8 protein-coding genes are annotated in these 41,137 nt (G+C 73.9%); 7 read left to right on the top strand and 1 reads right to left on the bottom strand.

The features are described 5' to 3' along the window. Positions 1 to 54 precede the first annotated feature (54 nt). Positions 55 to 25,731, top strand: a complete 25,677-nt coding sequence (locus tag ACWCSV_RS31185) for a scabin-related ADP-ribosyltransferase (protein WP_451147986.1) — start codon at positions 55 to 57, stop codon at positions 25,729 to 25,731. Between the two features lie 41 nt (positions 25,732 to 25,772). Here the strand turns inward: ACWCSV_RS31185 and ACWCSV_RS31180 are convergent, their stop codons facing one another. After that, positions 25,773 to 26,519: a type VII secretion system-associated protein gene (locus ACWCSV_RS31180; RefSeq protein ID WP_451147984.1), complete on the bottom strand. Its 747-nt coding sequence runs from the start codon at positions 26,517 to 26,519 to the stop codon at positions 25,773 to 25,775. Positions 26,520 to 26,802: 283 nt separating this feature from the next. Between ACWCSV_RS31180 and ACWCSV_RS31175 the strand changes: the two genes are divergently transcribed. The 6 genes from ACWCSV_RS31175 to ACWCSV_RS31150 all read left to right on the top strand — a co-directional run bounded on the left by ACWCSV_RS31175 (position 26,803) and on the right by ACWCSV_RS31150 (position 41,043). Further along, entirely contained in the window at positions 26,803 to 30,165 is a 3,363-nt protein-coding gene (locus tag ACWCSV_RS31175; protein WP_451147982.1) for a right-handed parallel beta-helix repeat-containing protein, read from the top strand. Positions 30,166 to 30,290: 125 nt separating this feature from the next. Beyond that, entirely contained in the window at positions 30,291 to 33,017 is a 2,727-nt protein-coding gene (locus ACWCSV_RS31170; protein ID WP_451147980.1) for a hypothetical protein, read from the top strand. A gap of 427 nt (positions 33,018 to 33,444) precedes the next feature. Continuing rightward, positions 33,445 to 36,231, top strand: a complete 2,787-nt coding sequence (locus tag ACWCSV_RS31165) for an ATP-binding protein (protein ID WP_451147978.1) — start codon at positions 33,445 to 33,447, stop codon at positions 36,229 to 36,231. 317 nt (positions 36,232 to 36,548) lie between these two features. Then, positions 36,549 to 38,279: a glycosyltransferase family 2 protein gene (locus tag ACWCSV_RS31160; RefSeq protein WP_451147976.1), complete on the top strand. Its 1,731-nt coding sequence runs from the start codon at positions 36,549 to 36,551 to the stop codon at positions 38,277 to 38,279. After that, a complete protein-coding gene (locus ACWCSV_RS31155; protein ID WP_451147974.1) occupies positions 38,276 to 39,319 on the top strand; it encodes a glycoside hydrolase family 26 protein in 1,044 nt (347 codons plus the stop codon). The genes ACWCSV_RS31160 and ACWCSV_RS31155 overlap by 4 nt, the downstream gene beginning before the upstream one ends. Next, complete coding sequence (locus tag ACWCSV_RS31150; RefSeq protein WP_451147972.1) at positions 39,316 to 41,043, top strand: ArnT family glycosyltransferase; 1,728 nt, start codon at positions 39,316 to 39,318, stop codon at positions 41,041 to 41,043. The genes ACWCSV_RS31155 and ACWCSV_RS31150 overlap by 4 nt, the downstream gene beginning before the upstream one ends. Positions 41,044 to 41,137: the final 94 nt, after the last annotated feature.

The raw sequence follows: 41,137 nt of genomic DNA, 5'->3' as shown, positions 1-41,137 counted from the left end.
CGGCGCCGGGTGCTGGCCGCGCTGGCCGGGGGCGGCAGCCGCCCCCGCGAGCGGGTGTTCGGTGCGAACCAGGCGCTCCACGCGCATCTGGACGGCGGCAGCGGCGGTGTGTCGTTCGCCTACGTGCTCGGCGCGGACGGCCGGGTGGATCTCCTGGCCTACGGGCTGAGTTCGTCGCGGCAGGGCAACGCCTACCGGTGGGACGGCAACGGCAGCACGTACGTCTCCGGACCCCTCCCCCTGGAAGCGGCCGAGGACACCCCGGCGCTCCTCGCCTCCCAGGACCTCGTCGCGCAGGCCGACGCCCGCCGGGTGGCCGAGAGCACCGCCTCCGGTTCGGGCCAGACGGCCGGCGCCGGTGCGCGTACGAAGCAGCAGCGGAAAGGCAGCGCCGGAGGCCGGCGGGGCTCGGGCGTGCGCGGTGCGCCGCCCGGGCCGGGGCAGACCGTGCCGGGTGCGACCGCGACGGGCGCCGCCGCGCTCACCGTCGACCAGGTGCGCTCCTCCCCGATCCGGTCCTGGCCGGACGTGGTGGGACGGGACTTCACCGGCCGCTGGGAGGCTCCGGCACTGACCGTGACGCCGCAGACGTACCGGATGCTGGAGGAGACCGCCGGACCGGACACCCTCACCCCGGTCGGCGACCCCGGTACGGTGCCGTGGCGGACCGGGCGACGTCCTTACGTGGTGCACGCGGAGCTCGCCCTGGGGGCCCAGGACCTGATCCAGGTCCTCGACGGCGCTTCGGGTGAGGCACGCCGACTGACGTTCGACGAGTTCGCCGGGGTGGTGGCCTCGGATCCGCAGCTGTGGGGGCTGGGCGCGGACGTGCCGGTGCTGGTGCTGGTTCCGGGTGCGTCGTTCCGGGACCTGGGGCTGCTGCGCGCGGTGCGTGACGCGGCAGGCCGTCAGGTGTGGGGGCACACCGGACGTGCGGTGCTGTTCCCCGAAGCGCCCCGGGGACAGTTGGGCCTCGGTGTGCTCCGCGACGCCGTCCGGATCACCGGACAGTGGATCACTCTGCCGCGCGACTCCGGACGGGCGGCACCGGTGCCACCGGGGCGGACCGTCTCCGTGGACGGCGAGGTGTTCGACGATGCCGAGGTACTGCTGCGGCCGTTCGCGGACACCGACGGCCGGTTGGCCGGGCACTGGTCGGCGCGGCAGCAGGGGTTCGCCACCGGCCGCGAGGGGAAGCTCGGTGCCGTGGCGTCTGCCACGGAGTCCATGCACGCCGTCAGGCTCACCACGGACAGCTGGGCCGTCCAGGTCGGCGAGCCTGTCGTCTGGTCGGGGCTCGACCCGTACCTGCTGGTCTCCCACGGCAACCCCGGAATGGCCGTCCTGCAGGTCGCCGACGGTCGCGAGGTCAACTTCTCCGGGGCAGAGGTGGGCGCGCTGCTGCGGAGGCGCCGGTCGTTCGGAGAGCTGTTCCCCGACGGCCCGGTGGTCGCCCTGAATTGCTGGGCGGCCGCTCCCGCCACCCGACAGGAAGGCGCCACTTTCATCCAGGGCGTCGCCAACGCGTCGTCACGCATGGTCTTCGGCGCCACCAGCAAGGTGCTTCTGAGCGGTGCGGACCCGTCCGCCTCGGTCGGTCTCGTCGCCGGTCCGGACGGAGCGCGGGGCAGCTGGCAGGTCGCCGTCACCGGCGCCCGGGCGTCCCAGCTCGACGCATTCGCCGTGGACACGGGGCTGCTGCCCCCCGGTCGTCCGGCGACCTCCGACGACCGCATGCTCATGCTGCGCGTGATGCGGTTGATGCGGGACCTGCAGGCCCCGGGGTCGGCCGCTCAGCCGACGATCCGGAGCGTCGCCGTCCTGGCCCGCCTGTACGAGGACGTCGTCCGGCTGGAGGCGGCTCCCCCGGCGTTCAGCAAGAACTTCGTGGAGAGCATGGTGCGTGCGGCCTACGGCTGGGACGCCCGACGGGCGGTGCCGCACGAGGCGATCCTCCACCTGTTCGACAAGATCGTCACTGAACGACCGGCCACCCTGGAGGCCCTGATGGGGGCCCTGCGGGCGGACCCCCCGGTGCCGGGCAGTGGGCCCACGCGGGGCACCACCCTGGGGCCGGACCTTCCCGGCTCCCGGCTGGTGGAGCCGCCGGTGCCCGCCGCACCGGCGGACCCGGGCGCCTTCGTGGACGCGCTCCTGAGGATTCCGCCGGCCGAGCTGCTGGAGAACCTGGAGTACATGCCGTCCGGACACCGGCGGTGGCTGGCCCGCGACGCCCGCTTCGTCGACGGGCTCACCTCCGCCGTCGCGGCAGGCACCCTCGACCGGCCGGCCTTCGCCCGCGTCGCGGCGCGTCTGCTGGTGGTGGTCCCGGACGGCGTCGCCCGCCCCGCCTCCGCCAGGCGCGAGGCGTACGCCCAGGTGACCAGGGCGATGCTGGACGAGGACGTGGCCGCGACGCTGCTCACGGGCGGCGCGGCGGTCATGGTGCTGCCCCAGGACACCCCGCTGACCGCCCTCGGCGGCTTCCAGGGCTCCCGCAGCGGCTTCGACGAGTTCGGCCGCCGCTACGCCCACCTGCGCGGAGCCACCAACGGGGAACTCACCGCGGCGATCCCGGAGGAGAACCTCCTCGGCGAGGCCACCACGGTGCCCGGCGCCGCGCCGCACATGGCCGACGGCTACTCCAGCGTCACCCACGAGCTGGCCCACCTCGTCCACGACGCCCTGCCGGAACCGGACCGCGCGCTCATCGACCGGGTGTGGCGGACCAAGCGCGCCCTGGGCAGCTCCGAACCGTGGCCCGACGGCGTACGACGGGACCTGGCCGGCCGCGAGGTGGACAACTACGCCTCCACCAGCCCCGACGAGTACTTCGCCCAGTTGACCAACGCGTACCTGGGAACCAACCACGGTACGGACGAGGCCACCGGCCGCCCCCGGGAGAACGGTGCCGACTACGCGCACCGCAACGCCCGGGACCGGGAGCTGCTCCCGCTGCTGCGACGGCTCTACGGCGAGGACCCCGGCGCGACGCACGACGCCCCGGCCAACCCGGTGACGGCGACCGCCGCGGACAACGCCGTCCACGAGGCGTTCCACGACGCCATGGAACTCACCGGGCAGCGGGAGCCGGAACCGCGGGACTCCGGCGCGGAGGCCGTCGAGGTGCCGCCGGCGATGACGGCCGGGGACGGCGCCGGCGGTCTGCGGGGCGCCCCGCACGCGAACGCGCCGCGCCGGCCCTACACCGACCCCTACAGCCTGCGGGCCTTCCTCGCGCACAACGCGGCCCCCGACACCGGGGTGGCGTTCGACGAGAAGTCCAAGACGCTCGGCGGGGCACAGCGGCAGCTTCTCCTGGCTCACGCGCAGCGCCTGGTGAGGGAACTGCGGGCCTGGCACGAGCACGGCGACGGAACGCTCCCCTCGGTCGTGGTCACCGGCCACGGCAACGGACGCAACGCGGAGGCGACGGGCCTCCAGCGCGCCCAGGCGGTGGCGGACCTACTGGCCGAGGCGATCCCGGCCGCCCTCCGGCGGTCCGGAGCCGGCGGACGGGACGGCGGCCCGGTCGTACGGGTGGTGTCGGCCGGGCGGGAACTCCCCCCGCGCACGGTGCTGCCCGGCAGCGAGCAGGAGCGACGCCGCTCCGCCGTGGTACGGCTGGAACGCCCGGAGATCGTCTCCACGGAACCGGACGAGGGGGAGGGGGCACCGGAAGCCGATGTCACCGAGATCCTGGAGTGGTTCGCACGGCACAACGTCGAAGTCGACGGGGAAAGCGGCCACCTGGCGGCCATGCCGTGGCCCGGACGACGGACACACAGCCGCCGTCCGGTCACCGACTGGGCCGCCGCACCGGTCGTCCCGGTGGCTCCCGCCCGCCTGCGTTCGGGCGGTGCGGAGCCGATCAGGTACCGGACGGACCGCAGCCTGCTGTTCCGGTGGGAGCGCGACCGCGGGTGGAGCACGTACGAGGACGTCTTCCGCGACGGGCTCACCCCGAGAGGAACGGACGTCCCGACGCTCGCCGAGTACAAGGACGCCAACACGCCCTCCGTCTGGGTCAGTACGACCCGTGCGGAGACCGCGCAACACCCCGAATGGGGCACCGACCTGCGGTACGTGATCGACGCACCCGGTGGCGTGGACGTGCGGGCGACGTTGCCGGTGTCGGAGCTCGCCGCACTGGAGGAGGAAGTCGCCTTCCCGGGCGGGATCCGGCCCGAGTTCATCGTGGGCGTCGAGGTGGCCGAAGGCGTACGGATGGACCCGGAGACCGGTGTCTACGCCGAGGCGGTGTACTTCGTCCCCAACCCCTCCTACGACCCTTCCGCGGCGGCCGGTACGGGCACTCCACTGCGCGGGGCCCCGTCCGGACCGGGGGAACAGCCGCGAGCCGCTGGTGTGTTGTCGGTCGGCCAGGTGCGGTCGTCCGCCATCACGTTCGGCGCGGAACCGGTGGGACGCGACTTCACGGACCAGTGGCAGACTCCGTGGGTGGCGGAGACGCCGACGGCCTACCGGATGCTGACGCGGACCGACGTCCCGGAGGAATTCAGCCCGGTCGGCGACCCGCTCGGACTGCCTGCACTCCGGCAGTCGCCGTACCTGGTGCATGCGGACCTGGTGCCCGGCACCTCGGACCGGATCAGGGTGGTCGCACGGGAGTCGGAGGGCGTACAAGAGCTGACGTTCGGTCAGTTCGCCGAGCTGCTGGCCTCCGACGTGGATCTGGTGCACCAGGAACCGGACGTACCGGTCCTCATGCTGGTACCCGAGGCGCTTTCCGGGAACCTGAGTCTGCTGCGCGCGGTGCGCGATGCCCTGGGCCGCAGCGTCTGGGGCCACACCGGACGCGCGATGCTCTACCAGGACGGGTCGGACGGACCGGTACGCATCGGAGTGCCGGTCGAACCGGGCCTGGTGACCGGGCAGTGGCTGACTCTGACCAGGGGTGTCGAGGAGCCGGTGCCGGTGCCCGGGACGATCACCTCCGTGGACGGGGAGGAGTTCGAGCCGGACCAACTGGTGCTGCGGGCGCTCGCGGACGAGGAAGGCGGCTTCGCCGGGTACTGGTCCATGCTGCAACAGCAGTACGCCGACTTGGCCGAGAACACGATGCCGCCGGCGCTGCGTACCCAGGTGTTCCAGCACCTGACGTCCACACCGGGTGGCTACCGGCCCAACGGGCTCGACACCGTGCCGTGGTCGGGGCAGGACCAGCGCCCCTACGTCCTGCTCGCACACGGACGGTCCGGCCATGTTCACCTGCTCACCACGGACGGCCGATTCGCCCGCTTCTCCGGGGAGCAGACGGGCCGTCTCCTGCGACGGCGCAGGTCGTTCACCGGCTCCCGCATGCAGTCCACCGCCGAACGTCCTCTCGTCAACCTCGTCTGCTGGACCGCCGCTCCTCGGAAGGGCCCGGCAGAGACGGCGACCTTCGTCCAGGACCTGTCGAACGAGTTGGAGCAGACCGTCTTCGGCGCCGACAACCGGGTGGTCCTCGTCGGGGAGGAGCCGTGGCTCGCGGTCGCCGACGACGCGCAGACCGGTGAGCACCGCACCTGGAAGGTCGCTCTTCCCGAACCGCGCGGTGCGGATCTGGACCGGCTCGTCCACGCCAGTGGCCTGCTGCCCGCCCAGCAACCGGTCACCGCCGACGACCGGCGATCCATGGTCCAGGTGCTCCGCGCCGACCTGGATCTTCACGGCATGGGGGCGAGGGAGCCGAAGAGGCTGCGCCACCTGGCCCGTCTCGCGCGCCTCAACCTGGAGGCCTCCCGGCGCGTCGGACGTCCCAGGCCGTTCAACAGGGACCTGGTCCAGGACCTCGTACGACTGTCGGACGGCCGCCCCCGGGAGACGGACGCGGAGTTCCGCGCCCTGCTCGATGCGTTGTACGCGGAGAACCCTGTCCAGACGCCGGCCTCCACCTCCGCCGCCAGGTCCGCCGCACCCGGCCCGGGGCAGCGGAACGGTCAGCAGCAGGAGACCGGCACCACGTCAACGACGGAGGCGGCACCGGCCGTACCCGTGGCGGTCCGGCCCGAGGACGCCGAGACGCTGCTGACCACCCTGCCCGGGATGACGGAGCACGCGCGGGCCGAGCTGCTGATGCCCCTGCCGTACGGGCAGCGGCGCTGGCTGGCCGCGCAGCAGTCCCTGGTCCTGGATCTTCAGGCGAGCCTGCGACCGGAGGAGTTCGCACGGACGGCCGCACGGCTGATGGTCGACGTCCCGGAAGACGTCTCCCGCCCCGCGTCGGCACGTCAGGAGGCCGAGCGGCAGCTGGCCCGCATGCTCCGGGACGCGGGCCTCACCGCACGGCTGCTGACCGGCGGCGCCCGGGTGCTGGTGCTGCCCAAGGACGCCCGGCTGACCGAGACCTCGGCGTTCCGGCACTTCCTGGACGGAGCCGGCGAGCATCGGCACTCCGTGGACTGGAACCAAGTCCGGGGCGCCCACGAAGGCATGACCGCCGGGGTCGGCGAGGAGAACCTCCTCGGCGAGCGGACCTCCGTCGGACCCGAGGAGCACTACGCCGACGGCTACTCGTCGTTCACCCACGAGGTGGCGCACCTCCTGCACCACAACCTCGGGGCGGACGACCGCCGGCTCATCACCCGGACCTACGAGGAACTCCTCGCCGAGGACGCGGAGGAGTGGGAAAGCGGCGTCCCCGTCGAACTGATGGCGGCGCGGTGGCCGGACGGCGCCCGCTACGCCTGGCGCACCGACCCCGAGGGACGCACGGACGTCCACCAGAACTACTCCTCCGTCGACGAGCGGGAGTTCTTCGCCCAGCTCACCAACGCCCACCTGGGGACCAACCACGGCCACGACCCCCGGACCGACGGGCCGCGCAACAACGGGCCCGAGTGGGTGCGGGAGAACGTGCCCGCGCTGGCTCCGCTGCTGACGCGGCTGTACGGGGCGGAGCCCGCCGGACCGCTGGACGGCCGGGCCAACCCGGTGGCGGCGGTCCGGGCCGAGGACGCGATGTACGGCGGCCTGCAGGAGTTCCTGGAGGGAGTGGACGAGCCGCCCACGGGGGTCCTGACCGTGGGCTCCGCGCAGGAACTGTCCGAAGCCGTGGAGCGGACCGTTCCGGGCTTCCTGAAGCGCGAGGGCCTGTCGTCGGACCAGGCCGTACGGACCTGGCTCGCCCAGCAGGTCACGGCGGAGGACGTCACCGAGGAGCTGGACGCGTTCCCCGGGGACAAGGCGTTCACCCTCTGGGAGCTGAAGGCCGCCGGTGTCGTGCTCTCCGCCCGCCTGCAGGCCCAGGCGACCCTGAGCCGTGTACTCGCGGCGTCCGCCCTGCCCCCGCTGGACCGGGCGCGACTGGCGCTGCACGCGGGCGGCGCGTGGAACCCTGCCGTGGGACGGGCCGCGGTCGCCGTGGCGACCAGGGTCCTGCGCCGACCGGACCTGGTGCCGGCCGGGGCGGGTGCGGGGACGGCAGAGGCGCCGCGTCCGGTGACAGTGACGCCTCAGACGTCTCAGGGGTCCACCCCTCAGACGTCTCAGAAGACCACGCGGACTCCTCGGGCCACCCGGCGGCCTCAAGACGCTGGTGCGGCGGATGGCAACGGGCGGCCCACTTCCGCGGTGCTGCTCGACCACGGCAGGTGGACCCCCGCCGTGGGGCGTCCCGCCGCGCCCGTGGTGAGTACGGACACCGAGGACCTGGAACTCCTTCCGGCCGGGCCGCACGACGGCGCGACGCCGACGCCGACGGAGACGGAGGGCCAAGGCCCCGCCCGGCCCGGCGACACCCCGTCCGGTGACATCCCGTCGGGCGACACCCCGCCCGGCGACACCCCGTCCGGTGACATCCCGTCGGGCGACACCCCGCCCGGCGAGGACCAGTCCGGCGACACCCCGTCCGGCGAGGACCAGAACGGCGACACCGGACCCGACGACGACGGACCCGACGACAGCGGACCCGACGACAGCGGACCCGACGACGACCGGCCCGACGACGACGGACCCGACGACGACGGACCCGACGACGACGGACCCGACGACACCGGGCCCGGTGGCCATGGGCCCGGCGGCGTGGGTCCGGTCACCTCACCGCCCGCGCCCGCACCCGCATCCGGCGAGACGCTGAACAAGGACCAGCGTCAGGACCTGGCCGACCAGGAGCTCGTCTTCGCCCCGCCCGCCTATGCGACGACCGCCGGCTTCCGGCCGGCCATCGGCGCCGAGAGCATGGAACTGGTGAACCCGGACGTTCTCCGGTTGCTGCGCATCCAGGTGGCCGACGCGCTCCCGGAGCGTCTGCGGGCGCAGGCCCTGCGGGCGCTCGACGAACAGCTGTCGCCCGTGCGACTGCCGCACAGCCTCCGTCAGGCGGCCGGAGACGCACTCGTCATCCAGGTCGGCCGGGGCGGGGACGCCTTCGAGCTGTCGATCGGCATCCGCCTCGGCGACTGGATCCAGGCGACCGATCCGCGTGGTGAACTGCTGCTCGAAGAAAGGGACTTCGGGCACCTCCAGAGGCGGCCCGGGGTGGCCCGGGAGGTCCGGCCGCAGCTCGTCACGGACCGTCGTTCGACAACGGTGTCGGCGCGCTCCACCACGAGGGCACTGGACCAGGAGTCCACCATCTCCCAGGGCCTCTCCGTCGTCGGAGGACTGCTCAGCTCCCTGGGTGGCGCCATGCGCGGGGTGTGGTCGGCGCACGCCGCGACCAGCACCACCACGGCCGGGACGACGGCTCTCAGTTCCCGCGGCAGCAAGGGCACGTCCTACCGGGGGGTGGACTTCCTCACCGACGTCGGCCTCGCGGTCACCGTCCGGCGCCGGGGGGCGAAGACCCAGCGACGGCACGACGTGGTCGAGCACGCCCTGCTCATCCGGTACAGCCGCGAGGTGACGAGGTCGCTGCCGCGCCCCGAGGACGGTACGTCCCGTACGACCTCCCAGGCGTGGGCCGGCCGGACGGGCGGACAGGAGGCCTCCACGGCCGCGCTCTTCGCCGATCTGCCGGGGGACGTCATCGCCCTCGACGAGGGCTCCGAGTCCGGCGGCGAAGCCCCCGAGCCGACCGCCGGAGAGTCCGCGGGCACCGGCGCCGACGACACCAGCAGTGGCACCGCGGACGGTGGAGACCGGCCGTGGCGCCCGGTCGACGTCCCGGTCCCGCCGGACCTGGTGGCCAGGGCGGTGGCCATCCCCCGTCTGTCCCGGATCGAAGTGGTGTCCGGCGCGGACGCGGTGCGCCGGGCCGTCTTCGACGTCGTGGACCCCGCCCTGACGGCACCCGGGTCGGAGTCCTCCGCCGAACTGAGCGCGTTCGCCGCCGTCCAGAGCCTCCTCACCGGCCTGCACGACGCGGCCAGCGGCGCCTTCCAGTCGCCGGTCGTCTTCGACGGCCGCACGCGCGACAGCGTCACGCTCCGCGCGGTGTTCGCCGATCCCGAGGTGGTCGTGGCGAGCGACCGCTTCTCCCACCTGGAGGTGGAGGACGCGTACATCGCCTTCGCCGGCACGGCGGTCACCGGCCGGGACCGGCTGGATCTCGGCTACTCCGGCAGCGGCGCGCTGAACCTGGGGGAGGTGGCCCAGGTCAGGGCGGGCCTGGCCCTCTCCGGGAACCGTTCGGTGGGCTACACCCGGCCGGGCCAGAGCACGGGCGCCTCACTGGGCCAGAAGGTCAACCTCACCCACGAGGAGACCTCCCTGGTCCGGCTGACCGGCCAGGTGACGGCCGAGTCGGCCCGCGGCAAGCGGTCGACGGCACCCGTCACGGTCCAGCTGCGGGTGCTCACCGCGGACCTGCCGTCGCTGGGCCTGGCGCAGCCGCACGACGCACAGGGCGCGCACGACGACGGCCACGGCCACGACACCGAACGGCTGGGCCGGACGTCCGCACGCCGGCTGGTCATCCCCGAGGTCTTCACCGACTGGCTGCCGCTGACCTTCTGGGTCGGCGATCTGGACGCCAGGGGCGTGAACGACGTGCTCGTCGACGCGCTGGACCTGGTGCGCTCCCACTTCGACGGCTATCTGCCACCCGCCCACCTGCCGGTGGCCGCGGACCTCGCGCAGGCGGGCGAGACCCAGGTGCTGTGGCCGACCACCCGGGACGATCTGGAGCAGTTCGGAAACCACACCAAGCTGGTCGGCGCCCTGGGCCCGGAAGGCATCCCCCAGTTGCTCCACGCCATGATCAGTGGCGGGCACACCGTGGTGCTGACCAAGAGCACCCCCTTCGGGCCCGAGCAGGTCCTGGTGACCGTCCACGCGACGTTCGACCCCGCAGGCTTCCGCTACCAGCGGAGCCTGCAGGGGGAGATGGAGTCCTTCCAACAGGCCTTCAACGACCTGTCCATGGCGACGGACCGGTCGACGGTGCTGGGCCTGGGCGGCGACTTCTCCGCCGGGACCAGGCGGCCCCTGGGCAACCTCTCCGGGCTGTGGGGCAACGCCACCGGCGGCTGGAACATGACGCGCAGCTCCGTGGAGCACAGCGGAGTCGTGGCACGCCGCACCACCGGCGTCGTCCAGGAGTGGATGGCCGAGTTCGTCGGACCCGTCGCCTTCCGGGTGAGCGTGCGGCAGGACCTGCGCCCGGGCCCGGCGCCCGCCGGTGCGCGGGACACCACCGCCGCCGGGCCGGACACCGACGTACTCGCGATGCCCGGTAGCTACCCGCTGGACGAGGACACCGAGGGCAGGCTGCCCGTCTCGGCCCCCGCAGCAGGCCCCCCGCGTCAGCGGGTGCTGGAGAGCGAGCCGGTGACGGTGACGACCCGCCTGATCGCCCCGGAGGACCTCCTCCAGGAACAGCTCGGGGACGACCGCGTGGAGTGGGTTCCCAACGTCGAGACCGTCCACGAGCCCACCGGCGGTGTGCGCAGGGCGGCCCGGGAGGCGGTCGCCGGCGGCTTGACCTGGCGGCCTGAGCCGGACTCCTGGGCGCCCCACGAGTCCCTGCACATGATCGGTGTCGGCAAGACGCTGGCGGCCGTGGAAGAGGCGCTGGCCGAACTCGGCGTGAGCAGGCTGGACCCGACCGACCACGCGGCGCTGCGCGCCCTGCTCCACGGTCTTCCCGCGCGGCTCCGGGACTTCGCAGGGGCCCACCACACCCTCTGGGAGTCGGCGAACTCACTGGGGCTCACCTGGTGGGGCGGCATCCAGCGGGCGTCGGTGAGCCTGCGGGCCACGATCGAGGAGGCGACCTCCCTCGGCGCCAGCGGCAACTCGTTCGTGTTCGGCGTCTCCGGCGAAACGGCCCGGGTGGGCCGGAGCACCACGGCGAGCAACCGTCAGCTGGCCGCCGGAGGCGGGATCGAGGGGATGATCGCGGCCGGGAGCCGCGATTCGGTGCGCGTCGCCCCCGGCGTCCGCTTCGGCTGGGACGCTCCCGCCACCGGCTCCTCCGAGCGCAGTGGCCGGGCTGACTCCATCGCCATCACACTGATCGACCACGTCGTGGCCCGGACCGCCGTCCGTCTGGACTTCGAGGTCGCCCGGTGGGCGGACACGCCGCTGCCGCGACGGGTGGAGAACGCCCTGCACACGGGCCGGCACGGCCGGCGCAGCGTGTCCCGGCAGGTGACCGTGCCGGGGATCCTGCTCACGGCGGCCGACGAAGCCGTCCGTCTCGGTCTGCTGCCGGCCGATCATCCGCAGGCCCCCGCCGCGCCCACGCGGCCGGACTCCGCGCTCGAACGGATCTACCCCCCGTCGAGCGTCCTGCGCAACGACGGTCTGGACCTTGCCTTCGCACGCCAGGTCCCCGACCTGGGCCGGTTCGTGCGCGACGAGGTCATGCCGGTACTGGAACGGGAGCTGGGCCGCTCGTACGCGGAGGCCGCGGCCGGTCCTCTGCGGCTGGTGTCCTCGCCGACCGGTGCCGCGGCCCTGCTGCGGGCCATGCTGACCGGCGTGACGATCGCGGTGCCGTACCGGTCCCCGGTCACCACCGCGATGATGGAGATCACCTTCCGGGCCAGCCTGGGCGAGCCGAGCCCGGCGAGCCCGACGGCGGCCCGGTACCTCGCGGACCGGGCCAACGTCCTGATCGAGACGGCACACCGTGCGCTGCAGTCGGTTTCCACGGCATCCGGGCAGGTCACCGGCACCCACACGGCCGCGACCACCTCGCCGTTCAACCTCAACCGCGACGCCATCACCACCGGGACCCTCGCGGGGACCCTCGCCGACCGGAACCGGCAGTCCCGCCGGGACGAGAACTGGGAGCTGGTCACCCTGCGGAACAGGGAGGTCCTGCTCCAGAGCGACCACACCCTGAACGTCGACGTCACGGTGAGGCTCTCGTCGGCGGTGACGAGCGGTCTTCCCGGTGCCGGGTCGCTGCTCGGACCGATCGCCCCGGCGGCCGGGCCGGTCATGGGCCGCTCGCGCCGGCTGTCCATCGGCCCCAAGGCCCTGCCCGGGCTCCGGCTGGCCTATCCCCGGGAGATCGCCGAGGCGGCTCCCACCTCCCCGGTCGAGCGGTCCTCCGCGACGCACCACGCCCCCGCGACGAGGCCGTTCGGTGTGCGCTTCACACCCGGTCTCCTGCGGGAAGCGGTGCTCGGCAGTCTCGGCGACCTGCGCGGCCTGCGCGAGGCGGCCGAGTCACTGTTCGTGGGACGGCACCCGCTGGACGGTGTCTCCCCGGCGGCCAACTCCTGGCAGGGCGGGCTCTTCGCGCTGCGGAGCCGCATCGAGACGGTCTTCAGCGACGCCTATCTGAGCCAGTGGATCTGGCAGGCACTCCAGGGCGGCGTCGAACACCAGCTGACGATCCCCGGCGCCACGTTCGACGTCACCGGCACGCTCCGGGTGACCGCGCACGTGACCGGGTTCCAGCACTCCGACGTGGTCCTCACCAACAGGGGCCGCAGGAGGATCAACCGCGCGGCGACCAAGGCGTGGGGCGACCAGGACTCCGCGCCCGCCTGGCGTGCGACCGCGTCCGCCCGCATCACGCAGCAGCTGGACGGAGCACCGCCCGGGGCCTCGTCGGCCGGCTCGCACAACCTGTTCGAGGGCCTCGGCCTGGTCGGCCAGACCCAGACCCGGCGGGGAGCCGAGACGTCCGGGGACCGCCTCATGGCGGAGACCGGCGAGAAGGCGAGCGGCCTGGAGTTCGCCCGGCTGCACGCAGGCGAGATCCAGTGGCATCTGGAATGGCACGCGGAGAACGTCCTCCCGGTGGACCACGGGACCGGCCCCGCGCGGCTCCTCGACTTCATGCGCAGGCCCGTCCGGGACGTGGTGCACACCGTCACCGGCGAGGCGATGACCCTCTACGTGCCGCTCGCCGAACGGCAGCGCTTCCTCGACCTGGACGTGGCCGACGGAACGGACCCGGACGACGACCCGGAAGGCCCGGACGGCCCGGGAGACGGGGACTCCCCGGGTGGCGGCCCGGTCCCGGGGCCGGTACCGCCTCCCGCCGGAGGCCCGGCGCGGCCCGCGGACGCGGATGCTCCTGCGGCACCGGCCCCCACGGAGGCGGGTCCCGTCGCCGACCCGTCCGCGACGGGCTCCCCGGCCGTGACCGGTCCCCGCAGCGCCGCCCCGCACGCCCGGCAGCACCGTCCGCCCCTGGAGAGCGGCCCGGACGGTGCCGCCGCCGGGACCTCCGCACCGGACCCGCTTCCGGGCGTCCCCGCACCGGAGGCGTTCCCCGAGCAGCCCGAGCCCGGCCGGCCCGGCCTGCCCGAGTCGGCCGAGCCCGGACCCGTACAGCCGGGGGCCGCGCCGGACGGGACCTTCCTGCCCGATCCCGTACGACCGGAGGAGGACACCGCCGCCGCCCAGCACCCGTGGTACCTCGACCGGGGAGCCCTCGGCGAGCTGACCGTGACCCGCGCTCCCCGGCCGGTCGACGATCCCGCCGACGAGTTGAACGCGATCGCCGGCGCCGTGCCGGTCCCGGAGCTGCGCGACGACATCCGGGCCGCACTCCGGAGCATGCTGCGGACCACCGAGCCCAAGGAGTGGAAGGAGCTTCTGCTCAAGGGCCGGCTGCTCGTCAGCAACGGCCGGCTGGTGTGGATCCGGCCGGCCCTGCGCCAGGTGCGACCCGAACCGGAGACGGGGGAGCCGGAGCGGCCGGTGCGCGCGTACGAGGTCGGCTTCGCCTCGACGAAGGCCTCCGGAACCTCGGAGCGGAGCCGCAGCTTCGGGTGGGACTCCCGGCTGTTCAGCGCCTTCAGCCTCGCCTCCGCCGCGGCGTCCGCGGTCGTGCCCGGCCTGCCGTTCTTCGGTGCCTCGGTGTCCCGGAAGAGCACCGTCGGCTGGGGCCGCAACGTCGTCAGCGGGCGCAAACTGTTCGTCGACAGCTCCACCCGCTTCGAGGCCGACCTGGGCTTCCGGGTGTACGTGGACGGCTTCGAGCACCCCTCCGACGTGACCGTGCCCGTGGCCATGGGCGTGTCCGTCCCCACCGCGTACACCGCGAGCCGTACGGCCCCGCCCGGGAGCCTCGCCGTCTCCCCGACGGGAGACGACGGGACCGCCCGCCGGACCGCCCCGCCCCGGCTGGTACTCAACGCGCTCGACCCCGGCCCGGTCGTCGCCGCGCTGCAGCGGGACCTGCTGGCGGTCGGCCTGGACGCCACGACGGTCGCCGACGTCGTCCGCCGGACCCAGGGCCTGGTCAACGAGCAGAGCGCGCGCAACCGCAGCCATTGGTGGCTGAGCAACGGTGACGTCGGCATGCGTATCTCCGCGGGTGCGGCCACCGTGCGGCGGGGGCCCACCGCGCTCCGTGCGGTCCGTGCCGCGATCGACAAGGCGCTGCGGGCCGAGGCGCAGGCCGCCGGTCTGGCGCACGCCGCCGTCGAGGAGATCGGCCGGATGGTGCAGACGGCCGTCGAACAGGTGCACGCCACTCACGGATTCCCCGGTGTCCGGGGCCTGCGCGAGCGGGTGGGCCCCACCCTGGGAGCCGCACTGCAGGCCCGTGGCCTGGACCCGGACACGGTCAGGGGGATCAGCGAGGGGGTCTGGGCCGCGGGCGGAGTGGCGGCCGGGCGCAGGCGGGCGCCGCTCGCCCCGTCCTTCTCGGGTCACCCCACCGTGCGGCTGCGGATCGTCTCCGCGGAGATGGTCGGGGTCACCCCGGGAGCCAAGGTCCGTGACGACCTCGGCTCCGGCCTGTCCGCCGCGGTCTCCCGGGACGTGGTGAGCTCGGCCGTCTACGGAGTCGGCTTCAACATGTTCGGTCTCACCGACGGCTTCGGAAACGACTTCACCGACACCGAGGGCACCGGCCTCGCCGTAGGGCAGAGCGGCCCGTCCTCCGGGAGCGGCAAGGGCGTCGCACCCTTCCTCGGCGTGTCGTACCACCCGTCCCGGTCCACCGGGATGTCGTTGACCACCCAGGCGGTCAACCACTACGTGCTCAACGAGCAGCGGGACCACGCCCGTTACGACGTCGCGGTGGAGATGGAAGTCGACTTCGCCTCCACCAGCCACCCGTCGCTCGGGAGCGTGCGGGCCCGGGTCGCCGGTGAGGTCGGAGTACCGGTGGGCGCCGACGGGCGGGCCGCCCGGCAGTTCGAGCGGTCGGTGGGCACGGTCGCCCGGCCGCTCCCGCGACCCGTACCGGTGCGGGAGCAGCCGAACGTCCGCAGGCTGCTCCGCCTCGCCGGGGTGCTGCCGAAGGCTTCCGCCGTCACGCCCGACGCCCGGCCGGCGGAACTGGACGAGACGCTGCCGCCCCTGCCCGGCGAGCCGCTGCACCTGGCAGCCCGCCGGGGCCCGGGCTTCGCCGTGCTGCTCTCCCTGCCCGGGGCCGAGCGGGTCGGGGAGCACTTCAGGACCGAGCTCGGGAACCTCGCGGCGCGGCCGGGAGCCGGGCGCGCCGACTGGTCGTCGGTCGACCGGGAGCTGAACGTCTTCTTCGGGGTGCCGGCCCTGGTCACCGACCTGGCGCAGCTGATGCACGGTTACAGCCACGAAGTGACCCTGGGCGGAAAGAAGGTGCGGCTCTCCGTCCGCGCGCACCTGCGGGAGCGGCTGGACAGCGCCGCGGCGGACGGCACCATGACGCTGAACGCGCGGACCACGTCCGGACAGACCTTCACCAGCCACCGCGGCACCCGCTGGACGGGCGAGGCGTCCCTCGGCGGCGGCGCCCGGGTGTCCCTGGGCGAGGTCATGCGGCTCCAGGCCGGCGGCGTCCGCGTGCACGGCAGTCACGGCCGCGGCACCACCCAGGAACTCTCCGGCAGCAACAAGTCCTACAACCGCATGGAGACCGCCGGCCCGGTCGATCTGAGCCTCTACAAGGTGATCTGGCAGACCGGGATCGACGACACCACCACGTACCTCGGCGAGGACGGAAGCACCACCGCCGAGGTGGCCGTCTCCCACGAGCACGTGCCCGCCGCCCAGGTGACCGCGGACGAGGTGGCCGCGATGCACGGGAGCACCGTGGCCAAGGGGCCCCGGCCCACGGACGGCTCGCCCCGGCTCGACTTCCACGGGGCCGGCACCGCCGGTCTGTACCCGGCCTTCGCCGCCATGCCGCAACTCACCCGGCTGGTCGCGGAGCTCTACGCCGAGGTGAACCAGCTGCCGCCCGACTGGGCCCGCAACCCCGCGCACTGGCCGTCCGAACTGCTCCACCTGACCAGCCCGCGCGCCCTCGACGCCCACTTCGCGGAGCTGACCGGCCCCGACGGCTGGACGATGCCCCTGAGCACCCGGCAGGGCCGCAAACAGGAGATACGACTCAGCCTGAGCGTGCCCCGGCCCGGACGACTGCCGCAGGCGGCCGACCGCGTGGAGCTGGAGCACTACCTCCAGGCGAAGTCCTCCGCCGGAGCCGAGCTGTCGCGGGAGTCCGGCATCGGAGTGTCGGGCGGGGTGGGCCCCCAGGCACGGCTGGGCGACGACCACAACGGTGGCGTGACCGGCAGGATCACCGTCCTCGCGGAGGCGGAGTTCGGCCGCTCGTGGACGTCCGGCCGGGGCACCGAGTTCGGCAGCGTGGAGATCAGCCGGTCGACCTACGACGGGGCCTGGCGCATCCTGCTGGACGCCACCGTCGAGGCGACCGCGGTGTCCTGGCAGGGCAAGGACCGCAGGGAGGCCGTCGGTACCTCGTCCACCACCGGCGCCCTGGAACTGCTGGCCGCGCGGCGCAAGGCCGAGGACCTGGGACTGCTGGCCCCCGTCGACGAGGACCCCGCTCCCCGCGCCCACCTCGACTCCGGCCTGCTCGCCACCGCCGCGCACCCGGAGGTGCTCCGGGCCGACGGGGTCCTGCCGGGCGTCGTCGACCGGCTGCGCCGCCGTGGAATCCTGCGCGGCGACGACCTCCGTCCCGACCTGCTGTCCCGTCAGCTGAAGGCGTTCCTCTCCTCCGAGAACCTGCAGACCGAGTTCACCGGCCTGGTGGGCGGCAAGGACCGGTGGCGGGTGTTCCCGCTGCCGCGCTTCGGCGGCGGCACCGACTACCTCGTGGTGCGGGTCACCGTCAGCGAGGTCGAACCCGCGCACAGCCACCGCCGGCGGCCCGAGGTCAGACTCACCCTGCGCGGCGAGGGCCTGTCCGGCGAGAGCACCGAGCGGTCCGTGTCGACGTACGGCGGCGGCGGCGCGGTCGCCCGCGGCCGGGTGGGCTCCGGCAACGGGTACGGCGGCGTGGGCATGGCCGCCGAGTACCGCGCCGGCCGGGAGGACGCCCAGAAGGACAGCCGGACCGTCCTCGACATCCACCGGGGCACCACCAGGGACACCTCGGAGGAGTTCGAACACCGGGTCAGGTTCCGGGTCGAGCTCGGCCGGACCTCGGAACTGCCCGAGATCCTCGCGGCCGCCTCCCGAGGCCTGCGGCGGACGCTCACGGGCATGGGGGCCCTGCTCGGCCGTGAGGCCGGCGCCGCGCGGCTCTGGTACGGGAAGCGGTGGGACTGGTACGACGACGGTTCCGCGCAGCAGTCCTGGGGCACCGTCCGACTGCTGGTGCCGACCCACCTGACGACCGAGGCGGCAGCCGCCCCGGTGGCCCCGGTCGCCCCCACCTCCTACGGGACCGGGCCGAGGTGGGAGACGGACCCCGGCGAGGTCACGCCGCTGCCGAAGGCGTTCACCGACCACTTCCACCCGTGGGACGTCCCGGCGGCCGCCGCCGTGCAGAGGTGGGCCAAGCTCGCCGCCGATCCCTCCCGAACCGCTCCCGACCTCGGACGGGACGGCGTCTGGGAGGTGCCCGGCATCGACTTCACCACCCCGGCGGGGCAGAGCTACGACCTCCGCACCTCGGGCAACGTGCTGCGCCCCCGCATCGACCAGCTGCTGGAAGGCGGTTACCGCCTCCCGGTGGGCGACCGCGAGGTCTCGGTCCGCTTCGAGCTCACCGGGGCACGCGTCCTGGCGAAGGGAGCCGCCTTCAAGGCCCGGCGCTACCAGCAGCACGACGACGCGCCCGAGACGTCGAGCGGGCGCTTCCGCGGCTGGGAGTTCGAACTCGGCCCGGAGGCGGGAGGCAACGCCGGCGAGCACGGGGAGGACCACCTGGTCGAACGGTTCCCCGGGGAGTTCGGGACCGGTACGGGCGAGGACCGCAGCGGCGAGATCAGCCAGGTCGACGAGAAGAACCAGGAGTCCAGCCGCCGGTTCGACTACTACGGCCTCGGGCTCGACGTGGTCTTCCAGGGGCCGACGCGCACCCTGCGCGTGTCGGTGCCGGACGGGCTGGTCGGCATGCTGCCCCTCGACCCCGACGGGACCCTGGCCGGGGGACTGGCGGACCTGCTGCCGGACCTGTTCGGCCCGGCAATGGCCGAACCGGCTGCCGATCCGACTGCCGATCCGACTGCCGGGCCCACCGCCGATTCGACCGCCGATCCGACAGCCGGGCCGGCGGCCGGGGCAGCGGCCGGGGCGGTCGAGGGTCCGGCGGTCGAGCTCCTCATGGAACGGTCGCGGACCGTGTGGCACGAGGACCGGCAGCTCGCCGTCGCGCTTCCCGGCGCCACCGCGGGGGAGCTGGGCATCAGCCCGCAGGCGATGGAACGGCTGCCCCGTCTCGTACCGCAGGAAGCGGTCCTGGTTCTGGGGGAGCAGGACGGCGACGGCCGGCTGACCGTGAACGGCCTGCCGGTGCGCACCGACGCGATGGTGGCACTGCTCAACGCCACCGTGCCAGGACGGTCCCCCTTGCTGATCGGAGCGGGCGCGGACCGGTACGCCGCCGAGCTGGCCGAGGCCCTGGGCACGCCGGTCATCGCCAGCGCCCACGGCATGGCCCTCGACCCGGCCGCCGGCACCCTCGGCGAGGCCGCCCCCGCCGGGGGCCGCAACGGCCGCGAGCCGGGTTTCCGGCTCTTCGACGCCGAACACCGGGACGGCGTACCGCTCTTCGGGACGCGGAGCACCGACCCGTGGGAGGAGCCCGCGCGGACCGGCGAGCAGCCGCCCGTACCGGGACCGCGGGCCCCGGAGCCGCAGCCGGCCGTCAGCCCCGCGCCGGGACCGGAGACCCCGCAGCCCGCGCCCGCGCCCGTGCTCGGGCCGGTGTTCGTCTCCCCGTGGGGCGAGCCGGTCGCGGTGGACCCGGCGGCCCGCACCACCGGCATCCCCCGGGCCGGTCTGCCCCACCTGCCCGAGGTGATCCGGACGCTGCGCCACCTGGTGGAGCAGGCCGGGCGCAGCGTGCCGCAGTCCGTGTGGGACGGCCTGCCGCAGCGTCTGCTGAGCAACTACCGCTACCTGGTGCCGAAGACCGGCGACGCGGTGGACGGGCTGATGGTCCCGCTGGGCGGCGTGGAGGCGCTGATCACCCTCGACCCCCGGGACCCGCGCGAGGTCCGCGACCCGGCCGGCCTCTACGACGGCCGCACGGTGCTGGAGACCATCCCGGAAGAGCTGGAAGAGCCGGAAGAGCCAAAGGATCCGGAGGGACCGAAGGACCCGGAGGGACCGCTGCCCCTGGTGTCCGGGGACGCGGCCGAGCGCCGGTTCCACGCCAACGAGGCGATCAACTCCGCCTTCCTGACCGGTGCGTTCGTCCGTACCCACGCGGGCCCGACCGGTGCGACCCGCGGTGCGCTCTCGATGTCGTACGGCATCGGTGTCGCCCCCGGCGTGTTCCAGGTGCTCAGGGCGGGCGTCGGGATCTCCGGTACGGCCAACGCGTCACGGCGCTCGACCAACTGGGTCGGCGACGCCGAGGGCGGCCATGTGCTGCTCGCCAAGAGCGACTCCCGGATGCTCGCCTACCAGGCGCACTGGACGGTGCGGATCCGCACCGCCGCGGACCAGGAATGGGCCGCGGCGGCCCCCACCCCGGTGGAGACCACGGACGACCGGCGGCTGCTCCTCTACCTGCCCGAGCACTACCTGGACCGGGCACCCGGGCAGGTCACCGCCGTCGACACCGGCGGACTGGAGCACCGGCTGCCCGCCGTGTACCACGCGACCGGCCTCACCGGCCTGCCCGCCCTGTTCGACCGGATCACCGCGGCCGTACGGGAGCAGGGACTGGCTCTCCCGGTCGGCAGCGTCCCCCGCGAGGAGCTGCTGCAGAAGCTGTGGAACCTGGAGTCGCACCTGGACGCCGCCCTCGATCCGGACCAGGGCTACCCCTTCTCCCTGCACGACGAGCACGGCAGTCCGGTCGCGACCGTCCGGGTGCACACCAAGCGGGCCCGGCGGGCCGTCCGGGTGGGTACCACCAGCGACAAGGCGCCCATCGAGAACGTCCGTACGGCGATCGACGGCACCGGAGGCAGCCACACCGTCTACAACTCCACCACGCTCAGCCTGCCGGTCGAACTCAACCTGTTCCCGCTGCCGTTCCAGGACCCGGGCCTCGGCCTCGGCGTCAGCGCCTCCCTCGCCCTGACCTGGTCCAACTCGAACACGGTCAGTGCCGCCCGCACCGGCCTGTGGGTCGTGGTGCCGCGCAACATCGGCCGCACCAACGCGTACCTGCTGGAACTCAGCCACAGCGCCGTATCGGCGGTACGCGGCCACGAGCCGGTCAGCACGCCCGAAGTGACCGGCGAGGGCCTGGTGCGCGTGACGGAACGTGAGGCCATCCGGTACGGCCTGTCGGTGGACGAGAAGGCGCTGCGCGCCACCCCGGTCACCGCCGCGGAACGGGCGGCCGGCCGCACACCGGACCCGTCCGAGCGCACCGTGGCCCTCCACGACGGCCCGGACGGCCGCCTCGTGCGCTACGCCCCGGACCTGGTCCAGGGCATCGGGCGCCGACCCGGGGACCCCGAGCACATGGACGCACCCTCGTTCGTCCGCGAAGGACGCGGGATCGGCATGGGCCTGGTCGAGGTCCGTGACGAGACGGTGCGGGAGCTGTACGGACAGGTGGCCGGGGCGCTGCGCCCGTTCGGTTTCCTGCCACCGGACGCCGGTGTGCCGCTGACCGGGGGCCGCTGGTGGTCGAACGCCGGTGCCCTCGACGCCCGGCTGAAGAACCAGGACGAGCTCAGGAAGTTCCTCTCGCCGCGTGGAATCGAGTCGTTCTGGGACCAGTTGCACCAGGAGCCGGGACTCCAGCTCGTCATGGACCTGCCCCGGGGAGCCCTCGGAATCGACTACGACGTCGACTCCGTGCGGATCACCCTCCGGGCCCGGGCGTCCGAGGGCGTCGAACCGCGTTTCGAGGGCACCACCGAGGAAATGGCCGCGGTCAACCTCGCGATGGGCATGGACACCGCGGGGATCGCCGCCGGTGACGCCCGCAAACTGGCGTTCGGCCTCCGCTTCAAGGCCCTGTTCCACCAGCTCAGGGGAGCGTCGACCGGAGTCGAAGCCAGTGTCTCGGAGGGCCGCACCGACGCCGTGTCGTTCCTCAACAACCGTCCAGAACTGCTGGAACTCGCCGGCGTCCTGCGGCGGTTCACGCTGTTCAGCGACTACACCGTCACCCTGGAACTGCAGCACAGCGGTCTCGCCGGACGGCTCCGGCCCGGCGCCCGCGACCCGCGCCCGATCCGGTTGAGCCGGCAGGAGGCCATCGCCTACGTGCCTCCGTTCGACGAACAGCCGGCGCCCGTCGTCCCCGCGGCGGGCAGGACCCCGTCCGCCGTGCTCGACCGCGCGGTGGTCTACCACGTGGACGCCTCCGGGCTCCACGGCGCGGCCGCGCGGGCCCTGGGCGAGCTGGTCGCCGGACCGCAGGGCGGGGCTGTCCAGGAGCTGGCCTCCTTCACCGGAACCACGCAGGTGAGGGCCCACCTGAAGGAGATCCTGAACCACCGGTACACCACCGACCAGTTCTTCTCCAGCGGCTTCTTCCGGGACACCCACGGCGCGGTGGACATCAGCGGGGACATGGGACCGTCCTCCTTCGCGGGCGTCACCCAGGACCCCTTCGTGCTGGGCGCCATCACGCTGTGGATGAGCCAGACCAACAGCACCGCCAGCAGCTCACGCGGCGTCAGGGCGATACCGGCCGACCTCACCCTCGGTGGCGCCACCCCGGACGGCGAGGGCTCGGTCCAGGGCGGGGCCGACGCCTCCTGGAGCCGCCAGTGGAACCGGTCGGCCGGCTCGGGACGGACGGGCGCCAAGGAGGAGATCAAGCTCAGCTTCAGCCGGGCGTACCTCTTCCGCACCGCGGTGGACTACCAGGTGCACGGCCGTCTGGAGAAGCACGCCAAGCTCCTGCCCGACTCGTACGGTTCGCACAGCGGGCGGGTCGACGGCCGCACCATGCTGTACCTGCTGGCCGAGCCCGAGGCGCTGGAGCAGTACGCCCGGGGCACCGTGCCGATCTCCGACGAGCAGCTCGTCGAGGTGCTGAACCGCTGGCACGCGGGGCAGGCCCGGCTCAGCGGGGACAGCGTCGCGGGCGTGCTGTCGCGCTGGACGCAGGACGTACCGGACCCGGACGGTCCCCTGCCGTACACCGAGGCCGGCCAGGCGGCGGCCGACGCCCTCGGAGGGCTCACCGCGACCCGCCGCGAGCTGGCCGAGCTGCTGGCACGGCTGCACGGAAACGGCGCCCTGCCCGTGGCGGACCGGCGGATCCGGGACGCTTTCAACGCCCGCTTCGGGCTGGACCTGCGGGAAACCGAGGGCGGGGCCTTCCCGGGCGCCGCGCTTCCCGACTACCTGACCCGCCGTGACCCCGGCGGCCGGTTCCTGGGCCACAGCGGGGTGCACGCGGTCAGCTTCGAGCGGGGCTACCGCTCCACCTACGACATCGTGCGGGAACAGGTCGACCGGGTCGCGCCGGGCCTGCTGGCCGCGCAGCCCGAGCTGTGGACCGGCGACGGCCGCCGGATCGGACGTCTGCAGGGTTCGGTGAACGTCCTGCAGTCACTGCTGGCGGAGGGCCGCGACCTGGCCATGTGGGACGACCTGCTGTCGCCCAACGGGCACACGTTCTACCTGGTCAACCCGATCGGCTGGCTGCTCTCCGACATCGTCGAGATCAAGCTGACCGACACGCTGGACTCCGACCCGGAGGTCTTCGGCTACCGCCCCCGGACCGGTGTGGAGGTGTACGGGCACGGCTACGTGAGCACCACCGCCGGCTCCTCCCGGGACACCGCGGTGGGGCTGACCGCCGGCAAGTTCGGCGGTGGCGCGGCGAACGGCTCGGGCAGCGGCAGTGTCGCGGTCGGCGAAGCACGCCACCAGGGCGTCACCCGCGCCGAGACCGCCACCACCGAGCAGACCGCCTACGGCTGGAACGACACCTACCTGGTCCGTATGGGACACACCCTGACCGCCGAAGTCAGCCGGCTCGACGAAGCCGGACGGCCGTTGAACAACCTGCTGGCCGGTTGGTACCGCGGCCTGGACGCCACCCGCTCCACCCCTGCCGTCATCAGCGTTCCGGGCTCGATCGAGCTGCAGGTGCCGCGCGGCCTGGGCGAGTTCCGCGCCTCCGACGCCGCCGCGGAACCACGCGATCCGCGTCCGCTGCCCGAACTGCCCGGCGACACGTTCATCACCGGCACCATGCTCGACGACGGACTGCCCACCGCCCTCGAGCTGATGACCCGGCTGTTCGGACCCCGGGCCGACGGAGCCAGGACCCGTACCAACCTCGGCATCCGCCAGTTGATGAGCCGGGAGCACCTGACCAACCACCTCATCGAGGCATCGGCCGGCCGCAGCCATCTGCTCACCGACATGCTGTTCGTACCGGGCAACTCGTCCGCGCACGCCAGACTCCACCTGCGCGGAGACCTGTTCGGCCTGGAGGTCCTCGGGCCGGTCCAGGGCACCGGAACCGGCCGCTACACCAAGCACCAGAGCGGAACGACGGCGAGCTCCGGGAACGACAACTGGCGCGCCTCCGCCGGTGCGGGCGTCTCCGGTTCGGGCACCCTGCACCCCCATGACCCCGCGCAGTCGGCGCAGGGCCACGCCTTCCCCCCGTACACCGGCGCCGGTGACACGAGTGCGTCGCGGGCCACCGGCAGCGGTACGGCGGAGGCGGGCACCGAGAACTACCGGCGCGAGCAGCACATCAAGCAGCAGGGCCCGGTCCTCCTGGTCCGGCTGCGCGGCCGCTACCGGCTGGAGGCCGAGCTCGTCACGAAGAGACTGCCGGGAGTCCGGGCCGAGACGCGGAGCCTGCGCGGTGACGCCTTCAGCGGCGACGTCTACGCGGAGCTGTTCGAGGCGGAGGTCGGCGAACTCCGGGCCAGGATGGCCCAGGAGCCCCTCCCGGAGACCCCGGACGGGGACTGGGAGAGGCTGACCCGCGCGCCCCGGTTCGACGTGATCGACCCGCTGGCGCAGGCGGCCGGCGAGCCCGGAATGACCGCGGGCCGGCTGCACCAGTCACTGGCCCGCCGGATACGGTCCGCAGCCGTGGCCGCGCGTGCGGCGGGAACCGTGGCCCGTACGCCGATGTCCCGGAACACGGCCGGGGCGAACGGCCCGCTCGAAGCGGCCGTGGTCACCCTGGACCGGGCACGCCTGGCCGAGCTGGCCGACCGTGAGGTGCTGGGGTGGGCGGTCGACACCCTGCGGACGGATCTGGCCGAGTCCCGGGCCGTGACTCCCGACCGTCCGGCACCCGAACTTCTCGAGCGGTACCAGCGGTTGCTGGACGGCCGGTCCGCGCGCCCCGAGGACGGCGTCGTCGGGGACGGCCTCGGTGCCACCGTGATCCGGGAGGTCGGAGAGGCCCGCCGGGCGATGATCGGCGAGGGGGCGGCACCGTTGCGGTTCCCGGGCGTCGTCCCGTCCGCGGCCGAGTCGGTCGAGCGCCTGATCCAGGGCATCGCGCACGAACTGGACGTCCCGGTCCGTGCCGATGTCGTCGAACCGGACGGGTGGGTATCCCACTACTGGCCCGAACCCTCCGGCCGGATCCGGTACGTCCGGGTGGCCGCCGCCGACGGGGGCGGCATGGTGCCGTACGAGGTCTTCGAGCACGCCGAGGGTGCCCCGGGGGTCGCCGACCCGGGCGACATGGCGGAACCCGCCTGGGCCTTCGAGGAGGTCGCCACCCCGTATCTGGTGGCGCTGCCCGGGGGAACGGCCGGCGGACCGGACGGGCTCGCCGGCGGCACGGCCGCGACCCTCCCGGCGGACGGCTCCGCCTTCGCGGGCATCGGCCGCGACAGTTCCCTGGTCCTGCTCTCCGGGGAGGGCGGCGAGAGCGGCCCGGAGCTGGCCCAACGCCTCGCCGACCGGACGGGACGGCGGGTCTGGGCGACCGCCCGCCCGGTGGACCTCCACACCGGCGAGGACGGTGCGACCCGCATCACCTACCGGGACCGCCCCGACGCGCCCGGCCACGGCGGCGACTGGGCGGTGAGGGAGCCGCGCCACAGGGACGGGTGACGCGGCCCGGTTCCGGCGGGGCCGTCAGGCCGGCGCGACGGTCAGGCGGGGGCGGTGAGGCCCGCGTCCGCCCCGGCGCCGGCCTCCTCGGCCTCCGTCATCGCCGCGAGCAGGAACTCCGTCTCGACGAGCGCCGGGACGGGCCCGCCGGGGTTGAGGTAGAGCTGGTGACCGTCCGGCAGCCGCTCCAGCAGCCGGTCGACGGAGAGCACCTCGGAGGCCATCCGCCCGGCCGCGCTCAGATGGGGCTGCGCGGTGTACACCGGAACGACCGGTGTACCCTCCGGGGTCGCGGCGGTCACCGGAGTCCCGTCCGGGAGGACCAGCACGGCGACCTCGGCGGTGGCGAGCGCGCGGGCGAGATCCTCGCCCGGCCCGTACCGGGTGGCCGCGAGCTGCATCGCGGTGTCGACCGGGTCGGTCGGCTCCGGCCAGCCCAGCATCACGGGGGACGGGCGGTACTCCGGGTTGTCGCGCCACCCGACGATCTCGCCGTCCGGGTCGGACCGCCACTGCCCCATCACCGCCCAGTGCGGCGGGGTGTCCGTCCCGGGCCACCCCGGGTCGACCAGACCGAGCCAGTGGTCGGGAACCAGCCGGCCCGCCTCCCGGACGTTCTCCGGCGGCTCCGGCATCTCGGTGGCGAAACCGTCCCCCGCCCCGTCCGCCTCGGCCGGCGTTCCTCCGTCCGGGTAACCCCCGGGACGCACCGGCTCGGGGAACGGTTCTCCGGGCGGCCACTCCCCGGAAAGCGGCTGAGGGGCGGCGACCACGCCTGGCAGAGCCATGAAGACCTCGTCCGACGTTTCCGTCTGTACATGTCCGGAAATTTCCGCAGCAGGGTTTTCCATGCTTTTCCTCTTGCCGATGGGCGGTTTTCGGCGGGACAGTAACCCGCCCGAAGGGCGAACCACCTCGGCTAAGTCATCCATATGCGTCACGGGGTCCGGGAAATCAGTCACCTTTCAGTAGCCGGGGGCATGGGCCGGCGGGCGGGTCGTGGCGATGATGTTGTTTCGATGCCGTCCGCGTGGATGTCCACAGGTGGCTCAGGGCTAGGGAGGTCGCTTCGTGACGCGCCAAGTACTCACCGTTGACCAGAGCGGGTCCGGTGGCTTCGCGTCGATCGGCGAGGCGCTGGCACGGGCCCGGGCGGGTGCGGTCATCAGCGTGCGACCGGGCCGCTACGCCGAGAGCCTGGTCATCGGCACCCGGGTCACCCTGGTGGCGGACGGGCCGCGCGGAAGCGTGGAGATCTGCCCGCGCCGGGACAGCGCCCTGACCCTCACGGCCGACGGCGTGAGCCTGACCGACCTCCTGCTGCGCGGCGGCGAGAGCGACGTGCCGGTCGTCTTCGCGGCGCGCGGCCAAGTGGCCATGGACGGCTGCGAGGTGGTGGGCAACGGATGGGCCGCCGTGCTCAGCAGGGCCGGTGGATCCCTCGCCCTGCGGCGCTGCCGGATCACCAACTCCTCGGGCGCGGGCGTCGTCGAGACCTCCTCGGTGGGCAGCGTCGTCGAGGACTGCGTCATCGAGCACCTGGGCACCTCCGCGGTCGTGGTGGGGGAGAACGGGCGGATGACCCTGCGCAACTCCCGGCTGCGCGACGCGCGCGGCAACGGACTGCTGGCCAACGGCGAGGCCCGGGGCATCGTGGAGGAGTGCGAGATCTCCTCCACCGACAAACCGGCCATCGCCCTCGAAGGCGCGAGTTCCTTCCAGGTCTCCCGGATCGAGGTGCACGGGGTCACCGTCGGGGCGTACATGACCAGCAGTTCGCGGACGGTGCTGGAGGACGTCCGGATCGCCGACAGCACGGGCCACGGCATCGTCGTGACCGGCGGCGCCGATCCGGCGCTGCGGCGCTGCTCCACGGAGAGCACCCGCGGCAGCGGACTGCTGGTGATGGGCCGGTCCCGCGGCGCCTTCGAGGACTGCACCTTCACCTCAGCCGTACAGGCCGGGATCAGGGTCACCGAGTCGAGCTCCCCCGTGCTCACCGGGGTCCGGGTCCGGGACAGCCAGTCGGTCGGGGTGCAGCTGACCGAGGAGGCGGCCGCCGAGTTCGACCGGCTCGAAGTGGAGGACGCCAAGGGCGTAGCGGTCTCCATCCGCTCGGGCGCCAACCCGCTCCTGCGGCGGCTCCGCGTCGTCCGCAGCGGCGGCCACGGAGTGGAGGTCGCCGAGGACGGCCGGGGGCGGCTGGAGAACTGCGAGATCGACTCCGCGGGAGCGTCGGCGCTGCGGATCGAGGGCCACGGCAACCCGTTCGTCCGCGACACCACGCTGACCGCCGCCACGCGCGCGGGTGTGTCGGTGGGCGCCCGTGGACAGGGCTCCCTGCGGGACTGCACGGTCACCGGCAGCGGAACCGAGGGAGTCTCGGTGGAGGACGGCGGCGAACTGTCCCTCGCCCGCGTCGCGGTACGCGACTCCGGAGCCCACGGCATGCTCATCGCGGCCGGCGGCCGGGCCTCGCTCAGCGGATGCCGGTTCACCGGCAGCACGGGCGACGGCATCCGGGTCGACACCGAGGAGCAGGTGACCGTCACCGGTTGCACGGTGCAGGACAACCGCGGAGCCGGCCTGCGGCACTCCCGCCCCGGCCCCCGGCTCGCCGTCGAGGGGCTGGTGAGCAGCGGAAACCGGGCCGCCGACAGCTGGCAGGGCGCACCGCCGCCGGAACCGGGCGCCTACGGCGCCCCCGGCGACGGCCGGGCGGCGACCGGCGCCGACGCCCGCCCGGAGCTGCCCGAGGGCCCGCTGGCCGAACTCCAGGCGCTGGTCGGGCTGGACGGCGTCAAGCACCAGGTGACCACCCTGATCAACCTCAACCAGCTGGCCCAGCGGCGTGCCCGGCTCGGCATGCCGGCCCCGCCGATGAGCCGCCACCTGGTGTTCGCCGGCCCCCCGGGGACGGGCAAGACCACGGTCGCGCGGCTGTACGGCAGCATCCTCGCCGACTTCGGTTCGCTGCGGTCGGGACACATCGTGGAGGTGTCCCGCGCGGATCTGGTGGCCCAGTACATCGGCGGTACGGCGATCAAGACCTCCGAGGTCTTCGAACGGGCCCTGGGCGGTGTGCTGTTCCTCGACGAGGCGTACACCCTGGTGTCGGACAGCAAGGGATCCGGGGCGGACTTCGGCCAGGAGGCCATCGACACCCTGGTCAAGCTCATGGAGGACCACCGGGACGACGTGGTCGTCATCGTGGCCGGCTACTCCAAGGAGATGGAGGGCTTCCTCTCCGCCAACCCCGGTCTCGCCTCCCGCTTCACCCGCACCATCGAGTTCGTCAACTACACCGTGGACGAGCTGGTCACCATCGTCGAGACGATGTGCGCCGCCCACCGCTACGAACTCGACCCGCTCACCCGTGAAGCGCTGGCCCTGCACTTCACCCGGATGCCCCGGGACGCCACCTTCGGCAACGGCCGGGCCGCCCGCCGGGTGTTCGAGGAGATGGTCGACCGGCAGGCGTTCCGGCTGTCCACGCAGCCGGAGGTCGGCGAGGACGACCTCACGCTGCTGCTCCCCGAGGACGTCGGCGAGGACGAGGCCGCGAACGTCCGCGGTGTCGAGGAAGCGGCCCCCGCCGACTCCGACGTCCTGGCCCAGCTGAACGACATGATCGGGCTGGCGGCCGTCAAGCACGAGGTCAACGGCCTGGTGAACCTCCTCACCACCACTCGTCAGCGGCACGCGCTCGGCCTGCCGGCCCCCCGCATCAGCCACCACCTGGTCTTCGCGGGCCCGCCCGGAACCGGAAAGACCACGGTGGCCAGGCTCTACGCGGACCTGCTGCGCTCCTTCGGCGTACTGCCCAGGGGACAGCTCGTCGAGGTGTCCCGGGCCGATCTCGTCGGCCGGTACATCGGACACACCGCCCAGCTCACCGCCGAGGCCTTCGAGCGGGCGCGCGGCGGCGTGCTGTTCATCGACGAGGCGTACGCCCTCACGCCGGAGAACTCACCGTCCGACTTCGGCCGGGAGGCCGTGGACACCCTGCTGAAGCTGATGGAGGACCACCGCGACGAGGTGGTGGTCATCGCCGCCGGCTACACCCGTGAGATGCGGCGCTTCCTGGAGTCCAACCCGGGCCTGGCCTCCCGCTTCTCCCGCCACGTCCCCTTCTCCGACTACACCACCGACGAGCTGGTCACCATCGTCCGCCGGAACGCCGAGACCATCGGATACCTCTGCGTTCCGGAAACCCTGGAGGCGCTGCGGGAGTACCTCGACGAACTGCCGCGCGACCGGTCCTTCGGCAACGCCCGCCTCGCCCGCCAGATCGTCGAGTCGATGATGACCCGTCAGGCCAGTCGGCTGCACAGCGTCGCCAACCCCGACCTGGACGCGCTCACCCGGCTCCTCCCCGAGGACCTGCCGTTCACCCGGGCGACGGCCGGTCCCGGCCCCGTGGCGGCTGAGTGATCAGGTTCGGGGGCCGGTCGAGGGGACGGCGTACCGGCGCCTCCCCGGACCCGTCCGCCGACGGCACCCCGCGGAGCCGGCAGCCCGGGGCCGTACGACCGGGAACCCGGCGGCCTGGGGCACCGGTGAGCCCCCGTCCGGTCGTCGACGGCGGAGACGTCTTCCTCTTCCACCAGAACCCGGAGGCGGTCGGCGGCCTGCTGGAGGACGCCCGCGCCCTCCAGAACGGTGCCCCCGCACAGGTGACCCTGCTGGTCGGGGCGGAGCGGGGGGACTCGGAGGACCTCTGGGAGCAGTTCGCGACGGTGTTCACCGGCCGCCGCCGGACGGCAATCCGGCGTGTGCTGCTGGTCATGGAGGGGGCCGCACTCGAGTGGGGCGGCCGGCCCGCCGCCGCGGCCAGGATGCGCGACGCGTGGGCGGTGGAGGTCGTCGCACCCGCGGGCAGGCCCCTGATCGTGCCAGGAGGCCATCTGTTCGCCACCGAGACGTCGGACGGCCGGGGAGAACCGGGAGAGCCGGCCTGCTGGTGGCGGTTCGCGCCGGGGGCCGCACCGATCCCCCTCGGCCTGCGCCACCCGGAGCCGCGCTGGCAGAGCGCGCTGGTCTGGCTCGCGCCCGACATCGCCGAAGGCCACCTCGTGGAGGAGATTCCGGCCGGGCTGCTGATCCGGCGCGCGGGCGCGTCCGCCGCCGACACCCAGGGCATCCGCCACTCCGTGCCGGTCGACTCCAACCGGCTCTCCGTCCTGGTCGGCACGCCCGGTGTGCCGGACGTCTCGGCCGAGGCTCTCGCCACCCTGCTCGCCGCCCTGCCCGCGCCGATCCGGCAGAGCGCGCGGCTCGTCCCCGGCGCCGGCGTCGATCTGCTGCCCACGGCCCGGGCGACCGCCGATCTGCTCGGCGCCCCGATCGAGGTCACCACGGGGCTGCCCGTACTGATGGAGGGACCCGTCCGCGCCGGCCGGGAACAGGTCGTGGTCATGACTCCCGAAGGCGACCCGGCCTGGCAGCCCTATGCGGAGTCGGTGGTCTGCGTCCCGGCCGGCGGCCCCGGCACTCCCGGGCCCCGGCTCGGCCGGTGGAGGAGCCCGGTCGACGGGCTGGAGCGGGAAGCCGAAGAAGGAGTACTGCGGTTCGGGGAGGGATGGCAGCTCGCGGTCACCCGGGCCGGTCTGTGGCTCGGTCCCCCGGGCACGCCCCGCCCCCCGTTCTGGGAGCAGCCCGTCCACCCGGACGTCGTGGCGATCGAACTGTCCGGACAGCACCTCGACGACACGCTGTGGCCCGTACTCGACCGACTGCTCGTCGGTCTGGAGAACGCCAGCAGCCTCCGTGCCGTGATCCATGTGTGCGGTGGGAGCGGCGCCGAGGGGCTGCGTACGCTGCACCGGCTGGCCGTCCGCCACGGCGTCGCCGTCACCACCCGGCCCGCGCCCGCGGGCGAGCCGGCCGGTGCGGAGGCCGTCGTGTCCGGGAGGACGGAGGCCGCGGTGCCGTTGTCCGCCGTGCCTGCCGGACCGGCGGCCGGGTTGCCGCCGCCCGTCGTGCCCGCGGGTACGGAGGCCGTGATGGCCGCGGGTACGGAGGCCGTGGTGCCGTCCGTCCCGTTCGCCGGTGCGGCGGCCGGGCACCCGGGCGATTCCGGGCGAGGGGATCCGGGCGGCGCCGCCCTGTCCGCCGCGGAGATACCGACGGCCACGGCCCCGACGCCGGGGTACGCGCTCGAGAGCGCCGGAGTACCCGCCCTGACACCGGCCGCCGCTCCTCCCGCCCGGGACGGGCACTCCGGCGTCCGTCCCGACGCGCCCGCCCGGGAGAACGGGGGAGCCCCCGAACCCGTCGGAGCCGCGCCGTTCGCTCCGTCGTCGCCGGGGGCGGAGCCGGCCGCACCGCCGGAGGCACCCGCCGCGGCGGTGAGCCCGCCGGAGGCCGCACGGCCCGGGGCCGACCCGGCGCCGGACCCGACCACCGCCGGACCCGCCGGACCCGCCGGGCCGGTTCGGAGCCGGTCCGCTGCCGCGCCCGGAGCCGTACCCCCCGCCGCGGCACCGCCGCGTACGGTCTTCCCCTTCGCGCCGACCCACCGGAGCACCCCGGCCGACCGCGAGGCCCTGCGCCGGCTGGTCGGCCCCCGGTGGGACCAGCACGCGGCGGCCCTGACCCGTGCTCTGTCCCGGTTGCCCGCGCTGCGGGTCCAGGCGCAACAGGAGGACGCCCGGGCGGACCTGATCGCGGTGCGCTCCTATCTCACCGCCCAGGAAGGGCAGTTGGGACACCGGGGCGTCGAGCAGGGGATCGTGACCGGTGACCCCGCTGTCCTCCCCTTCGTCGCGTGTGCCGCGTCCGGACTGCGGCGGCTCCCCTCGCACCGGGGCCCGGCGGCCCGCAGCGCGGGACCGGACCGCCGAGCGGTCGACGGTCTGCTGCCCGGACAGGAACTCCGTCGGGCCGGTCCGATGAGCGCCGTGGTGCTGGACGGCGCGACTCCCTCCGCGGAGACCGGCCTCTACCTCATCTGGTCGGTGGTCGGCAGACGTGTACGCCCGCTGCTGGACCAGCCGGTGGCGCCGGACGCACCGGAGGAGATCGTCTTCGGTCCCGGTACGCGGTTCAGGGTGCTGAGCGTCGACGAGGCGGGGGCGTCCCGGCTGGTCCTGCTGCGGGAGATCGGCCCCGGCATACCCCCCGGCCGGCCGGGACAGGCCCTCGACAGCCAGGACGACGCCATCCTCCTGCGGCTGCGCGAAGCCGCGCGCACCCTCGGAACCGACGACCGCGCGGGAGCGGGCTGGCCCGAACGCTGCGCCGGCCCCCTGTTCCCGTGGAGCGCGGCGGGCGCGCCCGCCTGACCGCGGACCCGTGCCGGAACGGGAGATCCGGCGCTCCGTGCGAGCGGCCGTGACGGTCGGCGCCCCGGCGGCCCGTGACCGCCGTCCGGGGTACACACCGTGTACTTGCGTGCAGAGTCGGCCCCGGGGCGGGGTGGTGCCCTCCGCGCACCCGGCAAGCTGACCGTCCGGAGGCCACCCCCTTACCCACCTGTGGGAAGCGGGCTCGCGGTCCGTACGGATGTCGTGGTGAAGCCGGACTGGTTGATCGTGGCGTCATCGAGTCGGCTGGAAGGGCGGAGTGGTGCTGGAAACCTCTGCGATCGAGCTCACGCGCGAGCGTTTCGTCGTGCCGGAGATGCGAACCGCCGGTCCTGGAACCGCCGGTCCTGAATTCCCCTGGTCCTTCGTCGGCTCCATGGAGCCCGTCGGAGGCAGGTGCCCCGGCATGCCGCCGACGGCGGACCCGGCCCGGGGCGTGCTGTTCGGCCGCGCGGCCGAACGAGCGATGCTCGACGGCGTCCTGGACGCGCTCCTCGGCGGAAGAGCCCGGCCCGTGCTGCTGCGCGGGGCGTGCGGGATGGGCAAGAGCGCGCTGCTGGACGAGACCGCGGCCCGCGCGAAGGCGATGGGCATCCAGGTGCTGCGCGCCGTGGGGGCGCAGTCGGAGGTCCAACTCGCCTTCTCCGGCCTGCACCAGCTGGTGCACAGCCTCCGCGACGTCTGCCCGGGGCTGCCCGGCGCCCAACGGGAGGCCCTGGACCGGGCGCTCGGCATCACCCACGGAGCCCCGCCCGACCGGTTCGCCATCTCCGCGGCGACCCTGGCGCTGCTGTGCGAGGTGGCCGCCGGCGGCCCGGTGCTGCTGATCGTGGACGACGCGCAGTGGATGGACCGGGCGAGCGCCGAGGTCCTGGCGTTCGTCGCGCGCCGTCTCGGCCGGCCGCCGATCGGCCTGCTGGTCGCGGTGCAGGCGGGCCGGGACAGTTTCCTGGACGGCGGCGGCTGCCCGGAGACCCTGCTGGAACCCCTCGACTCCGAGGCCGCGGCCGCGCTGCTGGAGGCCCGGTGCCCAGGCCTGGCCCCGGCGGCGCGACAGCGGCTGCTGTCGGAGGCGGCCGGGAATCCGCTGGCCCTGCTGGAGCTTCCGGCGCTCCTCAGCGAGCGGCAGCTGTCGGGCCGGGCGGAACTGCCGGAGTGGCTTCCCCTGAACGACCGGCTGGAGGCCCTCTTCGCGTCTCGGATCCGCGATCTTCCCGACGACACCAAGGACCTGCTGCTCCTCGCCGCCCTCGAACGAACCGGCAGTGTGCGGACCATCTGGTCCGCGTCCAGGGGCGGCTGGGCCGACGCCGACGCCGCCCTCGTGCCCGGGGAACGCGCGGGCCTGGTCAGGGCCGACACCCACGGTACGCAGCTGGTCTTCCGCCACCCGCTGGTCCGGTCCGCGATCGTCCAGGCGGTCTCGTCCGCCCAGCACCGGGCCGCGCACCGGGCCCTGGCCGAGGCACTCGACGCCGAACCCGAGCGCCAGGTAGGGCACTTGATCCTGGCGTCCCTGGGGCCGAACGAGGACACGGCCCGTGCTCTGGAGGCCGCGGCGCGGAACGCGTCCCGGTACGGCGCCCCGGGCGTCGCCCTGACGGCGCTGCGGCACGCCGCGGAGCTGAGCACCAGCGCCGAGGACCGTTCCCGCAGGCTGGCCCGGGCCGCCCTGATCGCCGGCCGGGCCGGCCGGATGGAGGACGCCGTGGAGATTCTGGAGTCCACGCGCTGGGAGAGCGCCGGCGCGGAGGACGCGGCACGCGCCTCGCTGGCGCACGCCTACCGGGTGATCGAGCACGACGCCGACACGGGGGCCGCGTACCAGGCGCTCACCGGCGCGCTGGACGAACTGACCGACGAGGAGCGGCGGGAGGCGGGGCAGCGCCCGGAGGAGGGTCTGGTCGACGAAATCCTGTACGTCCTCATGCGGACGGCCGCACACAGCGGCAGGGCCGAGTGGTGGGGGCCGCCGGCCGCCCGGCTGGCGGGCGCCTCGGAGTTCACCGGGCTGTACTTCGACGCCGCCGGCGACCCGGCCCGGCGGGGGCACACCGTGCGACGGCGCCTCGACGGTGTTCTGGGCGCCCTCGCCCGCGAGCCCGGCTGCGGACGCTTCCTGCAGCTGTCCCTCGCGGCCGCGCGCCTCGGCATCCCCTCCGAACACCGGAACGTGTGGCGCCGCACCCTCGAACGGGCGCATGACGGCGGGGCCTTCACCAACTGGGCCACCGCGGTGACCCTGAACGGCGTGGAGGCCTTCCACTCCGGCCAGTGGGACACGGTGGAGTCGACGGTCCAGGAGGCGTCGGCCGAGGCCCAGGAGCTCGGCTACCGGATGTGCGCGGGTCAGCTGAAGAGCCTGCTCGCCCTGGTCCACGGAGCCCGCGGCCGGACGGATTCGCTCGAGCCGATCGCCGAGGAGCTGACGAGCTGGGCGGTGTCGCACGGACTCGGAACGACACAGCAGTCGGTGTGGCGGGCACGGGGGCTGGCAGCGCTGGCCCACGGAGAGCCCGACCTCGCGTACACCTGCTTCGTCCGCATCACACCGGCGGGCACCTTCCGGCCGTACGCCCCCGTGGCGGTCGAGACTGTCATGGACCTGGTCGAAGCGGCGGTGCGGTCGGGCCGGACCGGGGAGGCCCGCGCGCACGTCGCCGCGGCCCGTCACGCGCGCCTCGCCGACCTCTCGCCCCGGAGCCTCCTGCTGGTCGCCGGCTCCCAGGCTCTGGCCGCCCCCGCCGAGTCGGCCGTCGCCGCCTTCGAAGAGGCCCTGTCGCTGCCCGAAGCGGACCGGTGCCCCTTCGAACGTGCACGGCTGCAGCTCGCGTACGGACGGGTGCTGCGCTCGACCGGCAGCGCCGACCGGGCCGCGCACCATCTCCGCGCCGCGCGGGAGACGCTGGAGCGCCTCGGCGCACGGCCGTGGGCCGAACAGGCACGCGCCGAACTCCGGTCCACGGGCACGGTGCCGGACACCGCGGAGGAGAACCGACCGGTGGTCCTGACCGCGCAGGAGACGCAGATAGCGAAACTCGCGGCAACCGGCCTGAGCAACAAGCAGATCGCCTCCCAGCTGTTCCTCTCGCACCGCACCGTGAGCACCCACCTGTACAACCTCTTCCCCAAGCTCAAGATCACGTCGAGGGCCGCACTGCGGGACGCCCTGAAGCAGGCGGGACTTGGCTGACCGCCGGGCCGACGCGCACGGCCGGACACGGCCCGGCGACCCACGGCACCAGTCCCCGCCCGCCTCCCGCACCCTGATCCGGGGCGCCCCCTGATCCGGGCCGCCCCCTGATCCCGGGCCGCACCCTGATCCGGGCCGAGCCGGACGAAAGACCCTTGGTGCATACGTCGTGCACCAAAGGGCCCGGTCGGGTCCGCCCACGCATCACGGGGTGGCCCGGTCCCTAGCCTGTCCGGCGTGCTGCCGTACGGCGCCGGACCTCGGGGTCCGCGCGTCGGCGGGCGGCCTCCGCATCCCGCCCCTTGGAGCCCGACATCATGGCTGCCCTCCGAGTCCTTCACGCCACCGGGGCCGCACGGCCCGCCCGGCGGGCGCGCCACCGTCCCGCGAACGGGAGACCGACGCGTCCGGCGGCTCCCGGCGGGCTGCTGCCGACTCCGCCCGACGACCGGGAGAAGTACGCCTACGTGGTCCGCCGCACCTGGCTGCTGACCACCACGTCGTTCGTGGCCTTCGGGTGCGTCCTCTACAGCCAGGTCGACTCCGCCCGGCACGGTCCGTGGATCTGGTGCTTCGCTCCCGTCCTGCTGCTGTCGGTGGTGGGGGTGCTCATCTCGCTGCGCCTGGACCTGTTCAGCCCCGACTTCGACGTGCGGGCCCACCGTGAGCTGGTGCGCGCGTGGGCGCCGCGGGAGTACCCGTCGGTCGACGTGTTCCTGCCGGTCTGCGGCGAACCCCTGGAGGTGCTCCACAACACCTGGACCCACCTCCGGCGGATGGCGGAGGCGTACCCCGGGAAGGTCGTCCCGCTGGTCCTCGACGACTCGGACAGCGAGGAGGTCGCGGCGATGGCCGAGGACTTCGGCTTCCGCTACCTCGTGCGCCCCGATCGCGGCTGGTACAAGAAGGCGGGGAACCTGCGGTACGGATTCGCCCGCTCGGACGGCGAGTTCATCCTGATCCTGGACGCCGACTTCGCCCCCCGCGCCGACCTGCTCGACGAACTGCTGCCGTACATGGACACCGATCCGGACCTCGGGATCGTGCAGTCGCCGCAGTACTTCCGCGTGCTCGACCAGCAGAACTGGATCGAGCGGGGCGCGGGCGCCGTGCAGGAGTTGTTCTACCGCTCCGTGCAGGTGTCCCGGCAGCGCAGTGACGGCTCCATCTGCGTCGGTTCCTGCGCCGTCTACCGGCGCAGCGCGCTCGCCGAGGTCGGCGGCACCAGCCTCATCGAGCACTCCGAGGACATGCACACCGGGTTCGACCTGCGGGCGCGCGGCTGGGATCTGCGCTACGTGCCGCTGGCGCTGGCGACGGGGCTGTGCCCGGACACCATCGGCGCGTTCTACAACCAGCAGTACCGGTGGTGCATGGCGTCCATGAGCATGCTGGGCAGTGTCCAGGACTTCTGGAAGGTACGGATGCGGTTCGCCGGCCGCCTCTGCTACCTGTCCGGGTTCGTCTACTACATCGAGTCCGCGCTGGTGCTCTTCACCGGTCCGCTGATCGTCTCCGTACTGCTGCTGTTCTTCCCGGAGCAGGTGAAGTTCACCGACATGCGGCTGCTGCTGCCCGGGGTGCTCTACCTCGTCGTCGTGTACCCGCTGTGGCACCGCACTCCGTACCGCCTGGAGGCCTGGGCGGCGCGGGTCCTCTACAGCTGGTCGCACGCCTTCGCCATCTGGGACGTGGTGCGCGGCCGGCCCATGGGCTGGCAGCCGACCGGCTCGGGAGGGGCCCGCCGCAACAACACCCGGCGGCTCTGGACCGGTCTGTGGGCGTGGACCGTTCCCGCGACGGCGGTGTGGATCGGTGCCGCGCTGTGGCGGATGGACACGATGGTGCCCGAGGACTTCGCCCTTCCGCTCGCCTCGGGGATCTTCTACGCGGCGGCCGTGCTCCGCGTCCTGATCCTGCCGCGCCCCGAGGAGGCCGGAGACCCCGGAGCTGCCGGGGAGCCCGAGGAGGAGGGCGGGATCGCAGCGGCCGGACGGCACACGGTCCCGCTCGCCGCCGCCGCGGCTCCCGAGGCGGTCCCCGTATGACCGGGGTCGGCCGCAGGGGCGCGCTGCGCTGGGCCGTGGGGGCGGCGGTCGCGGCGACCACGGGCTGCGCGCCGAGCCGTACGGCACCGATCGGCGCCGGCGGGGAGGGGGCCGAGGTACGGACCGCGCCGTACGTGCCGTTCGACGTCACCTGGCTGATCCGGCCCCGGCGCGGTCGCAAGTACCTCGGTGTCTCCTTCTCCGGGAAGCCGGTGACGCCGGGCTACGTCGCCCTGTGGTCGCGGAAGACCGGCAAGGCGCCGACGCTGCTCGCCCAGCGCTTCGCCTGGGACGAGGACTTCCCGCGGGACCGGGTCCTTGACGTGTGGGAGCAGCGGATGCTGCCGTACGTCTCCTGGGAGCCCACCGGGACGACGCTCCGTGAGATCGCCGCCGGCGCGAGGGACGACTACGTCCGCCGGATCGCGGAGGCGGTCCGCGACCTCAATGTGCCGGTCGCCCTCGCGCTCGCCCCGGGGATGAACGACGGGCTCCAGCCCTGGGGGCCGGGCCGGGCGAGCGCCGAGGAGTTCACCGGCGCGTGGCGGCACGTGCACGATCTCTTCCAGGACACGGGGGTGTCGAACGTCGTCTGGGTCTGGAGCCCCACCGCGACCGTGCGGCCCCCGGTGCGGCTGGAGCCGTACTACCCCGGTGACGCGTACGCCGACTGGGTGGGCCCCGTGGGCCGTTGCACCGCCACCGGCCCGCACACCTACGACGCCCTCTTCGGCGCGACCGTCAAGGAGGTGCGCGCCTTCACCCGTGTCCCGGTGCTCGTCGCCGGGACCGCCGCCCAGCAGAGTGCCCGCAAGCCCGCGTACATCGCCGGCCTGGTGCGCGCCGTGCTCACCCGCGACGACGTCGTGGGCTTCGTCTGGCTGGACGGTACGGACGACACCGACCGGACCGGCGGCGCGGACGGGACCGGCGGCGCCGGCCGGTCCGACTGGCGGACCGACAGCAGTCCCGAGGCGCTCGACGCCTTCCGCCGCGGAGTCGCCGACCCGCGGTTCGGCTTCGACGTGAGGCGCCCATGACGACCGCCGGGAACACCGCGCGCACCCAGGAACCCGCCGCGGAGGACCCCGCCGGGCCGGACGGGTGGTACGACGCCGAGTCCACCCTGCAACTGCGGGTGCCGGTCGCGCGCGGCCCGCAGCCCGCCCCCGGGTACACCTTCGACGAGATCACCCGCGCGGACTGGGCGCTGGGCCGGGTGCCCGACTGGGGCTGGTCGTCCGCGCCAGGACCCCGCCGGACCCGGGTGACCCACGCCCTGCTGGCCTGTCTGCTGCTCATCCAGGCGGTCCTGTCCCTGCGCCTTCACAACAGCGCGTTCGAGGACGAGGCGCTGTACGTCTACGCCGGGCACGCCATGATCGGCCACCTCTTCCACGGTGCCCCCGACTACGGCGGGTTCGCCTCCTACTTCTCCGGCTCGCCCGCCCTGTACCCGGTGCTGGCCGCCTGGGTCGACTCCGCCGCCGGGCTGACCGGAGTACGGCTGATGAGCCTGGCCTTCATGCTGGGGTCGACGGGGCTGCTCCACTCCTTCACCCGCAGGCTCTTCAACGAGCGCACCGCACTGCTCGCGGCGGGCATTTTCTCGGTCACCCAGTCCACGCTGTTCCTGGGCAACTTCGCGACCTACGACGCGATGGCGCTCTTCCTGCTCGCGCTGACCGCCTGGATCCTCGTCCGGGTCGCCCCGGGGCACTGGGCGCTGCCGCTCGCCGCCGCGCCGGCGGCCGCCCTCGCGGTGGGGGTGAAGTACGCGTCCGCGCTCTATCTGCCGACCGTGGTGGTGCTGCTGGTGCTCGTCGCCCACCAGCGGTCCGGCGGGCGCGAGGCGCTGCGGCGCGGCGCGGTGTTCACCGCCGGGGTGGGCCTCCTGCTCGGTCTCGGGCTGCTGACCACGGATTACCTCCAGGCGATCCAGAACACCACGACCGAACGCGCGCACGGAACCGCCGCGTTCGGGCAACTGCTGTGGGACTGCGCCCGGTGGGGCGGGCTGCTCTTCGCCCTGGCAGGCCTCGGTACGGTGCTGTACACGCGCCGGGCCGGGCTCGGCGAGGCTCCCGGCCGGGTGCGGACCGGGCCCTCGCGCCGGTGGCGGCTTGCCCTGGGCGCCCTCCTCACCGGGACCGCGCTGCTCGCCCCGGCGTACCAGATCCACCTCCAGACCAGCATCTCGCTGCACAAGCACATCGGCTACGGCCTGCTGTTCGCCGCCCCGATGGCCGGAGTGGGCCTGACCCGTCTGATGGGGGCACACTTCCGGTTCCCGCAGGCGGTGATCGCCGTCGGGGTGCTGGCGCTGACCCTGGGGATGTCGCAGTCCGCACAGAACTACGGCGTCTGGCCCGACAGCACCCGGCTTATCCCGGAGCTGGCGAAGAACGTGCGCCCGGGCCAGAAGTGGCTGGGCCAGCCGCACGAAGCTCCCGTCTACTACCTCAGCCACCAGGGGCTGACGGACTACACCCTGTGGACGTCGATCTTCTACATCGACTACACGGGGCGCGAGGGCAAGCACCTCAGCGGACCGGAGGGCTACCGGGCCGCGATCGACGACGGCTGGTTCGACGGCGTCGTCCTGGACTGGTCCGACCGGCCGGGCGAGATCCAGCAGCTGATCCGCGACGAGATGCGCGCCAGCGGCCGGTACCGGCTCGCCACCGCCCTGATCTACCGCACCTCGGTCGGATCGGGCCACTTCGAGATATGGCTCCCGCCGGCCCCCGCGCACCCGGCCTGACGGCCGGGGCCAGCCCCGGTACGGGCGCCCACCGACCGCGGTGCGCGCGGTCGAGTGGCGGACCGTACGGCGACTGCCAGGCCGGACGTCCGGT

It is taken from the genome of Streptomyces sp. NPDC001770, from assembly GCF_053596135.1.
The sequence above is the reverse complement of the archived record's forward strand: the minus strand, read 5'-3'. Positions and strand labels throughout refer to the sequence as shown.

What these genes read in the sequence shown, in the direction of transcription:
- ACWCSV_RS31180 (WP_451147984.1), bottom strand. Translation starts at nt 26,519, where the DNA reads ATGGCTCTGCCAGGCGTGGTCGCCGCCCCTCAGCCGCTTTCCGGGGAG.
- ACWCSV_RS31150 (WP_451147972.1), top strand. Translation starts at nt 39,316, where the DNA reads ATGACGACCGCCGGGAACACCGCGCGCACCCAGGAACCCGCCGCGGAG.
- ACWCSV_RS31155 (WP_451147974.1), top strand. Translation starts at nt 38,276, where the DNA reads ATGACCGGGGTCGGCCGCAGGGGCGCGCTGCGCTGGGCCGTGGGGGCG.
- ACWCSV_RS31165 (WP_451147978.1), top strand. Translation starts at nt 33,445, where the DNA reads ATGCCGCCGACGGCGGACCCGGCCCGGGGCGTGCTGTTCGGCCGCGCG.
- ACWCSV_RS31160 (WP_451147976.1), top strand. Translation starts at nt 36,549, where the DNA reads ATGGCTGCCCTCCGAGTCCTTCACGCCACCGGGGCCGCACGGCCCGCC.